We start from the raw sequence: 42,596 nt of genomic DNA, 5'->3' as shown, positions 1-42,596 counted from the left end.
TCGCCCGTACCGCACAGCGCCTGCTGGCCATGGCCGCGGCGATCTGGCACAACTGGGAGACCAACGCCCCCGTCAAGCGGTCCCTGATCGCCTACGACCACTGAAGACATCGGACTCAATCATCTAGTGGTTCCTAAGTGGGCTTTTCGCCAACGCAGCGAGGTGCCGTGCTGAGCGTCGCGACGGGGTGAACCTCGGCTGACACGGCATTGGCGAGGTCCCATCACCCGACGGGCGCCAGGTGCGGTCTGAGCGGGTCGGTTCGTCGAGAAGTCGCTACGGGGACAGGGAGATCTGTCGACTCTTGGGTTCCGCGTCACGCATGGACGTGTCTCCGGCCACATGTCCAGGTCGACCCGTGTCCCGCATCACATGCATAGACAAATGGATGACCTTGACGGGAACATTCGCGACATTTTCTTGATTATGGCCGGTTTGTGGCGAACAGATGGCCTGGAATAGCACCATGTCCCTGTACAGATCTTCCGTGAAACAGGAGGTTGCAGCATGGCTGAACACCAGGGCCTTCTCCCCTCCGAGCTGCCCCTACAGCTGCTCGACGAGTCCGGCGCCCAGGTCGACAGCGCCGACCTGCGGATGCCCGGCTCCAAGCGCCTCCTCGAGGCCTACACCTCCCTGGTGATCGGCCGACGAGTCAACGACCAGGCCAGCGCCCTCGTCCGCCAGGGCCGCCTCGCCGTCTACCCTTCCTCCCACGGGCAGGAGGCCTGCCAGACCGGCGCAGCCCTCGCTTTGGCCGACGGTGACTGGCTCTTCCCCACCTACCGCGACACCGCCGCCGTCATCGCCCGCGGCGTCGACCCGGTCGAGGTCCTCACCCTCCTCAAAGGTGACTGGCACGCGGGATACGACCCCTACGGCCACAACGTGGCGCCGCAGGCCACTCCGCTCGCCACCCAGCTCCTGCACGCCGTCGGCGTCGCCCACGCTGCCCGACTGCGCGGTGAGGACACCGTGGTCATGGCGCTCTGCGGCGACGGAGCCACCAGCGAGGGCGACTTCCACGAGGCCCTGAACTTCGCCGCGGTCTTCAAGGCACCGGTCGTGTTCTTCGTGCAGAACAACGAGTACGCGATCTCCGTCCCCCTGGCCAAGCAGACCGCCGCGCCCTCCCTCGCACACAAGGGCGTCGGTTACGGCGTCAACGGCGAGCGCGTGGACGGCAACGACGCCGCCGCCGTCCTCGCCGTCCTGGAACACGCCGTCGGTGCCGCCCGCTCCGGTGAGGGGCCGCAACTGGTCGAGGCGCACACCTACCGGATGCAGGCGCACACCAACGCCGACGACGCCACCCGCTACCGCAGTGACGACGAGGTCGACCCCTGGGTGGCACGGGACCCGCTGCGGCGCATGGAGACCTACCTCAAGAAGAAGCGGCTGCTCACGAAGGCCAAGCAGGCCGAGATCACCGAGGAGGCGGAGAGGGTCGCCACCCACATGCGCGAGGGCGTCAACCGGGACGTCGAGCCCGACGGGGCGGACCTGTTCGCGCACGTGTTCGCCTCACCCACCCCGCAGCTGGCGGAGCAGGCCGCCTTCCTGGCCGACGAACTGAGCAGAGAGGGCAACTGACATGGCGACCGAGAAGCTCTCCATGGCGCAGGCGCTCAACCGGGCGATGCGCGACTCCCTCGCCGAGGACCCGTCCGTCTTCGTCTTCGGCGAGGACGTCGGCCCCCTCGGCGGCGTCTTCCGCATCACCGACGGCCTCACCGCCGAGTTCGGTGAGGACCGCTGCTTCGATACCCCGCTCGCCGAGTCCGGCATCGTCGGTATGGCCGTGGGCATGGCGATGAACGGCATGCGCCCGGTGGTGGAGATGCAGTTCGACGCCTTCGCCTACCCGGCCTTCGAGCAGATCGCCAGCCACGTGGCCAAGACCCGCAACCGCACCAGCGGCCGGGTCGCCCTGCCGATGGTCATCCGGGTCCCCTTCGCCGGCGGTATCGGCGGGGTCGAGCACCACTGCGACTCCTCCGAGGCCTACTACGCGCACACCCCGGGCCTGAAGGTCGTCACCCCCGCCACCCCCGAGGACGCCTACTACCTGCTGCGGGACGCCATCTCCTCCCCCGACCCCGTGGTGTTCATGGAGCCCAAGAAGCTCTACTGGTCCAAGGAGGAGGTGGACTTCGACCGGCCCGCGCCCGGGATCGGCGAGGCCGTGGTCCGACGCGAGGGCGCCGACGCCACCCTCATCGCCTACGGACCCTCCGTCCCCACCGCGCTGGAGGCCGCCGAGGCCGCCGCTCAGGAGGGCCGCAGCCTCCAGGTCGTGGACGTGCGCTCCCCCGTCCCCTTCGACGACGAGACCGTGTGCGCCGCGGTGCGCTCCACCGGCCGCGCCGTCGTGGTCGCCGAAGCCAGCGGATACGCCAGTGTCGCCTCGGAGATCGCCGCCCGGGTCACCGAGCGCTGCTTCCACTCTCTCGCCGCCCCAGTCCGCCGGGTCACCGGCTTCGACATCCCTTTTCCTCCGCCGAAGCTGGAGCGCTTCCAACTGCCCAGCGTGGACCGCATCCTCGACGCCGTCGACGACCTGCAGTGGGAGGACCAGTGACCGACCAGATCTTCGACCTCCCCGACCTGGGGGAGGGCCTCACCGAGGCCGAGGTCGTGACGTGGCTGGTGTCCGTCGGCGACACCGTCACCCTCGACCAGCCGATCGCCGAGGTGGAGACCGCCAAGTCCATCGTCGAGGTCCCCTCGCCCTTCGCCGGGACCGTCAGTGTCCTGCACGGTGAGGAAGGCGAGGTCATGGTGGTCGGTGAGCCGCTCATCACCGTGGCGACGGCTGCGGCCGCGCCGGTCGCGGAGTCGCCTGAGGCCGCACCGGTTGCGGAGACGGAAGCTCCGGCGGCCAAAGCCGACGCCGCGGGCGAGCGCTACCGCGAGGAGGAGCGCGCGGGCGCGGGTTCGGGCAACGTCCTGATCGGCTACGGCACCCCCGAGTCCACGGGCTCCGGTCGCCGCCGCCGTCCGCGCAGCCGCCCTCCGGCACGCGGTGAGCAGCCGCCGAAGCCCAAGGCGAACCCGGCCCCCGCCGGGAGCACACCGGTGCGGCGCGTCCCGCTGGTCACCTCGCCGCTGGTCCGCCAGATGGCCAGGGAAGCCGGGGTGCGCGTGGCCGATATCGAGGGCAGTGGCCCGGGCGGACTCATCACCAGGCGCGACGTACGCTCCGCGATCGAGGCGGCCGGGGCCAACACCGCTCCGGTTCCGTCCGCCTCGGTCGCGGTCCCCCCTCCCGCGGCGGCACCGGTCCCCGCACCCTCCCCCGCGGGCGCACCGGCCCCGGTCGAGCCCGGTGCGGTGGACCGCCGCACCGGCCTGGCCGAGGCCCAGCGCGTGGCCATGGGCGGGTTCCGCAAGAGCGTCGCGAACTCGCTCTCGCGCAGTCGCACCGAGATCCCCGAAGCCACCGTGTGGGTGGACGTGGACGCCACCGAGCTGGTCCGACTGCGCCAGTCGGACCCCTCCGGACCCGGGCTGCTGGCCTACCTGGCGCGCTTCGTGCTCGCCGGCCTGCACGCCCACCCCGAGCTCAACGGTTTGGTGGACACCGAGCGCGACGAGCTCGTCCAGTACGACGGCGTCAACCTCGGCTTGGCTGTGCAGACCGACCGCGGCCTGGTCGCCCCTGCCGTGATGGGTGCGCACAAGCTCACCACCATGGAGCTGGACACGGAGATCAGGGCGCTCACCCGGGCTGCCCGGGAGGGGAAGGCCACACCGGCCCAGATGGGCGGGGGAACGTTCACGCTGAACAACTTCGGTTCGCTCCGCGTGGACGGCAGCGCCGCCATCATCAACCACCCCCAGGTCGCGATCCTCGGCGTCGGCCGGATCATCGACCGCCCTTGGGTGGTGGACGGCGAACTGACGGCCCGCAAGATCACGCAGCTGTCGTTCGCCTTCGACCACCGCGTGTGTGACGGCGGTACGGCCGCGGGTTTCATGCGCGTGGTGGCCGACGCCATGGAGAACCCGGCCCAGGCCATCGCCCGCCTGTAGACCGGGTCCACCAGGGAGTCGGCAAGAGACGGAGCGCCCCGGAGGGAGTCGGCGCCCCCGGGGCGCTTCCCCATGTCGGGCTCCGCTGGTCGTGGTCCGCCGGCCTTGCTCCGCCGACTGCGTCCAGGCCACCGGTGTCCGCGGCCGGTCGGGTTCCTACCCGCGGACCATCCGTTCCAGGAGTCCGGCGACCACGGCGATCTGGTGCGGGGTGCGACTGACCAGCAGGTGCTCGTCGCGCGAGTGCGGCCCCGCGCCCACCGCGCCCAGCCCGTCGAGCACGGGACGGCCCAGTGCGGAGACGAGGTTGGCGTCGCTGGCCCCGCCGACCGCCGTCTCACCCAGGCGGACCCCCAAGTCGTCGGCGACCTCCCGCAGGGTGGCGAAGGCCCGCTCCGAGGGCGGGTTGGGGTTCATCGGCGGCCGGTTCCACTCCCCCGTCACCGCGAGGGAGATCCTGGGGTCGGAGACCTCGAGAGCGGCCAGCCCATCGTCGACCCGCCCCATTTCCTCGGGCTCCTGCACCCGCACGTCCACCTTGCAGAGGGCGCGACCGGCCACCACGTTGCGCCCCGTGCCGCCGGAGACCGTCCCCACGTTCACGGTGGTGCCCCGGTCGGGCGCGGACAGGGCAGTGATCCGGGGCAGCACCTCGGCCAGGGCGTGGACCGCGCTCGCCCCGGCGGCCGGGTCGAGGCCCGCGTGGGACTCCACCCCGCGCACCTCCACGTCGAAGAGCCCCATGCCCTTGCGGCGGGTCTTCACCATGCCCTCGCGGCTGGGTTCGAGGACGAGGGTGAGGTCCACCCCCTCGCTGGCGCGCTCGATGTGCGGGCGCGATGCCGGGCTGCCGATCTCCTCGTCGCCGGTGAGCAGCATCCGCACCTCGGGGTGGGGCAGTCCCAGCTCCCGCAGCAGCCGCAGCACCCAGACGCTGTGCACGATCCCGGCCTTCATGTCGAAGCACCCGGGGCCGGTGAGGCTGTCCCCCGCGATGGTCACGGGCCACCCGTCCAGGGTGCCGCCCGGCCAGACCGTGTCGTAGTGGCTGAGGAAGAGCACGCTCCCCGGCGCGGTGCCGGGGTAGGTGAGTTCCAGGACGTCGCCGTACGCGCCGCCGCCGTGCCGGACCCGGTCGGTCGGGTCACCCAGCCGTTCCGCCAGCCAGGACTCGATGCCGTCCAGCCCCGCCGACAACAGGGGCGGTTCGTGGCTGGGGGTCTCCAGCTCGACGAGTCGGCGCAGGTCCGCGATGATCAGGTCCAAGTCCCGCTCGGCCGCCGCGGCCAGTTTCTCCGTCGCAGTGTCAGTCATGCCGCGACCCTTTCAGCTCTCCAGGCCGGCCCGCATCCTGCGCAGCCGCGGACCGAAGGCGCCCCGGATCGCGGTCGCGGCGGCGAGGTCGCCCACCGGGCCCAACCCGGTGCTGATCTCCACCAGGTCGGTGTGCCGGGTTCCCGCACCGTACGGCTCGACCGTGTGCGTGTGCCGCCAGTAGCGGAACGGCCCGCGTACCTGGAGGTCGGTGAACGAACGCCCCTCCTCGTACGCGTCGATGACCGCGGTCCAGCGCACGGGGAAGCATCCGGCCGCGCCCCAGCGCAGGTCGAGGACCTCGCCTACGCAGAAGCGCTCAGGCCAGCGCAGGACCCGCACGCCCGGCGGCATGGCGTCCACGAAGCCCGCCTCGCTGAGGGTCAGAGCGAACACCCGCTCCGGCGGTGCGGCGAAGTCCTCGGTCACCCGGAGTGTGGTGGTGCGCCTCGGGCGGACCGCGCGTCCCCTGTCTGCCTGTCGCACGTTCTTCCTCTTTGCGTCTGTGGAGTCGGCCCGTGAGAGGACGCCGACCGCTGAGCGTTGTGATGGCCCCGAACTGCGGCGCCCCGGAACGCTCTTGGCCCCAGGGCACCGCTTCCGGGGTGGCTAAGTGCCGAGGAAGCCCAAGATGAGCTCGTTGACCCGGTCCGCGTGGGTCCACAGCAGACCGTGCGGTGCGCCCGGGATCTCCACGTACTCGGCAGAGGGCAGTAGCTCGGTGAACCGGCGGGCGGTCGCGTCGATGGGCAGGGTTCGGTCATCGGTCCCGTGCACGATCAGCGTGGGAACATCGATGTCCGGGATGTCCTCGCGGAAGTCGGTGATCCAGGTGAGGGGGCACGCGGCCGCGGCCACCGCACCCATGCCCGAGCCGGTGTTCCAGCTGTTGCGGACGGCCTCCTCGCTGATCCGGTCGCCCAGGTTCTCGTCCAAGTTGTAGAAGTCGTGGAAGAAGCCGGTCAGGTGGGCGTACCGGTCGGCCTCGACCTGGGCGACGATGTCCTCGAAGAAGTCCCTCGGGGCAGCGCCACCGGGGTTGTCGTCCGTCTTCAGCAGATACGGCTGGAGCGATCCGAGGAACACCGCCTTCGATACCCGCTCGGAACCGTAGGCGCCCAGGTAGCGGGCGATCTCTCCGGTCCCCATAGAGAAGCCCACGAGCACGGCGTCCTCGAGGTCCAGACTCTCCAGGACGGTCCTCAGGTCGGCGGCGAAGGTGTCGTAGTCGTACCCGTCCGAGGGGTGCGAGGATTGCCCGAAGCCCCGCCGGTCGTAGGCGATCACCCGGTAACCGGCGTTCAGGAGAGCGGTGGTCTGCCTCTCCCAGGAACGTCCGTCGAGCGGGTAGCCGTGGATGAGGACGACCGGTCGGCCGTTCCCTTGGTCCTCGTAGTACAGCTCGACCGGCTCGGTGTTCTCGGCGTCAACGGTAATGCGTCCCATGCTGCCCCCTACTTGCGTCGGGAACGGTGGTCATCACACGCCACCCACCCTAGGACGCAGTGGCTTTCGGGAGAATAAAGGCAGGTCATGCCTTGGGCCCGGACACAACGGTGCCCCCGGTCCGAGAACCGGGGGCACCGCTGCCTCTCTCCGCCTTCCCAGCCGCCATGCGGCCATACCGCCATGTCGACAAGGCGACGGGCCGATCAGGTTCTGTTGCTACCCGTCGCCCTTGGCCACCAGGGTGAGGACGTCGTACGTGGCGACCGGCTCCCCGTCCTGGTCGGTGACGACCGCGTCCCAGCGGACTTCGCCGTAGTCGGCGTTGGTGCGCGGGGTGATCTGCTTGGCGGTCAGCGTCACCTTGATGGTCGCGTCCTCCTTCACCGGGGTGAGGAAGCGCAGGTGGTCGACGCCGAAATTGGCGAGCACGGGGCCCGGTGCCGGGTCCACGAACAGGCCCGCTGCCAGGGACACCACCAGGTAGCCGTGCGCCACGATCCCGCCGAACAGCGGGTTGGCGGCCGCGGCCTCCTCGTCGGTGTGCGCGTAGAACGTGTCACCGGTGAACTCGGCGAAGTGGTCGATGTCGGCGCGGGTCACCGTGCGCTCGGCCGACTCGATCGTGTCGCCGATCCGCAGCTCGGTCAGGTCCTTGCGGAACGGGTGCACGTCTCCGACGGCGCGGCGCGACCCCGTCGTCCAGTGCCCGGTGATCGAAGTGATCATGTCCGGGGAACCCTGGACGGCCGTGCGCTGCATGTGGTGCTTGACGCCGCGGACACCGCCCATCTCCTCGCCGCCGCCGGCGCGGCCGGGGCCGCCGTGGACCAGGACGGGCAGCGGGGAGCCGTGGCCCGTGGACTCCTTGGCGTCGTCCCGGTCGAGCACGAGGATGCGGCCGTGCCAGGGTGCGACACCGAGGACGACCTCGCGGGCGACGTTCTCGTCGTGGGTGACCAGCGAACCGACCAGGCTTCCCTGGCCGCGCGCGGCGAGCTCCACCGCCTCGGCGACCGTGCTGTACGTGATGACGGTGCTGACCGGGCCGAAGGCCTCCACGTCGTGGGGTTCCTTCGCGCCGGGTTCCGCGCGGAGGAGGATCGGCGACATGAACGCGCCCGACTCGTCGTCCGCGCCGGTCACCTCCACCCGCTCAGGGTCGCCGAACACGAGTTCGCTGGAGGTGCGCAGGGCCTTGACCGCCTTGCGGACCTCCTCGCGCTGGTCCTGGGAGACCAGTGCGCCCATGCGGGCGTCCGGGTTGTCGGCGGCGCCCACCACGACCTTGCGCAGGCGGTCGGTCAGCGCTTCGGTGACGGCTTCGGCCATCGGTTCGGGCACGATGACGCGGCGGATGGCGGTGCACTTCTGGCCCGCCTTGACGGTCATCTCGGTCACGACCTGCTTGACGTACAGGTCGAACTCGGGGTCCTCGACCCGCACGTCCGGGCCGAGGATCGAACAGTTGAGGGAGTCGGCCTCGACGTTCAGCTGGACACCGCCGGTGACCACGTTCGGGTGGTTGCGCAGGATCGCACCGGTGGCCGCGGAGCCGGTGAAGCCCACGATGTCCTGCGGGCCGAGGTTGTCGAGCAGCCCTCGGTGGCTGCCGACCAGGAGCTGGATCGACCCTTCGGGCATCAGACCGGACTCGACCATCCGCTTGACCACGGCGACGGTCAGGTAGGCGGTCTGACCCGCGGGTTTGACGATGCTGGGCAGACCCGCGAGAAAGGCCGGGGCGAGCTTCTCGAGCATGCCCCAGACGGGGAAGTTGAACGCGTTGATCTGCACGGCCACGCCCGGGCGGGACGTGTAGACGTGCTGGGCGACGAACGTGCCGCCCTTGCTGAGCTGCTCCAGCGGGCCGTCGAGGACGACGGTCGAGTTGGGGAGCTCGCGGCGGCCCTTGCTGGAGAAGCTGAAGAGGGTGCCGAAACCACCGTCCACGTCGACCATCGTGTCGCGCTTATTGGCGCCGGTCCGGTGGGAGAGGGCGTAGAACTCGTCCTTGTACCCCATGAGGTGCTTGGCGACTTCCTTGAGGATGTTCGCCCGCTGGTGGAAGGTCAGTGCCCGCACCGCGGGCCCGCCGACCTCGCGCGCGTACTCGACCATCGCTGCGACGTCGGGGCCGTTCTTCGAGATCCGAGCGACGGTCTCTCCGGTGTTCGCGTCGGCCAGGGGCGCACCCTCGTCCGCGGGGGTGAACCACGAACCCTGCGCGTAGCTCTCCAGTGCTTCGGACACGTGACGGTCCTCTCCTCGGTGTGGGTCTCTGGGGACAGTATTACAGACCGATCGGTCAGTAACTAGTCGCATGTCCATGGCACCCCGACCACCAGCGGTTTCCGGCGGGGCCGTACGCCACGGAACACGCACTCGGGGGTCACCTGTCCAGGCAGGCGGAGTCCGCTTACCTTGGATCCATGACGAACTACGCGCGGATGTACCGTCTCGGCTTCACCCCTTGGGAGCGCTACGGCCCCGCGGCCGGGGCCCAGCTCCGCTCCTGGCTCGAACGCGAGTCGAAGGACCGCGAGAGCCCCGGTAGAGCCCTCGACATCGGCTGTGGCCGGGGCCAGTTCACGCCCGAACTCGCCCGCCACGGCTGGGAGGCGGTCGGCCTCGACTTCGTGCCCGCAGCCATCGAGGCCGCCCGCGAGAAGAACGCCGACGACGTCACCTACGTCGTCGGCGACGCCACCGATCTCTCACCCGACCTGGGCACCTTCGACCTGTTCCTGGACATCGGCTGCTTCCAAGGGCTCGACCAGACCCAACAGGCCGCCCAGGGCCGCAGCGTCACCGACCTCGCCGCCCCGGGAGCGACCCTCCTGATGCTCGCCTTCGGCCCGTCCATCTACCGGCGCATGGTCGAGGGGGTCTCCCAGGCGGAGGTCGAAGCGGCCTTCCCCGAATGGGAGCTGATCGACGTGGAGGACGCGTCCACCGAGGGCCTGGGCTGGCCCATGAACCGCACCAACCCCAAGTGGTACCGCTTCCGCCGCGTCTCAGGGTGACCGTCCGGCCGTCACCTGCGAACCACGGTGAGGCTTCCGGGCCACGGTGATGATCCGGCATACCTCGGACGGTTCCGCGGGATATCATGCGTGCACTTGGCGGTGACGGTAGGGCGGATGGCCTGAACCACGATGTCCCGGACAGCCTGGTGGGGGCGATCGACGCGGATGCCGAGAAGCAGAGGCACCCCCGCAGCGCGTACCTGAACGCCAACGCACGGTTCGAGGATCCGGACGTCATGGAACGGGCAAGGGAATGATCTGGCTGATCGACAAGTCCGCCTTCGTGCGTCTGGCCTCGAGCCCCGACGCACCCGAATGGGCTTCCCGGATGCAACGGGGCATGGTGTGTATCCCGGCCATCACCCGGTTGGAGGTCGGATCGGCCGCACAGTCCGGAGCCGAGCTGCGGGACTTCATGGCGCGCCCGCCGTTCTCGGTCATGCCGGTCCAGAACGCCACACCCCCGATGGAGAATCGTGCGATCGAGGTTCAGGTGATGCTCGCGGACAAGGGGCTGCACCGGGGCCCGGGTGCCCCCGACCTGCTCGTCGCTGCGATCGCCGAACTCGCCGGTCTGACCCTCCTTCACCTGGACAAGGAGTTCGAGCTCATCGCCGAAGTCACCGGGCAGCCGGTGGAACGCCTCCGCATGGCTTGAGGCGGGGTGCCCGCTGGCGCTAGCGCTGAAGAGTGCTCAGGAGGTTGGTCCACTCGGAGCTCTGGAAGGTCAGGTGGCCGTGCTGGCGGTGTTTCGTGTCGCGGACCAGGACGCTCTGCCCTTCCGCGACCTCCACGCAGTTGCCCTGCGCTCCGGTGTACGAAGAAACGTGCCACCTGAGCGATGTGGGGTCTTCAAAGGACTTCATGTCACCATCCATCTTGTCTGCGGTACTGCTAGCTGATGCGCTGAATCGCGTCCTTGACCAAGCCTTCTGTCTCGGACAGCGACGCCGCGTCCTGCCACAGGCTGTCGAACATGCGGCTGTGCAGCGAGATCTCGTCCTCTGCTTCGAGGTAAATGGCGCCCCCGGAGTACTCGACATAGGCCAGGGCGTAGTCCTTGTTGACCACGGTGTAGTCGAGCAGAACAAACGCGCCGTAACTGGCTGCGTGGACACCCGATGTGAAAGGCAGAATTCTGATGCTGAGGTTGTCCCGCTGACCCATGGCCAGGAGGTACTCCAGCTGTTCCTGGTGCGTGTCGGGGCCGCCCACCTGGCGATAGAGGGCTGATTCGCTGATGACTGCCAGAAGCTCCGCCGGATCATCTCCGGTCAGTTTCTCCTGTCTGCGTTGGCGAAGACTCACAGCATCCTGGACCTGCTCCTCAGTGAAGGGGACCTGGATGCCCTTCTCAAAGACAGCTCGGTAGTACTCAGGGGTCTGCAGAATGCCGGGGATCAGCTCCGGCTCGTAGGTGCGAATCCTGCGTGCGGCGCTCTCCACGCCGACGAACAGGCTGAACCAGTCGGGGAGTGCTGACTTGTAGCGCTGCCACCAGCCGGGCTGCTTTGCGGCGTAGGCCAGGTCGGCGAAGGATTCGATCACGTCCGCCGGGACCCCGTAGTGCATCATCAGAAGTCGGGCATCACCAGGGGAGATGACGCTCTCGCCGCGCTCCACGCGCGACAGCGTGGCCTTGCTGAAACCCGCCACCGCAGCTGCCTCAGCCGAGGAGCGTTTGCCCCGCGACTCCTTGAGGAAGTTGGCCAAGCCGAGCCTGGCCACCATCGGACTTCCGACTGACACCGGCGCTCCACCTCTCGATGCGGACATGCGACGGCATCAGTCTCGCGCATCTGGCAGGCGTCGACAACTTTCTGCAAATCTATCTGTGAGATTTTCATTGAGAGTCTTGCGATGGATCGAATCTCAGTGCACTATCGAAGCTAGCAGGGAGTGACGTGGTGCATACCTGAGTCGCAGAAACCTGTGCTGTGTCTGATGGCTAGCGCGTCAGGGAGGACGTTATGAGTGTTGGTCGGATAGTGGGACCCCGGCGGCCCGGTGGCGGGGTGGGGCGGTCGTCGGCTCCGTGGTGGCGGTACACCGACGGGAACGAAAAGGGGGTGGCACGAGCGCGCAGCTGGTTCCTGCGCGACACGCGGCTCCAGGGCGGGCACGGGTCCTGGGTCGAGCTGGTCGCCAGCGAGCTCGCCACGAACGCCGTCCGCCACACGGCGAGCAGCGAGAAGTACGGGCGGATGGGCCTCTCGATGGAGTTCCTCAACAGCGACACAGTCCTGATCGGGGTGCTGGACCAGGGGCCCAGGTGGGGTTGCCCCGGGTCGATGCCCCGAGTGATCAACCGTCAGCCCGATGAGATGAGCCCGAGCGGTCGGGGTCTGTGGCTCGTCGACCGGATCGCGGATTTCTGGTGGTGGGAGGGCTACCCCGGACAGCCGCTGTACCTGCGCGCGATGGTCCGCCTCAACCGGGAGCCGGGGCTGGAGAACGAGACCGTCTGAGGTCGGCGCGCCGGGAAGCGCAGCTCCGCTGAGCCGGGGCCATCGACACCCGCGCGCTCCCAGAAACACAGTGCCCGGGCCGGTGCTCCAACACCGGCCCGGGCTGATCAACCACCTGAACCAGACAGGGGATTGACCATGCAGCACCCTACCGGGCGACACCACAGGCGTTGCCGGAGTCTGACCGAACACTTGTGGGCTCTCTTCGCCCTCACCCTCGCCTCGGCGCTGGCCTACCTCTTCATCCCGAACCCTCCAGCTCGGGTCGCGATCGCGCCCGCACCGGAAGGTCTGCAGGGTTCGGACGACGTCCCGAGCCTGGAGCCCTCGACATCCACCGCCCCGGAAGTCTCCGAACACCGGGCGAACGACTACCTCGACCCCGACCAGGTCGCTGGCGCTCTGGTCCGCCCCTACCTCTCCCCGGTCCCCCGGCCGCGTGTGCCCGTCGGTGACCTGCTCGCATCCCCCGGTACAGCAGCGCCAACGGAAGAGTTCGACGACCTCGCCTCGGTGATCCGCACCTACCTCCGGGTCTGCGGCTGACACCCGCGAAAACCCCCGAGGGAGCGGTGTTCTGGCCTGACCCGGACACCGTTCCCTGCCACGCTGCCCTTGGGGAGAAGCGTTAGGTTGCGGGGGCATCCGAAAACGAAACCCCCTGAAACGAAACTCCCTTGCGTTGAGGAGAGCTCCATGTCCCCTGTTCAGATCGTCCGCACGGTGGCCATTGCGTTGGTCGCCGGTGGCCTCTCCCTGGGCCTGGTGCCCGCTGGGCCGTGCGGGGCGGGGTGGTGGGACCCGGTCAGTACCGGCGACGGCTCCTTCGGGTGGTTCGCTTACGAGGGCATGCCCGGATCGTTGGCCACTACCTGTGAAACAGCTATGGCACCGGTGGGCTCGTGGGCGATCGCGCTGGTCGTGGTCGGGGCGAAGCTGGTGCTGGGGGCGTGGTTCCACACCTCCTACCGGCCCAAGGCGCAGCCCAAGCAGCCCAAGCAGCCAAAGCAGCAGGAACAGCCCGACCAGCCCGAGCAGTAGTCACGCCCGGGCACGACCCCGGATGTCCCTCGCGGTCTCGCCGAACTCGGCCTTGAGCATCCGGCCCAGGTGCCCCGAGTCCAGTACCCCCCAGCGGGCGGCGATGGCCGAAGTACTGCGGTCCGCGAGGAGCGGGTCTCCGAGGTCGCGGCGGATGCGGGACAGGCGTTCGGTGCGGATCCATCGAGCCAGGGTGAACCCCCTGGCCTGGCACAGCTTGTACAGGTAGCGGGGCGAAACCCGGTGGGCGGCGGCAACCGATTCCACGGACAGGCCGGGGTCCGCCAGGTTGGCCAGGCAGTACGCCTGAATCCGCTCCCAGGGGTCCTCCGCCTCCTCGGGGACGGCGTCGACGAAGGCCGCGCACACCAGGGACACCAGTGCCGTGGCGAGGTGGTGCTGCGCGCTGGCGACGGCGTCGGAACCCGCACCGCCCGCCACCCCCTGGAGCATGGTGGTCAGCAGCGCCCCGGTGCCGCGTTCGGCACGCACGGGGGTCGCGACCCGCTGCCGGAGCCGGTCCGCGTGGGCACCGAACAGGTACGCCGGAATCCCGACGACGACGGTGTCGTAGGGCTCCCAGAACGGCAGCTCGTAGGGGCGTTCGGTCTCGTAGACCACCAGGTCGCCCGGGGTGAGCAGGCAGCGCCGGTCGTGCTGGTCGACCCCGGCTTTCCCGGAGCGGTGCCAGGCGACCTTCAGCAGATCCGGGTCGGAGGAACCCATCAGCGAGCGTTCCCGCCGCACCACCATCGGGTTGGCCTGGATCCGGGTGAGTACCAGTTCGTCCACCCGGGTGGTGGAGACCTCGCCTTGGAAGGGGCTGCCGTTCTCGGCCCGCATGCGCAGGGGCGCGAAGGCCTGGGAGGCGGCGGCTTCGAAGCGGTCGATCCGGTCGGTGGCGTGCACGGTGGCCATACCCGTCTCCCTTCCTCCACGCCCGGCTCCGGCATGGGTGTCCTCAACCCGAGGACTTCCCCGGATGTTAGCCGTGTCACTTAGAGCCTGGTGACAATGGGTGTTGGGCTTCCTTGCCCTTGGGGCCCTTGGGGTGTGCCTCTTTCGGCGTACGTGAGGGAGGTCCGCGTGGGTGGGGAAGGTCCGCGCGAGCGGGGGTTTGTTGTTGGGTGCGGGGTTCCCCGTTTCCTGCCGCTTGATGGTGGCCGTCTCCGCTGCGCGCGTCAAGGTCGTCGCCGTCGAAGCGCTGGCGCGCTATCGAGGGCGCTCCACCTTGACCCGCTTCGCTGCGACGGCGGGTCGGCGGCAGTCAGGAAACGGGGGACGTGTGGTCGGGGCGGCGAGGGCCCTTCGGGCCCCGGGCCTTCGGCCCGGTCCGGCCTTCGGCCCGGTCCGGCCTTCGGCCCGGTCCGGCCTTCCGGCCGTGAACGGCCGGATTCCCGCCCATCCGCCCGGCATCATCGGCCAGCGCGTCGCAATCCAGTGACCAGCCAGCGACGAAGTGCCCGAGCAGGCTAGGCGCATGGTCGAGCGCGTCCCACCGGGCTTTCGGTCAGGCGTGGCCCCCGTTTTCGAAGATGATCTTGCCCCTGGTGCCACCCTCGGCCGTCGAGGGTTGAGACAGGGGCAAGATCATCGGGGGTCAGCCGGTTTCGGACGCAACGGTCACCTTCGCCGAGCCGGTTTCGGACACCGGGACCGTCCTGGGGTGCCCGCTACCCCCGGTGGAAGCCACCCGGAGCGGTGAACCCCCCTCTCAGAAGCACCGGGGGGCCGGTGAACCCCCCTCGCAGAAGCACATTCGGTGCCCAAAATGCTTCCAGCAGGGGGGTTCGATGCCCTGGAGCCCACACCCGACCGGTCCACCGGCACCACCCGCACCCGTATGGGCCACTTACCGCCGAGCCGCAGGCCCGGTGGGACGCGGCCGACCACCCGGGCACCTGATCGGGCCCTTCGTCGCCCACCGGTCACTGGATTGCGACGCGCCTGCCGACACAGCCAGACCCACGGGCGGGAATCCGGCCGGCCACGGCCGGACCCGGCCGCAGGCCGGGGCCCTCGCCGCCCCGACCACACGTCCCCCGTTTCCTGACTGCCGCCGACCCGCCGTCGCAGCGAAGCGGGTCAAGGTGGAGCGCCCTCGATAGCGCGCCAGCGCTTCGACGGCGACGACCTTGACGCGCGCAGCGGAGACGGCCACCATCAAGCGGCAGGAAACGGGGAACCCCGCACCCAACAACAAACCCCCGCTCGCGCGGACCTTCCCCACCCACGCGGACCTTCCCCACCCACGCGGACCTCCCCCACGCCGAAAGGACCACACCCCAAGGGCCCCAAGGGCAAGGGAGCCCAACACTCTTTGTCACCAGCGTAGGGCGAACAAGGCGTGCGGAAAACGGCGAGCGCCCGTGCGGAGAAGGGCGAGTCCTCCCGGCGTCGCGTGACTACGGTCACTCGAAAGGCGACGAAAGGACTGCCATGGGAGATCATGTCCACGAGGACCTGCGCACCGACATGTTCATCGACGGCGAGTGGACCGCCGGGACCGGCGAGGGGGCCATCCCCACGTACGACCCGGGCACCGGCACCGTCATCACCGAGGTCCCCGTGGCCGGTGAGACCGACGTGAACGCCGCGGTGGACGCCGCCGTGAAGGCCTTCGAGTCGGCGGAGTGGGCGGGCATGCTCCCCAACGCCAGGGCGAAGCTGCTGCTCAACCTGGCCGACCTGCTGGAGTCCGACGCCGAGGCCTTCGCGCGGCTGGAGACCACCGACCAGGGCCAGCCGCTCGGTGTCAGCGCAGGGTTCGCCGTCCCGAACGCCGTCGAGCACCTGCGCTACTACGCCGGCTGGGTCACCAAGATCACCGGGATCACCGCTCCGCTGTCGGTGCCGGACGTGGACTACCGGACCCGCCGTGAACCGCTCGGCGTGTGCGCGCTCATCACGCCGTGGAACTTCCCGCTGATGATCCTCATGTGGAAGCTCGCCCCGGCCCTAGCCACCGGCAACACCGTGGTGATCAAGCCCGCCGAGCAGACCCCGCTCACCACGCTCCGCCTCACCGAGCTCGTGCGCCGCGCGGGCATCCCCGACGGTGTCGTCAACGTGGTCACCGGCGGCCCCGAGGTCGGCAAGGCCCTGGTCGGCCACCCCAAGGTCGCCAAGGTGTCCTTCACCGGCTCCACCGAGGTCGGACGTGAGATCGCGGCGAAGGCCGGCCGCGACCTCAAGCACGTCTCGCTCGAACTCGGCGGGAAGGCGCCGTCCATCATCACCGCCGACGCCGACATCGACGCCGCGGTCCAGGGCAACCTCATGGGCGGTCTGCTCAACTCCGGCCAGGTCTGTGCCGCCTACACCCGCTTCTTCGTGGACGCCGCCCGCCACGACGAGTTCGCGGAGAAGCTGGCCGCCGGAGCCGCCTCGATGCGCCTGGGCCACGGCCTGTCCGAGAACACCGACCTCGGCCCGGTGGTCTCCGCTGAGCAGCGAGACCAGGCCGAGCAGTACGTGTCGATCGGCCGCGACGTGGACGGCGCCCACCTGCACGACCGCACCCCCGCCGGGGGCGACGGCTTCTTCGTCCGGCCCGCCGTGTTTTCCGGTGTCACCGACGACATGCGCATCGCCCGGGAGGAGATCTTCGGCCCGGTCCTGTCCGTGCTGCCCTACGAGGACCCCGACGAACTCGTCTCCCGGGCTAACGACACCGACTACGGGCTCGCCGCCGTCGTGTGGTCGCGCGACATCGGCGTCGCCAACCGGCTGGCCGCCCGGGTGCGCGCGGGCACGGTGTGGATCAACATGCCCCCGATCCTGGACGCCGCCGCTTCCTGGGGCGGCATGAAGGCCTCAGGGATCGGAAGGGAGAAGGGCTGGTCCGGAATCGAGGCGTTCACCCAGGTCAAGAGCGTGTGGACCAACTTGGCCTGAGTCGCCTTCCCGACAGGTCCCCTGAGCAATGCGTCGATGTGTCGACTTGTCGAAAAGTACCCCGCCGTCCCCGTGCCTGCCGCCTCCCTGCCCCACCGACCCTGCGCCCAGCCGTCCACCTGCCCGGTGGCCCCGCGTCCGACACCGTCCGGCATTACCCACCCAAGGACCCGCCATGGCCGACCCGAAGCATCCGCTCGACGCGCTCGCCCCCGACGAGATCACCGCGACCCGCGACCTCCTGGCCCGTACCGGGCACGCCACGCCCGAGAGCCGGTTCGTGTACGTGGGCCTGAAGGAACCGGGAAAGAAGTCCCTCCTCGCGCACACGCCCGGTACCCCGTTCGAACGCCGGGTCAGGGTGCTGCTCCTGGACACCGCAGGCGGGCCCTCCCGGGACCTCGTCGTGTCCCTCACCCACGGCCGGATCGACGGCGACCGGGCCCTGGACGCCGTCACGGACGGCCAGGTTCCGGTCCTCGAGGAGGAGTTCGAACTGGTCGAGGGGGTACTCAACAACGACGAACGCTGGCTGCGTGCGCTCGGCGACCGCGGCCTGGACCCCGCCAAGGTCCGGGTGGCGCCGCTCTCCGCGGGAGTCTTCGACGACGAGTACCCCGATGAGCGCGGGCGCCGGATCCTGCGCGGCCTCGCCTTCGTCCAGGAGCACGAGACCGACATCGCCTGGGCGCACCCCGTGGACGGGCTCGTCGCCTACGTCGACGTCACCAACCACACCGTCGACCGCGTCCTCGACTTCGGGCCCGTTACGGTTCCCGCGGCATCCGGCGACTACACCGACCCGGCCGTCGCGGGACCGAACCGCACCACCCAGAAGCCCATCGAGATCACCCAGCCGGAGGGGCCGAGCTTCAGCCTCGACGGCAACCTGCTGACGTGGGAGAACTGGTCACTCCGCGTCGGTTTCGACGCCCGGGAGGGCTTGGTCCTGCACCAGATCGCCTTCTCCGACCGGGACCAGGGCCGCGAGCGCCCGATCATCCACCGCGCGTCGATCGCCGAGATGGTCGTTCCCTACGGCGACCCGTCACCCGTGCGTTCCTGGCAGAACTACTTCGACACCGGCGAGTACATGGTCGGCCGGTTCGCGAACCCGCTCCAGCTCGGCTGCGACTGCCTCGGCGACATCACATACATGGACGCCGTGATCGCCGACGAGTCCGGCGCGCCCAAGACCCTGCCCAACGCGGTGTGCATGCACGAGGAGGACTTCGGGGTCCTGTGGAAGCACACCGAGCTCTGGTCCGGGAGCGTCGAAACCCGTCGCCAGCGCCGCATGGTCATCTCGTTCTTCACCACGGTCGGCAACTACGACTACGGGTTCTACTGGTACCTCTACCTCGACGGCACCATCGAGTTCGAGGCCAAGGCCACCGGCATCGTCTTCACCTCGGCCCACCCCGGCGGCGACTACCCCTACTCGGCAGAGATCGCCCCCGGCCTCGGAGCGCCCCTGCACCAGCACCTCTTCTGCGCGCGGCTGGACATGAACCTGGACGGCACCACCCACCGGGTCGAGGAGATCGACGCCGCCCGGGTGCCCATCGGCCCCGAGAACCCGCGCGGCAACGCCTTCGCCCAGAAACGCACACCCCTGGCCACCGAACTCCAGGCCCGGCGGCTCGCCGACACCTCCGTCGACCGGGTGTGGCACGTGTCGAACCCGAACTCCCTCAACCACGTGGGCCGACCGGTCGCCTACGCCCTGCAGCCCGAGGGCAAACCGGTGCTGCTCGCGGACCCGGCGTCCTCCGTGGCCGCCCGCGCGGCCTTCGCGACCAAGCACCTGTGGGTCACCGCGCAGGACGACTCCGAGCGCTACCCCGCCGGTGACCTGGTCAACCAGCACCACGGGGGCGCTGGTCTGCCCGAGTTCACCGCCGACGACCGGAGCATCGACGGCCGGGACGTGACCGTCTGGCACACCTTCGGCCTGACCCACGCGCCACGCCCCGAGGACTGGCCGATCATGCCGGTGGACTACACGGGCTTCAAGCTGCGCCCGGTGGGCTTCTTCGACCGCAACCCGGCGTTGGACGTCCCGCCGAGTCCGACCAGGCGCGCGCACCGTCCCACCGGGACAGACTCCCCCGGTAGCTCGGACGGCCCCGGCGGCGAAGGCTGCTGCGGCGGCTGACCGGTTCCGGGGCCTCGCCGGCGCCAACCGCCGTCACCGACCCCGTCACCACGCGTGGATTTATCGACAAATCGACCTGGGGGCGGTCCTCGCGCCGAGGTTCCGGAGACCCCTGCCCTACCCGGGGTATCCGGATCCTAACGGGTCAGCGGCAGAACCTCCGCGCCCGGCAGCTCGGCCAGCAGCGGCCCGGGGACCCGCAGCTTGGACCTGCGCAGGCCGCTGCCCACAACCACCCACGGGGTGTCGTGCACCGCCTTGTCCACCAGGACCGGCCAGCCCTCGGGCAGCCCGAACGGCGTGATGCCCCCGTACTCCATACTGGTCAGCCCGGTCGCCTCGCCCATGGGGGCGAACGACGCCTTCCGTGCTCCGAGGTGGCGGCGCAGGGTGCCGTTGACGTCCGCCCGGTCCGTGGCCAGCACCATGCACGCCGCGTAGGTCACCTCGCCGCCGCGCTTGGCCGACAGCACCACGCAGTTGGCGCTGGTGTCCAAGGTCAGCCCGTAGGTCTCACAGAAGGCCTCGGTGTCCGCCAGCTCCGGGTCGATCGCGGCGGCCCGGACCGAACCGTCGAAGGGGGCGATGGCCTCGCGTACCGGATCCGCCACCAGTTCCGGGTGGTCGTGCGCCGGCACCCACTCGATCCGTTCAGTCATGGCCGCTCCCCGTTCCTGTTCACGTTCCCGTACACGTGCTCGGAACCGTGGTCCCGTTACGTGCGCCACCATGATGCCGCACGCGGGGCACGGAAACTGGCCGCACCCGGACACCCGGGCGCACACCCTAACCGGCCAGTACCTCTTAGGGTTCGCGCTATGCGCCAGAGAAACCTTGGGGGAAGGTTCACGGGCGTGGTCGTCTCGACGTTCGCACTGGTGGCGGTGTTGGCACCGCCGTCCCTCGCCGGTGAGTCGGGGGTCCAGGCAGCGAGTGATACCGAGAGCCCGTCCCCACACCACAACGAGAAGATCACCGAGTACCACACCAGTGCAGTGGTCCACCCGGACGGGACCGTGGACGTGGTCGAGGAGATCACCTACGACTTCGACACCAACTCCAGCCCCGGCATCTATCGGGACATCCCGGTCGTCCTCGAGCGCAGTCTCTTCACCGAACGGGTCGTCGAGATCCGGGACCTGGACGTCACCAGCCCGACCGGCGCCGAGACCCGGCTCGACAGCGCGGGAGTGGAGGGCCGCGACTACGTCATCCAGGTCGGCTTGGAGGACGAGCCCGGCACCCACGTCACGGGGGAGCAGACCTACGCACTCTCCTACACCCTCGAAGGCGCGCTTCTGGCGCTCGACGACCACGACGAGTTCTACTGGGACTTCGTCGGACCCGGCTGGGATGTTCCCAAGGAGAACGTCTCGGTGTCGGTCACCGCCCCGGAGGTCATCGACATCTCCTGTTATCGGGGCCGGGAGGGCTCGACCACTGCCTGCGACAGCACCGGTTCCGACGGGAGCGCCGTCGAAGCCAGCGAACCCCACCTCGGCTCCTCGGAGATCCTCACCGTCGCCGTGTCCATGCCCAAGGGCGAGGTGGACACCTCTGCCTCACTGCACGAGACCCGAAGCTCCTGGATCCCGGGACCGCACGTCTTCGTCCTCGCCCTCGTACTCGTCCTCGCCGTGGTCGCAATGGCGGCCTTCCGAGTCCGTTCCGGCGCCGCGGCCCGGAACCGCTTCGACCGGATCCCGCCCGGGCTGAGCCCGGCGGCCGCGCACACGATGCACCGTTCGACCGGGATGCTCACCCCCAAGGACCTCATGATCATGCTGGTCCAACTGGAGGAGCGCGGACTGGTCACCTCCCAGCCGCACCCGGGTACCCCCGGTGACTGGATCTTCCACCTGCGGGTGAACCCCCGGGACCCTGCCCTGAGCCCCGCCGAGCACGTGCTGCTGCGGGACCTGTTCGCCGGCGCTCCCAGCACCGATCTGCAGAACATGGCCATGTTCCTGCGCCCCTCGCTCACCCAGTCCCTCAACCGGTGCCTGTACGAGGAGAAGCGGGCTCTCGGCCTGTGCCCCAAGCCGGCCACCTACCTGTTGGGGCGGGTACTTCCACCGGTGGTGTGCCTGGGGGCCGGGCTGGCCCTCCTCTTCACCGGGGACGCCATGCCCGTCCCGGGTGCCGGCTACATCGCGCTCCTGCTGTTCGGGTACGCCCTCGCTTCGGTCACCCTCCTGGGCTTCGGCCCGTACAACGCCGACGGGCGCCGGGTGCGCGGCCTCCTCAAGCAGGCCCGTGCGGACTCCTCGACCGGCGGGCCGGCGTCGGTGATCGGGTCGCCCTCCTGGGAGCTGGCCGTCGGCATGCCCAGTGAGGAGCTGGACCGGTTGGCCCACGCCCACCAGCAGCACACGTACGGCCCGCGCCCCTACTACTACGACCGCATGTACATGGACCGCTGGCGCCGGGTGGCCGGCCGCGGCATGTACCCGCAGTCCTCGGGCGGGGGAGGGGCGGGCGGGTTCTCCTCCGGCGGCGGTTTCGGCGGCGGTTCGGCCGGTGGCGGCGGTGGCGGCGGCGGAGGGGGCAGCCGCTGACCCCGCCGGGGAGGGACCGCCGGTGCGGCAACTGTCCGCATCTGGCCTGATAACAGACGCTGTGTAGGGTTTTGGCGCCGTACAATCCGAAACATGGAGTCCCCCAGTCCCGACCCCCACTCCGGTATCACGCTGCACGGGCGAGTGGTCGTCGGCGCGCGTATCGGCGGCGACGGTTCGGTTTCCGTGTACACCGGACGAGACAACGTCACGGGCCAGCCCGTCACCGTGACTCTGCTCGACCCGCGTATGGCGGCCGACCAAACCACCGCCCACGCCTTCCTCGGGCGGGTCCAAGCCTTGGCGGGGATCTCCGCGCCCAACCTGGTCCGCGTCCTGGGCGACGGACGGGACGGTGACCACGTGTACGTGGTCACCGAGGACACGCCGGGGGAGACCCTCGCCGACGTGCTTGGCGGCGGTGACCAGGGCCTTCGCTACAGCCCGCACATGGCGCTCTCGATTATCGCCGATGTGCTCGCCGCGCTGCGGGAGACCCATGACGAAGGGGTGGTCCACGGTGCCCTGACCCCGGATGACGTGGTCCTGGACGATGACGGCGGGGTGACCGTCACCGGTCTGCAGCTGTTCGACATCGATGAACTGACCCCGCGCACCGACGTGCACGCGGTGGGGACACTCCTGTACTCGCTGATGACGGGCACCCTCGACATCGAGGAGGGGGCGTCCCTGCGTCCGTCGGCCGTGGTCCCGGGCCTGCCGCCGGACCTGGACATGCTGGTCGCCAACGCCACCGAGCCGAACCCCCGGTACCGTCCGCGGGACGCCGGCCAGTACCTCAACCTGGTGGAACAGGTCCTGAGATCGTTGCCCCAGCCCTCGGACGAACGCGGCGAAACCCAGCCGATCCCCGTGGTCGGTGCGGCGGCCGCGGCCGGATCCCCCTCCCACGGCCCTGCCCCGGACGGGGCCGGCGAGGGCGGCACCCCGCTGTGGCGGCGGCGTACGCCGATCCTGGTGCTGGCCGGGGTACTGGTGCTGACCCTCTTCGCGGCCGGGTGGGCCCTGGTCTCCGACGAGTCCGAGGAACTCCCCGACCTCGCCGGGTTCTCCCCGCAGACGGCCGAGGCCGAACTGGCCGCCCTCGACCTCGAGCTCACCTACACCTACGAGGACGCCTACAGCGACGAGATCGAACCCGGCGAGATCGCCGAAACCGACCCCGCGGCTGGAACCGAGTTGGAGGGCGGAGAGGAGGTCCTGCTGTCGGTCTCGGTCGGTGCCCAGCACGTCGAGATCCCTGACGTGGTGGGTGGTACCGAGAACGAGGCACTCGAAACCCTCCGCGAGGCCGGCTTCACCGACGTCGATGTGGAGCAGGAGCACTCCGCCGACGAGGAGCCGGGCACGGTGCTGTCCTCAGAACCCGAGGTGGGCGAAAAGGGAGACCGCGAGGAGCCGGTGACCATCCTGGTCAGCGAGGGCGTCATCGTGCCCGACCTCATCGGTATGGGTCAGGCCGAGGCTGCCGAGGCACTGGAGGGCCTGGACCTCTCCTATTCCGTTGCGGAGGCTCCCAGCGACACCGTTGCGGAGGGAGCGGTCAGCGGCCAGGACCCCGAACCCGGTGCCATCGTGCCCGAGGACGGCGCGGTCACGCTCACCGTCTCCACCGGCCCCGAGGAAGAAGAGGAGGAGCCGGAGGACGACGATGACGACGACAGCGAAGAGGGCGACGAAGGCCGGGAGGATCCGGGCGACGACTGCTCCGGGGACGCCTGGAGCCCGCGGAAGGTCTACGACGACGGCGACGTCGTCCACTACGAGGGCCGCGAGTACGAGGCCCGCTGGTGGATCCAGGGCCTTCCCCCGGACGCTGGCGAGGAGTGGGGCGCCTGGTCCGACCGAGGGCCCTGCTGACCGCCGGGCTTGCTCCGTTGTGGCAGCGAGTGCGGAATGATCCGAAAAACAGGGCCTAGTGTGCCTGGTGCTCCGGGACGAAGTCCGCGAGGTGGTCGCGGGCCCACTCCCGGAAGGTCAGCGCCGGTCGTCCGAGTACGCGGGGCACGTCCTCGGAGACGGGTTCGGGGACGTCCGGGCCGCTGGACCAGTGCTCGATGATCTGGTCGGCGAAGTCCTCGCCGACCTGCGCGGCCAGCTCCGCGCGGGCCTCGTCCAACGGCTGTTCCTCCCAGACAGCGGCCTGACCGGTCTCCTCGCCCAAGACGTGTACCTGGTCGACCTGGCTGATCACCTCGGGGCCGGTGACTACGTAGGTCCGGCCCGCGTGCCCGTCGTCCACCAGCGCCCGAACCGCCACTTCGGCCACGTCCCGCTCGTGCACCAGCGAGCGCGTCGCGCCGCCGAACGGCGCACGGACCACACCCCGGTGTACCTGGTCGGCCCAGGCCAGCGCGTTCACGGCCAGCCCCGTCACCCGGAGGAAGGTCCATTCGCGGACCGACCCCCGCACCGCCCGCTCCACGCTGCCCCAGACCCCGCCTTCCTCTTCGGCGGCGCTGGTCGCGGACAGGTAGACCACGCGGTCGACGTGCTCGCCGAGTGCCTGGGTGACGGCGGCCGCTCCCTCCGCTGCGTCATCGGTGCCGGGCCACACGAGGTACACGGCAGCCGCCCCCCGAGCGGCCGCGGCCACGTCCTCCGGTCGGGTGGTGTCACCCGGAATCACGTCCACACCTTCGGGGAGCCCGGCCCGCGCCGGATCCCTGGTGAGCGCTCGGACGGAGTGGCCCTCGTCGAGTAGTCGCGCCACCACGTGGCGTCCGGTGTTGCCCGTGGCTCCGGTGACCAGAATCGGCTGTGTCATCGTCTGTCCTCTCTGAACGGTGCCGAGGTCCGTCCCCGGCGTGGCTCCTTCGCGGTGCCTGGGACACAGCCAACTTCCTCAACTAATGTTGAGGTCAACCCCCGGAAACTGTTCGCATCGTCGGCCGCTCACGTAGTGACTGCTTGTTGCGCTGAGCGCTGACCACATATGGACATGTCGACACTGATCCCGTGTCAGGTCAGTAAGGTTCTCTGCGTGTTCCCCCAGAATCCCGCACCTCAGTCCCCCTGCCCGAGTCGTCGCGCATCCGTGGGTGCTGCACTGCTCGCCGTCGTGTTCGCCGCGACCGCCTGCTCGGGCGCCCCGGACTCCGATGGGGTCGAACCCGGGCTGATCCCCGAGATGGCCGTCGAGGCCCAGATCCATCCGGACGGCACCATGGACGTCCAGGAGACGGTCACCTACGACTTCGGCCCCGAACCGAGCCCCGGTCTGTTCCGGGCGCTGCCGGTGCTCCTCGACAGCGGCCCGATCCGGGACACGGCCATGTCGGTCACCGATGTGGCAGCGGACAGCCCCACCGGAGCCGACACCACCATCGAACGCGCCGAACGCGTCGAGGACGAGTTCCTGATCCTGATCGGGGACTCCTCCGAGGAGGTGACCGGGGAACACACCTACGTCATCTCCTACACGGTCGACGGAGCGCTGGAGGAGCGGTCCTTCACCACGGACCTCGGCTGGGGCTTCGTGGAAGGCTGGGGCGTACCCATCGAGGAAGTGTCCATCGAGGTCGAAGCACCAGCCATCGACGAGGCCTCGTGCCAGCTGGGAACCAGCGTCGGCGGGTGCGAGGAGGTGGAACACACCGACACCACCGTCAGCGTCCAGCACGAGCGGCTGTCCAGGAACATGGCACTGAGCCTGCTCGTGGCGATGCCGAACGACTCGGTCACCGTCAACGAGCCCCAGCCGACCCTGCGCCACGGGTGGGCGCCATCCGTTCCCTCCCTGGCGATCGCCGCCACGGTCCTGGTCCTGGCCGCCCTGCTCTTCGTCATCCGGATCCGGCGCGACCGCAAGTGGCGGAGCAAGTTCGGCGACAAGGTGCCCGAAGGGCTGACCCCGGGGGGCGCCGGTTACCTGTTCGGCAACCGGAGGCTGAAGCCCCTCCTGGTCCTCGCCATGCTCATCGACCTGGAGGAGCGGGGGCTGGTCAAGGCCCGACCCGACAAGGAGAACCCGGACAACTGGCTGTTCTCCCTGCAAGTGAGCAAGCAGAGCCGCAAGCTCAACCTGGCCGAGCGCTCACTTGTCTCCCGGGGTTTCACCAAGCGGGGCAACGCCAGGCTCACCGGTCTGCGCTCCCGGCTCAGCCCCCGCCGCCAGACCAGGATCTCCCTGGGGCTCGAATACGAGCTCCGCCGGTTCGGCCTCACCAACCCCTGGTTGGGCCCGCGCAGGCTGCTGCTCCTGCTCCCGTTCCTCTGCGTCCCCCTGGTGGGGGTCGCGGTGGACTCCTCCATCCTGCCGTTCTCCGGGTTCTACCTCGTTCTCGTGGCGGCCGCCGTGTACGGGGCCAGCCACCTGTGGAACTTCGGCGTGAGCATCCGGACCGCCCGCGGTCAGCACCTGTACGACCGGCTCAAGCGGATGCACCGCGACACCGCCCGGGGCGGCCCCCTGTCGGTTGCCGACCAGCCCGCATGGAGCGCCGCGCTCGGTGTGCCCAACGAGGTCCTCGGCCTCGCGTCCGGCCTCATGGACTTCAAGGAGGAGCACGCGAACCGGGACGGGGATGACCGGGGCTACCGGTACGACCGCCGTGGCTCCAGGCGGGGCGGTGGTCGCAGTGGCGGCGGACGCGGAGGCGGCGGTGGCCGTGGGGCGGGGGCCGTTCGAGCGGCGGTCGCGGGGGCCGCCGCTAGGCCGGCATCCCGTTGGTCCGTGCGCGCTGTACGGGTAGCCGGTGCAGACACCGGTTCCGGGGCGAATGTATGTCCCGGCTACATGTGAAACGGGTCACTCCAGATTTACCTTCGGGTTGGCACCCCATCCCCCAGCACGGGCGGTTGCGTCGCACTAGAGGCGGGTGCCGACTGGAGGAAATATGCACAAGACCCCCCTGGCCGCGGGAACGCTCGCGGCCGTGCTCGCCCTGACCGCATGCGGAAGCCCGGAGGAAGCCGCCGAAGGGGACGGCGAATCCATCAAGGTCGGCATCGTCTACTCCGCGAGCGGACCGCTGGCCACGTACGGAGAGCAGTACCGGCAGGGTTTCGAGGCCGGACTCGACCACGCCACCGGCGGGTCCATGGAGGTCGGCGGGCGCCCCGTCGAGGTCAGCTACATGGACGACGCGGGAGAGCCCACGAACGCGGTCTCCGCCACCCGCGAACTCGTCGGTGAGGGCCACGACATCATCGCGGGGTCCACCGCCTCCGGGATCGCCGTCCAGGTCGCCCCGCTCGCGGAGCAGAACGACATCCTCTTCATCTCCGGGGCCGCCGCCACCGACGCTGTCACCGGTATCAACGACCACACCTTCCGGTCCGGCCGCCAGACCTACCAGGACATCCTCACCGCGAGTACGTTCATGGACGACCCCGACGGCTCCGACGTGGTCGTCTTCGCCCAGCAGAACGCCTTCGGCCAGGACAACGTCGACGCGGTCACATCGGTCCTGGGAGACGCGGGTGCCAACGTGGACGAGGTCCTCGCCCCGCCGGAGACCACCGACCTCACCCCTTTCGCCGAGCAGGTCAACCAGGCCGACCCCGACCTCGTCTTCGTGGCCTGGGCCGGTGAGACCGCCTCCGCCATGTGGCAGGCCCTGGACCAACAGGGCACTCTCGACTCCACCGAGGTCGTCACCGGGCTGGACATCAAGCCCTCGTACTCCGTCTTCGGTGCCGCGGGCGACCGCATCTCCTTCCTCTCCCACTACTTCGACGGGGCCGCCGATACCGAGACGGCCGAGATCATGCGGGAGACGGTCGAGACCGACGGGGGAGAGGTCGACCTCTTCACCCCCGACGGATTCACCGCGGCCCAGATGGTCGTGCACGCGGCCAGCGAGGGCGACGAGACCCAGGACCGGATCGACGCGCTCTCCGGCTGGACCTTCGACGGCGTCAAGGGCGAACTGCACGTCCGGCCGGAGGACCACGCCCTCATCCAGCCCATGTACCAGGTCGAGCTGGTCGGTGAGGGCGACGACGCCCATCCGGAACTCGTCGCGGAGATCCCGGCAGCGGACGTCGAGCCCTCGGTCGCGGAGTAGCCATGGACACCGAAACCACCGCGTCGGCGGGCCCTGCCCCGGAATCCCCGGCCTCGGAATCCCCTGCCTCCGAATTCCCGGCCTCGGGCCCGCCCCAGGCGGTCCTCGCCCTCGAACACCTCAGCTGGTCGGTGGGCGGCGCCGTCATCGTCGACGACATCGACATGGCCGTCGCGGAGGGGGAGTTCGTCGCGCTCATCGGCCCCAACGGCGCGGGCAAGACATCCCTCTTCAACCTGGTCTCCGGCCTCACCAAACCCACCGCCGGGACCGTCTCCCTCGGCGGGACCGACGTCACCCGCTACCCGCCCTACCGCCGGGCCCAACTGGGCATGGGCCGGACCTTCCAGACCTCCAGCGTCTTCGGCGACCTCACCGTGGGCGCCAATGTCGGACTGGCCGTCCAGGCCCGCACGGGGGAGTCCCGCCGCTTCTGGCGGCTGGCCACCCCCGGAGGCGGCGCCGAGGCGACCCGTGTCATGGAGCTGGTGCGCCTCTCCCACCGGGTGGACGTCCTCGCGGGGGACCTCTCCCACGGCGACAAGCGCAAGCTCGAACTCGCCCTCCTCCTCGCCCGCGGTCCCCGGCTCATCCTCTTGGACGAACCCATGGCCGGGGTCAGCGCCGGAGAGATCGGCGAACTCACCACCGTCATCCAGGACGTGCACCGCGAACAGGGTTGCACGGTCCTCATGGTCGAACACCACATGGAGGTGCTCCTCGACATGGCCGACCGCCTGGCTGTGATGCACCACGGCGCACTCCTGGCCTTCACCGACCCGGACTCGGCGATGGCCGACCCCCAGGTCCAGGCCGCCTACCTCGGGGACGGCGCGTGAGCGCCGGGAAGCCGCTCCTGTCAGCGGCCGACCTCAACGTGTGGATCGAGGGCTCGCACATCCTCCAAGGGGTGTCCTTCGCGATGCCCGACCGGGGCGTGACCGCGGTGATGGGCCGCAACGGGGTCGGCAAGACCACCACCGTCAAGGCGCTGCTCGGCCTCGTGCCGCGCAGCGGGCGGGTCGAGTTCGACGGAGTGGACATCACCGCGCACCCCACGCACACCATCGTCACCAGGGGCATCGGGTACGTCCCCGAGGAGCGCGGTGTCTTCGCCGCCCTCACCGTCGCCGAGAACCTGAAGATCGCCGAACGCCGTCCCGGCAGGCCCCGCTACGACCTCGTGCACGACCTCTTCCCCGAACTGCGGTCCCGGGCCAACCAGACCGCGGGGACGCTCTCCGGGGGCCAACAGCAGATGCTCGCCATCGGTCGGGCCCTGCTCAACGACAACCGGCTCCTGATCGTGGACGAGCCCACCAAGGGCCTGGCCCCCCGGATCGTCCGCGAGGTCGCCGACGCGGTCGCCACCGCTGCCGAACGCGTACCGGTCCTGCTCGTCGAGCAGAACCTGGCACTCGTACGCCGTGTGGCCGACCAAGCCGTGGTGGTCGACGCGGGCCGCGTCACCCACACCGGTCCGGCCGGGGTGTTCCTCGACGACGCCGACCGCGTCCGCGAACTCCTCGGTGTGGCCAGGACGGTCGCGGAGGAAACCGACACCGAACCAGCGGCCGGCTCGACGGTCGACGGCACGGCCAACCCCGCGACGGGCGCCACGGTCAGCCCCGCGACCGGAGCCGAAGCCGATGACAGGCAGGTGGACACCTCGTGAGTACCGTCGTTCTCCTCATCATCACCGGGCTCGGGCTGGGCGCCCTGTACTTCCTCATCGCCTCGGGCCTGTCCCTGATCTTCGGTCTGATGGACGTCCTCAACTTCGCACACGGCGCCTTCCTGGCGATCGGCGCGTACGGCACCTGGTGGGCCGCGAACCACCTCCCGGGCGCGGGACCGGACGGAACCGGGTTCCTCCTCGCGGTGGTGTTCGGTGTCGCCGCCGGGACCCTCGCCGCCGTCCTGGTCGAGCTGTGCGTGATCCGCCCGCTGTACGGCAAGCACCGCGAGCAGATCCTCGCCACGGTTGGCCTGAGCCTGGCCGTCCCCGCGCTCATCCAAGCGATCTGGGGCGCGGACCCGCTCACCTTCCCCCGACCGGAGATGGTCTCGGGCACCCTCTCGTTCTTCGGGGTCAACGTCCCCACGGACCGGTACCTGCTGATCCTGGCCGCGGTCGCCGTGTTCGTCGCACTGTGGCTCTTCAACTCCCGCACCCGCTACGGGCTCATCGTCCGCGCCGGCGTGCAGGACCGCGCGATGGTCACCGCCCTCGGTATCGACGTGCGCAAGTCGTTCACCCTCGTGTTCGCGATCGGCGGGGCGGCCGCCGCCCTGGCCGGAGCCCTGGGCGGCCTCTACTTCGGAGTGGTCACGCCCACCCAGGGGATGTCGCTGCTCATCTTCGCGTTCATCGTGGTCGTGATCGGCGGGACGACCTCGCTCACCGGATGCGCGATCGCGTCGCTGACGGTCGGCCTCATCCAGCAGTTCGCCAACTACTACACGGTCGCCGGGCTGGGCGACATCGCCGTGGTCGCCGTCCTGGCCGTGGTCCTGCTCACCAAACAGGGCGGTCTGACCGCGAAGAAGTCCGCGGAGAGGGTGGCATGATGACCGACACAGACGTGGCCCCCAGCAAGGCCGCCGAGCCCGCCGGGCCGAATCCCCCGGTACAGCGGAACGTGCGGGAACGCCGCCCGCTCCCCTGGTGGGTTGTGCCAGGCGCCGTCCTCGCAGTGCTGCTTACCCTGCCCTTCTCCACCCTCTACATCCCCGGGGTGTTCGAGGGTGCCCTGAACAGCCCCTCGACCCTGCACCTGCTCGCGCTGTGCCTGGTGTTCGGCGGTCTGGCCACCAGCTACGACCTCCTCTACGGGCGGGTCGGCCTGCTTTCCTTCGGGCACGCCCTCTACTTCGCCTGCGGCGCCTACGTGGCTGCCCTCATGATGTCCGTGCTGTCGCTGCCCCTGCTGTGGTCGGCGGTCATCGCCGTGGTCACCGGGACCCTTCTCGCCCTGCTGCTCGGGGCGGTTTCGCTGCGGGTCAACGGGATCGCGCTGGCCATGGTCACGCTCGCCTTCGCCGAAGCCGGTTCCATCCTCATCTCCCGTGATCCCGGCCGCTGGACCGGCGGCGAGGAGGGCCGATCGCTCAACACCGAGGCCGTCCCGGACGCCTTCGTCGGTGTGGTCAACACCGTCAACCTCTACTGGGTCGCGGTCGCCTACCTCGTGGTCGTCCTCGCCGTGGTGTGGTGGCTGGCCGCTTCGCCGGTGGGCCGGGTCTGGCAGGGCATCCGCGCAAACGAGCAGCGCGTTGCCGTGCTGGGCATCAACCCCTATCCCTACAAGCTGGCGGCCTTCACCGTCGGCGGCGGACTGGCTTCCCTCGGCGGGGTCGCCTACCTCTTGGTGAACGGCGGGGTCACCCCCGTCATCACCACGGCCGAATTCACCCTCACCCTCCTGGTGATGGTGGCGCTGGGCGGCGCGGGCACCCGGTGGGGGCCGTTCCTCGGGGCGGCCCTGTACACCTACGCCGAGCACCGCCTCCTCCAGGTGGACGGGGCCTTCGACGCCCTCCCCGCCTGGATCGCGGCCCCGCTGTCCCAACCCCTCTTCATCCTGGGCACGCTCTTCGTACTGATGGTGTTCTTCTTCCCCGGCGGCCTCGTGGCGCTGCCCGGTCGGATCAGGGCGGTGCTGCGGGACAGGACGGCCCGGAGAAAGAGACCCTCCCGCCAAGGCGGCCCCGGTCCTGAGGGAGGGCCGGCCCCTGCGGAAAGGAAGGACGACGCGACATGACCGAACCCTCCCGAGCCAGCGGGGACGACCACCGCGTCCCCGTCGCCGGGGGCGACCTGGCGGTGACGGCCTGGGGCTCCGGCCCCGGCCTCCCGGTCCTGGCCGTCCACGGCATCACTGCCAACGGGCTCTCCTTCGCCCGGGCGGCGCAGGAGCTCTCCGCACGCGGCGGCCCTCCCCTCATCGCCCCTGACCTGCGCGGCCGGGGGAGGAGCGCCGACCTGCCCGGCCCGTACGGGCTGGCCGCCCACGTCGACGACCTCGTCGCCGTACTCGACAGCCGCGGAGTACGGCGGACGGTCGTCATAGGACACTCGATGGGCGCTTTCGTCGCCAACCTCCTCGCCGTACGCCACCCCGACCGTGTGGCCGGGCTCCTCCTGGTGGACGGCGGCCACGGGCTCCCCGTCCCTCCGGACACCGACATCGATGCGGTCCTCGGCCCGGCCATGGCCCGGCTGCGGATGACCTTCGCTGGCCCTGACGCCTACCGCGCCTTCTGGCGGGACCACCCCGCCTTCAGGGGCCGGTGGAACACCTGGGTGGACGACTACGTACTGCGGGACCTGGTCGGCGCTGAGCCGCGGATGCGTTCGGCCTGCCACGAGGCGGCGGTCCGGGTCGACGGCGCACAGGTGCTCGCCGACGAGGAGGCCTTGGGCGCGATCCACCGGCTGCCGTGCCCCGCGCGCCTGCTGTGGGCCGCGCGCGGCCTCATGGACGAGGGCCCCGGCCTGTACACGGCCGAACGGCTCGCGGGGCTCCCTGAGAACATCGAGACCCTCGAACTCCCCGAGGACAACCACTACACTCCGCTGTTCTCCTCAACCGCCGCTCTGGTCGCCGAGCAGGTCCACGCCCTTGTCGAGGAGACCGTGCAGGTGGAGGGCGAGCTGTAGTTCCAGGGCGCGGTCGGGGTGCTGCCAGTCCGCCCCGATCAGCTGCCCGATCCGCTCCAGGCGCTGCGCCACGGTGTTCACGTGGATGTGCAGGTCGTCCTTGGCTCGGGACAGGTTTCCCCCGGCCGCGAAGTAGGCGCGCAGCGTCTCCACCAGCAGAGTGCCGCGCTTGGCGTCGTACTCCAGCAGCGGTCCGAGAGCGGCGGAGACGAAGCCGGGCACGTCCCGGTCGTGGCTCAACAGGAGCCCGGAGAACCCCAGGTCCTCGGCGGTGGCCGCGTCACCGCCCCGGCCGAGCGCTCGCAACGTCTGTAGGCACCGGGTCGCCTCGGTGAACGCGCCCCGGAACGTGTCCAGGCCCTCGGTGGGCCCGGCCAGCCCGGCCGTCACCGGTCCGTTGGCGGCGGTGGACAGCTCAGCCGTCACCCTGCGGCCCACTTCGGACGGGGCCGAACCGGGCAGCGCCAGCACCAGCCGCCCGCCCCGGTTCGCGGCCAGCCCGCCGGTGGTCCCGGCCACGAAGGTCGCCGCTGACCGCAACCGCTGCGGGTCTCCCCCGGGTGCCTCGGCCACCACCAGCACGTGCGGGGCGTCCAGGTCGGCGTGCAGGAGCGCGGCCCGCTGCCGCAGGGACACCGGGTCGCGCGCGGGCACCTCCAACAGCTCGTTGAGCAGGTCGCCGCGGATCCGGTGTTCGGTCTCGCTCACCGAACGGCGGATGAGTAGTCGCAGGGCGGTCACCATCGCCGCTCGCTCGAGTACCCTCTGATCGGTACTGTCCAGCTCCACCCCGCGCAGCACGAGCGTTCCCAGCGGCTCGGTGCCCGCCGCGGCCACGGCCACCCAAGCACCGCCCACCGCGACGGCCCGTCCGCTGGCCAGCGAGGAGCGCACCGCCCCGGAGAGTCCGGGGTCGCCCGCGTCCAGCGGGTCACCACCCGGTGAGGACTCCCCCAGGTCACCCTCGGGCGAGGCGGTCACGGACACGTCCGAGGTGCGGTCGTGGATGCACACCGAACCGCCCAGCACCTCCGCGATCGCGCCCGCCACCTCGTGCACGCCGCCTCCGCCCAGCACCAGGTCGGTGAACCGGTCGTGCGCGTCCGCAGACCGTTCCACCGATGCGGTGTGCCGCTGCAGGCGTTCGTTGACGGTGTGCAGCTCGTCCAGGGCCCGCCGGGTGTCGTCGATGAGGTTCGCGTTGTCGATCGCGATCGCCGCGTGCGTGGCCAGCGACGACAGTAGCGCCACCTCCGAGTGGGCGAAGGGGCGCTCCCGGCGGTTCGCGGCGAACAGCACCCCCACACCGCGCCCGTTCATCTTCAGCGGCACGCCGAGGATCGCGACCAGGCCCTCCTCCCGGACGGCGTGGTCGATGTTGTCCGCGTGCTCGAACCTCGGGTCCGTGAAGTAGTTGGCGGTCACGTACGGCAGCGACGTGCTCGCCACCAGGCCGCCCAGACCCTTGCCCGGTGCCAGCCGCAGGCGTTGGAACGTCGCGGAGACGGACCCCGAGGTCACTCGCATGTAGGTGTCCCCCGCCTCGCCGTCGCTCAGCGTCAGGTAGGCGACGTCGGTTCCCAGCAGGTGCCGCGCCCGTTCCACGATCGCTTCGAGAACCTGGTCCAGGCTGCGCATCCCCGCCAGGTCGTTGGCGGTCTCGAACAGTGCGCTCAACTCGGACTCGCGCCGCTGGCGGTCCTGCAACACCGAACGCACCCGCAGCGCGGCCAGTTTGGCGCTTTCCAGCGAGGCGACCGTCTCCGCGTCGGAGCCGTCTGCACGGGCGCGCAGCACCGGCCGCTCGTACTCGACGGCCGGTGCGTCGCGCAGCAGTAGTTCCAAGAAGAAGGCCTGTGGTCCGGCGCTCGCGGCGCCGTCCCCGCCGTGGGGATCCGGGGTGCTGTTCAGCTCGAACTCCAAGCTCCGTCGATGGGCAGCGATGCGCCGTTGACGAACGACGCGTCGTCACGGCACAGGTAGGCGACCATCTCGGCCACCTCGGAGGGTTCGATCAGCCGTTTCACCGGGCTGCGGGCCAACAGCACCTCCGACACCACCCGCTCCTCGGGAATGCCGTGCGCCTCGGCCTGGTCCGCGATCTGTTTCTCCACGAGGGCGGTCCGCACGTAGCCCGGGTTCACACAGTTGGACGTGACTCCGTGTGCGGCACCCTCCAGGGCGACCACCTTCGAGAAGCCCTCCAGTCCGTGCTTGGCCGTCACGTACGCCGACTTGTAGGCGGAGGCACGTAGCCCGTGCACGGAGGAGATGTTGACGATCCGGCCCCAGCCGTGCTCGTACATGTGGGGCAGGGCCCCGCGTACCACGCGGAACGGTGACTCGACCATGAGTCGAAGGATGAGGGAGAAGCGCTCCGGAGGGAAGTCCTCGACGGCGGCCACCGTCTGCACCCCCGCGTTGTTGACCACGATGTCCGCGCCCCGGGCCGCCTCTTCGGCCGCGTCCAGGTCGGTCAGGTCCAGCTCGACCGCCTCGCCGATTCCCCGGTCGGCGAGTTCGGTGAGTGTCCCGCGGTCGATGTCGGCCAGGCGGACGGTGGCGCCGGCCTCGGACAGGCGTAGCGCGCACGCGCGGCCGATGCCTCCGGCGGCGCCGGTCACCAGTGCGGTCCGTCCACTCAGGGCGGCGTGGGCGGCGTGGGGTGCGGTGTCGGCGCCGGGGCTGGTGCGGGGGGCCTGCCGATCCGCGTCCGACAGGAACTCATGCGTCGTCATGGCAGCAACCTAGGCCGGGTCCGGCGACCGCGGGATAGGGCACGTGGACACACAACCAGGACAGTGCATGTGGTGATCGCCCATGAGCGGAAGTGCGGCTGTGGAGTTCCCACGGGCCAAGGGTATGTGATCGGGGTCTCATGCACATAGTGCGCAGATCACCCTGAACCTAGGCTTCCGGTACCGGTCCGGCCGAACCCCCGCTCACCGCTCGACCCCCCGGAGCCGCACCATGCACTCCCCCGCACCGAACCACGTCACACAAGCACGATCATCCCTACCCGCCCTGGCCTCCGTACTCCTCATGGTCGCCGCGGTCCTGGCGGCCGCACCGGAGCGGGCCTCAGCCGCCGAGCTCGCCCCGGTGCCCTCGTTCGGCGACGACCCCGGCAACCTCGCCATGTACGAGTACGTCCCCGACGGCCTCCCCGACGGAGCACCGCTGGTCGTGCTCCTCCACGGCTGCGGCCAGGACGCCGCCGACTACCATCAGCACTCCGGATGGGCCGAGCAGGCGGACGGGTCCGGGCTCGGCCTCGTCTACGCGGAGCAGAACAGCGCCAACAACGCCAGCCAGTGCTTCAACTGGTTCGAGCCGGCCGACGTCGCCCGGGGATCGGGTGAGGCCCAGTCGGTGGCGTCGATGGTGGAGCACGCCGTCACCGAACACGGGCTGGACGCCGACAGCGTGTACGTCTCGGGTCTGTCCGCCGGCGGTGCCATGGCCGGGGAACTCCTCGCCGCCTATCCCGACCTCTTCGCCGGGGGCAGCGTCGTCGCGGGCATCCCGGTGGGCTGCGCCGACGGCATGGTCGACGCCTTCGCCTGTATGAACCCCGGCAAGGACCGGACACCTGAGCAGTGGGGCGACGAGGTCCGGGACAAGCTCCCCGACGGTGCCGAACTGCCGCGGGTGGCGGTCTGGCACGGAACCGCCGACTTCACCGTCGCCCCCGCCAACGGTGACGCCGGCGTGAGCCAGTGGGTCGACGTCTGGGGTCTGCCCACCACACCGGACAGTACGGAGGAGCTACCCGGGCCCACCACTGCCGAGTACTACGGGGGCAGCGGGCTGGACGCCGAGGTCGCCCACTTCTCGGTCGAGGGCATGGGGCACGGGACCCCCGTCGACCCGGCCTCCGGCTGCGGGACCGCGGGCGCGTATTTCCTCGACACGGTCTGCTCCACCGGCCACACCGCTGAGTTCTGGGGGATCGGCTGAGGTCGGTACCCCCGCTCGTGCCCTAGCCCATGCCACCGGGGCGTCCTCGGACCCTAGAAGCACTCCTTGTCCCGGGCCAGGTCACCGAAGTGGGCGACCGTGGCCCCCAAGGCGAAGTGCGCGGCCTGGTGCTCGGTCATGGGGACGATCCCGGTGGGGAACTGCACTCTGAACGGGAACTCGTCCTCCGGGCGGATCCGAAAGTCGTCGATCACCCCCTGCGACAAGAGCAGGGTTAGGGCCTCACGAACGTGGCCGGTGCGATGGTCTGACGCCCAGATCGACATGTAACCACGGTAAACCGAAAAGCACCGGAAAAGCCTGTGCGGGCGGGAAAAGCGGCCCGCCCGCACGGTTTCCCCTCCTCCGGCTCCAGGAGACAGGTGCGCTCCGGCATCAGTTCTCCTCGTTCACCCGGGCCTCACCCGCGAGGACGTGGGCGGTCAGGCGGCGCAGGGCGAGCCTGGTCGATTCGAACTCGTCATCGGGCAGGTCGATGACCCTGCCGATGGCCTCGGGGATGCCGCGGGCGCGTGCCCGCAGCGCTGCACCCTCTTCGGTGGGAGTGACCCGCACCGAGCGCTCGTCCTGGGGGTCCCGGTCCCGGCGCAGAAGGCCGTTGGCCTCGAGGCGCTTGAGCAGGGGAGTGAGTGTGCCGTAGTCGAGTTGCAGTACCGCGCCGGCCTCCTTGACCGAGCACCCGCCGCGTTCCCACAAGAGCATCATCACGAGATACTGCGGGTAGGTCAGACCGAGCGGATCCAGCAGCGGACGGTAGAGGTTCGTGACAGCACGCGAGGCCGCGTACAGCGCGAAGCACATCTGCTCGTCGACTGGCGGGAGCTCGAAGTCGTCTGCGGGGGCTGGGGCGCGGTCGTGCATCGCACAACATCGTAGTAACCGCGCACCCGATGTCAAAGCCCGCAATTACCTTGCGCACGAGTGGAACAGGGCATCCCGGCCGGGGGTCTTGAAACCCGAACTCAGGGTGTGACCGTCGGATACGCGCAACGGCGCCGCCTCGGACCGCACCGCGCCGGCGCCGCTGCTCCCCCGTCCAGCTCCGCTACTCCTTTTGCTGCTTCGGGGCGCTGTCCGGCAGCCGCCGCTTGACCACCTTCCCGGTGGCATTGCGGGGCAGCTCCTCCAGCACCACCACGTCCCGCGGCACCGAGAACCGGCCCAGCATCTCGCGCACGTGCATGCGCACTTCGTTCGGGTCGATGAGGGAACCCTCGTAAGGCACCACGTAGGCCGCGAACCGCTGCCCGAACTCCTCGTCCGGAACCCCCGTCACGACGACCTCTCGCACCGCGGGCATCGTCACGATGGCCTCCTCCACCGGACGCGGAAAGGCGTTCTCACCGCCCGAAACGATCATGTCGTCGTCCCGCCCCGCCACGTGCAGCAACCCGTGACCGTCCACGTAACCCCGGTCACCGGTCTCCATCAGGTCGCCCGCGACCCGTTTGCTCTTGCCGTTCGTGTAGCCGTCGAACAGCATCTCGTTGCCGACGAAGATGGCACCCTTGCTCCCCTGCGGGACCTCCGCGCCCTTCTCGTCGAGCACCGAGATCCGGGTCCCCAACGGAGGCCGTCCCGCGGTTGTCGGGGCCAGCCGCAGATCCTCCGGCGTCGCGATGGTCGCCCACGACACCTCGGTCGACCCGTACAGGTTGTAGATGACGTCCCCGAACGTGTCCATGAAGTCGCTGATCAGCTGGGGGCTCATCGCCGAGCCGCTGCACGCCACGATCCTCAGCGACGAGGTGTCGTACTTCTCCCGCGTCGACTTCGGCAGGTCCATGATCCGCCGCAGCATCACCGGCACCACGAACAGTGCCGTGCACCGCTGCTCCTGGATCGTTCGCAGCACGTCCTCCGGTTCGAAAACGCGACGCATCACCAGTGTCGCCCGCATCGACATACCCAGCTGGACCCCGGCCAGCCCCCACGTGTGGAAGACCGGCGCCGACACCAGGATCCGGTCCTTCGAACTCAGCGGAATCCGGGACAGGACCGAAGCCGCGTCCTGCGGCCCCTTCGGCGTGGGGCGGCGAGCGCCCTTGGGGGTACCAGTGGTCCCCGAGGTCAGGACGATCAGCCGCCCCGGCTTCTCCGGCGGGGCCGGATCCGTCTCCGCCGACTCCGTCGCCTCGGTCGGGATACGGGGTCCGGGGATGCTGGTCTCGCCCCACGACGTGACCCGCGGGATGTCCGGGGGGAGTTCCTTGTACAGCTCCTCGAACTCGGAGTCCGCGATCAGCAGCGACACCTCGTTCCGGCGCACCACGTCCGCGAGCGGGCCGACGGCCAGGCCGGTGTTCAACAGCACAGCGTCGGCGCCCAGGCGGCTGCAGGCCACGGCGGACTGCACCAGCCCGCTGTGGTTGCGGCACAGGATGCCCACCCGGGCACCTTCCCGCACACCCATGCGGTGGAGTTCGCGGGCGAGCCGACGGCCGCGCAGGTTCATCTCTCCGAAGGTCGTGGCCCCGGCGTCGTCGATCACCGAGACCCGGTGCGGAACGCGCTCACCGGCGGCGGCGTAGCCGCCCGCGATGGTCGCACCCCATGTCTTGAGCGCACGCAGTTGGCGGGCGATTTTGTCCGGACGGCCAGGTGACAGGACACCGGCCTTCACGAGTACCCTCACGACCTTGAGCGTGTGTCGCAGTTTCGACGGGGCGGGCGGGCTGCTGGCTTGGGACGCCATGGAGTCTCCGATGGGGGCAGGGACGGGCGAAGCGGTCCGCGCCTTCCGGAGAGCCTTCGCCTCATGACTCGCCGGAGTACTGCGACCGTAGGCGACAGGGCTTGGGAGTTTCTCCGTCACCGGGTGAGTGACTACCCGCGCGTAGTTGTCACCCGGGGACGCAACTAGGGGGCGGGCCGGACCGGCTCGACACGTGCGCGGCCCGGCCCCGGACTCAGGTCACCGGCCTCAGTCGCTCACCGTGATCGGGGCGCCCGGGTCGTCGGCGTTGGTCACCTCGTAGGTGGCGGTGAAGCCCGCCTCGTCGGTGTCGGGGCAGCCGACACCGCCCTCCACGTCGACCGGCGCCGTGGTGTCGAAGTCGAGCGTCGATGCCGGGTCCCCGTTGGTCCAGGTCCCGTCGATCTCCTCGTCCGCGTCGGGGCTGACCGTCGCGGTGCAGCTTGCCAGTCCGGACGTCTCCACCACGATGCCCGCGGCGGGGACGACCATGGTGCCGACGGCAGGGGATCCGCCCTGCATCGTCATGTCCCACACGTCGTCGCTGACGGTGACGGTTGCGTCGACCAGGGCGACATCGGTCGTGCAGTCCGTGAAGTTCGGGGCGTTGATGGGCCCGCCGACCGGGCCGTCCGGGTTGTGGTTGTCAGGCTCGTCGGGAACCAGGTTGTTGTCGCTGCCGGGGGACGTCACCGAGGTCGTGCAGGTGATCGTGACGTCCCCGGCGGTGAAGACGGCGTCACCGGAGAGCACAGCCTCGAAGGCGGCACCCGCGGGCTCGACGGTGGTCGGCCCCTCCTGAGCGGCGAGCGCGGGGCCGCCCCAAGCCAGGACGAGGGTCCCGGCTGCGGCGACGGCGAGGCAGGAGCGGTTGCGGGATCTCGGTTGCGGAACCGACATGAGTACTCCTTGTGTGTGACGGCCGGACGGCATGCGAGCAGGCACGTCCGGCACGACTGGGTTCGTGTTCGCGCCGACGTAGGTAGACGTGACTTGCCTGGGGACAACCGGGAGCGCACGGGACGGAGCAGTCGAACCCGTGCGCTCCCGGCCGATCAGTGGCTCGGCCCGGAGGTCACACGTGTGCGGGGGTCAGGCCTCGGGCCGAGCGGTGGGCGGCAGCGGTGCGGCGTCGTCCCGTTCCTGGCCGTCCTCGAGCTCCCGCGGCTGCTCCCGTCGGCGTCGGCCGCGGCGTTTGCGGGGCGGGCGCGCGACGGGTCGCCATGCGAAGGCGAGGCCGCCCCCGGCCAGGGCCAGGAGTGTCCCGATGACGAGTCCGCCGAGGTTGGACAGGATCAGTGCGCCCAGGGCGATGAAGCCGGCGAAGCTGCCGGTGATCACGTGCTGGCTCGGGGTGAACCAGGTGACCAGGCCGAGGACGATCAGCATGCCGCTGAACAACAGGGTGGAGACGGCTCCGACACCGAGGTAGATCATCAGCTCGACCGGTATCTGAGTAATCAGGACCATTTCGATACCGGCGAGGATCATCAGCAGGCCGCCCAGGAAGGGACGGCGCTTGCGCCACCGGGTCCAGCCGTTCCACACCCTGCGGGTTCGCCTTAGAAGCACTCGTCTTCTCCGAGGGCGACATCGAGGCTCAGATTATGGAGGTTGAACGTACCCGCGGATGCGGCACGGGCGGTCTGCTCCAGGTCTTCGACGTGAATGGTGTCGGACTGCATGCCGAACAGGTCGGTGTGGCCGCGGCCCTCGCCGAAGTCGTCAGGCCCCTTGTCCAGGGTCGAGGCGTCCCGGCCGATCTCCATATTGGTGAACTCGGCGTTGCCGTCCATCTGCTCCATGTCGATGACCAGGTCAGAAGCCCGGACAGGGGTTCCTGCGTCTCCGGCGGTCAGCATGAGAGAGACCGGACCGACCAGCGGGAACTCGGTGGTCAGCACCGACTGGCAGAGGCTGACGATCTCGGCCTCGTTGATGCCGGCGGTCGCGACCGGGACCGGTTCGTCGCGGACGGTCGCGTTGATCCAGCCGAACTGGGCGAAGCCCTCACCGGTCATCTCGTCGGCCGAGATCTTGAACTGCTGACCGGAGATACTGAACGAGGCTGCGAGCGCACCGCTGGCCATCGCTACGAGAATGCCGCCGATGGCCGCACCAGCGGGGATGGAGAAGAGGGCCAAGCGCTTCCAGCTGGTATGGCTCTCCGGAGTGTCCGAGGCGTCAGCGGAGGTGTCGGGCGCGTCGGGGGATGTGGTGACCATGCATGTCCTTCCATGGGTGCATGACCGCGCTGCGCCTGCCGTCCCCCCGAACATCCGGCACGCGGCCTGGACTGATTCCGTCCCGTGTGCGGGACAGACCAGAATCCGTTCCAGTAACGCTGAACATCATGTATCTGATGGCTTGGAATTTCAAGACTTCCTGCGGAACTTTCCGTCCTTTCTCCGCTATGCGTCGAAATGATCTTGAGTGATGTCGTAATCCCGCTGACGTGGGACAATAGAAGAGGGATGCCTGTTGTTCGGGGTGATGACGAGTGGCGCGGCTATTCGTTGTCAACGGATCAGTTTCGAGTCGGTCACGGATGGTTCCGCGGTGCAGCCTGCCGGGAGTCCACCTTTGTCATCGGGGTGATGAATTCCGGGCTCTCCTTTCCTCAGTTGAATGAGTGTCGGGGGTGCGTGGGGCGGAGGGGGCCGATGGGCCCCGACGGCGCAGAGGTTCCAGGGGCGGGTCAGAGGATGATCCAGCGGTCGACTGTCTCGGGTGGCTGGCGCGGGCAATAGCGGTAGGTGGGAGAGCGGGAAAAGGGACGCGCGCTCCCGCGCGCGAGGCCGACGAGAGGGGGCAGTCGACGGGAGTAGGGGACCGGCGCGCCGGTTGCCCCCGCAGGGCCGAGTGGACCCGATCGGCCGCAGGCGGCTGGGTGACCGGCGACACAGGCGTTCCGGTTTGCTTGGGGTGCCCGCCGGGGGTAATGTTTCCCAGGTCGCCGCGGAACGGTGAGCAACCCGCAAGGGTCGACTCGGAGCCGGGCCGCGATCACAGACACACTCTCTCCACTCAGCCGAGATGGTTCGGGCACTGCCCGGAGCATGTAAGCTCGGAGAGTTGCTTCAGACGCCGGGCGGAAACGCAGGGCGAAAGAAGCAGAACGAGTTTCTTTAGCTCGATCAGGTTCAACACCGAAACCGCCGATTTGGCGGGGTGCGGAACACCTGATAAAGTAAAGAACACAACAAGCGGAAACGCAGACGCCTTCCACGGAAGAGCAGCCAGGGCGAGAGTCCGGGCGCTTGTACGGGAAGAGTGATT

At 69.7% G+C, this 42,596-nt stretch carries 39 protein-coding genes and 1 pseudogene; 22 read left to right on the top strand and 18 right to left on the bottom strand.

Features of this window, described 5'->3' with window-relative positions; all coding sequences use genetic code 11:
* The 4 genes and pseudogenes from ACYVDG_RS28870 to ACYVDG_RS28855 form a co-directional block, all read left to right on the top strand.
* Nucleotides 1-104, top strand: a pseudogene (locus ACYVDG_RS28870) (IS982 family transposase); the annotation flags it as partial.
* 403 nt (nt 105-507) lie between these two features.
* Complete coding sequence (gene pdhA / locus ACYVDG_RS28865; RefSeq protein ID WP_460761294.1) at nt 508-1,593, top strand: pyruvate dehydrogenase (acetyl-transferring) E1 component subunit alpha; 1,086 nt, start codon at nt 508-510, stop codon at nt 1,591-1,593.
* Between the two features lies 1 nt (nt 1,594).
* The gene (locus ACYVDG_RS28860) at nt 1,595-2,581 is read left to right on the top strand and encodes an alpha-ketoacid dehydrogenase subunit beta (RefSeq protein ID WP_460761289.1); all 987 of its coding nucleotides are present in this window, start codon (nt 1,595-1,597) and stop codon (nt 2,579-2,581) included.
* On the top strand, nt 2,578-4,035 hold the full coding sequence (locus ACYVDG_RS28855; protein WP_460761285.1) for a dihydrolipoamide acetyltransferase family protein: 1,458 nt from the start codon (nt 2,578-2,580) through the stop codon (nt 4,033-4,035). The genes ACYVDG_RS28860 and ACYVDG_RS28855 overlap by 4 nt, the downstream gene beginning before the upstream one ends.
* A gap of 156 nt (nt 4,036-4,191) precedes the next feature.
* On the opposite strand, the gene ACYVDG_RS28850 is transcribed toward ACYVDG_RS28855, so the two are convergent.
* The 4 genes from ACYVDG_RS28850 to paaZ form a co-directional block, all read right to left on the bottom strand.
* On the bottom strand, nt 4,192-5,349 hold the full coding sequence (locus ACYVDG_RS28850) for a M20/M25/M40 family metallo-hydrolase (RefSeq protein WP_460761280.1): 1,158 nt from the start codon (nt 5,347-5,349) through the stop codon (nt 4,192-4,194).
* 12 nt (nt 5,350-5,361) lie between these two features.
* A complete protein-coding gene (locus tag ACYVDG_RS28845; protein ID WP_460761274.1) occupies nt 5,362-5,835 on the bottom strand; it encodes an SRPBCC family protein in 474 nt (157 codons plus the stop codon).
* Between the two features lie 123 nt (nt 5,836-5,958).
* Nucleotides 5,959-6,795 (bottom strand): alpha/beta fold hydrolase, encoded by an 837-nt coding sequence (locus ACYVDG_RS28840; RefSeq protein ID WP_460761270.1) that lies wholly within the window; start codon nt 6,793-6,795, stop codon nt 5,959-5,961.
* A 219-nt stretch (nt 6,796-7,014) separates the two neighbouring features.
* Nucleotides 7,015-9,048: a phenylacetic acid degradation bifunctional protein PaaZ gene (paaZ, locus tag ACYVDG_RS28835; protein ID WP_460761267.1), complete on the bottom strand. Its 2,034-nt coding sequence runs from the start codon at nt 9,046-9,048 to the stop codon at nt 7,015-7,017.
* Between the two features lie 179 nt (nt 9,049-9,227).
* On the opposite strand from paaZ, the gene ACYVDG_RS28830 reads away from it, so the two are divergent.
* The 3 genes from ACYVDG_RS28830 (at nt 9,228) to ACYVDG_RS28820 (ending at nt 10,482) form a co-directional block, all read left to right on the top strand.
* Nucleotides 9,228-9,821: a class I SAM-dependent methyltransferase gene (locus ACYVDG_RS28830; protein WP_460761264.1), complete on the top strand. Its 594-nt coding sequence runs from the start codon at nt 9,228-9,230 to the stop codon at nt 9,819-9,821.
* Between the two features lie 86 nt (nt 9,822-9,907).
* The gene (locus ACYVDG_RS28825; protein WP_460761261.1) at nt 9,908-10,081 is read left to right on the top strand and encodes a hypothetical protein; all 174 of its coding nucleotides are present in this window, start codon (nt 9,908-9,910) and stop codon (nt 10,079-10,081) included.
* Complete coding sequence (locus ACYVDG_RS28820; RefSeq protein WP_460761258.1) at nt 10,078-10,482, top strand: PIN domain-containing protein; 405 nt, start codon at nt 10,078-10,080, stop codon at nt 10,480-10,482. The genes ACYVDG_RS28825 and ACYVDG_RS28820 overlap by 4 nt, the downstream gene beginning before the upstream one ends.
* Before the next feature lie 19 nt (nt 10,483-10,501).
* Here the strand turns inward: ACYVDG_RS28820 and ACYVDG_RS28815 are convergent, their stop codons facing one another.
* A complete protein-coding gene (locus ACYVDG_RS28815; protein WP_460761255.1) occupies nt 10,502-10,690 on the bottom strand; it encodes a DUF397 domain-containing protein in 189 nt (62 codons plus the stop codon).
* Between the two features lie 28 nt (nt 10,691-10,718).
* On the bottom strand, nt 10,719-11,573 hold the full coding sequence (locus tag ACYVDG_RS28810; protein ID WP_460761250.1) for a helix-turn-helix domain-containing protein: 855 nt from the start codon (nt 11,571-11,573) through the stop codon (nt 10,719-10,721).
* A gap of 320 nt (nt 11,574-11,893) precedes the next feature.
* Here ACYVDG_RS28810 and ACYVDG_RS28805 point away from each other — a divergent pair, with 320 nt between their 5' ends.
* The 3 genes from ACYVDG_RS28805 to ACYVDG_RS28795 all read left to right on the top strand — a co-directional run bounded on the left by ACYVDG_RS28805 (nt 11,894) and on the right by ACYVDG_RS28795 (nt 13,333).
* Complete coding sequence (locus ACYVDG_RS28805; RefSeq protein ID WP_460761247.1) at nt 11,894-12,292, top strand: ATP-binding protein; 399 nt, start codon at nt 11,894-11,896, stop codon at nt 12,290-12,292.
* Between the two features lie 138 nt (nt 12,293-12,430).
* Entirely contained in the window at nt 12,431-12,838 is a 408-nt protein-coding gene (locus ACYVDG_RS28800) for a hypothetical protein (RefSeq protein ID WP_460761242.1), read from the top strand.
* A gap of 150 nt (nt 12,839-12,988) precedes the next feature.
* Nucleotides 12,989-13,333 (top strand): hypothetical protein, encoded by a 345-nt coding sequence (locus tag ACYVDG_RS28795; RefSeq protein ID WP_460761237.1) that lies wholly within the window; start codon nt 12,989-12,991, stop codon nt 13,331-13,333.
* Here the strand turns inward: ACYVDG_RS28795 and ACYVDG_RS28790 are convergent, their stop codons facing one another.
* Nucleotides 13,334-14,251, bottom strand: a complete 918-nt coding sequence (locus ACYVDG_RS28790; RefSeq protein ID WP_460761231.1) for an AraC-like ligand-binding domain-containing protein — start codon at nt 14,249-14,251, stop codon at nt 13,334-13,336.
* Nucleotides 14,252-15,772: 1,521 nt separating this feature from the next.
* Here ACYVDG_RS28790 and ACYVDG_RS28785 point away from each other — a divergent pair.
* Together ACYVDG_RS28785 and ACYVDG_RS28780 are read left to right on the top strand one after the other, a co-directional pair.
* Complete coding sequence (locus ACYVDG_RS28785) at nt 15,773-17,230, top strand: aldehyde dehydrogenase family protein (protein ID WP_460761227.1); 1,458 nt, start codon at nt 15,773-15,775, stop codon at nt 17,228-17,230.
* A gap of 175 nt (nt 17,231-17,405) precedes the next feature.
* The gene (locus tag ACYVDG_RS28780; RefSeq protein WP_460761222.1) at nt 17,406-19,388 is read left to right on the top strand and encodes a primary-amine oxidase; all 1,983 of its coding nucleotides are present in this window, start codon (nt 17,406-17,408) and stop codon (nt 19,386-19,388) included.
* A gap of 137 nt (nt 19,389-19,525) precedes the next feature.
* Here ACYVDG_RS28780 and ACYVDG_RS28775 read toward each other — a convergent pair whose 3' ends face one another.
* Nucleotides 19,526-20,047: a YbaK/EbsC family protein gene (locus ACYVDG_RS28775; RefSeq protein ID WP_460761219.1), complete on the bottom strand. Its 522-nt coding sequence runs from the start codon at nt 20,045-20,047 to the stop codon at nt 19,526-19,528.
* Between the two features lie 195 nt (nt 20,048-20,242).
* Here ACYVDG_RS28775 and ACYVDG_RS28770 point away from each other — a divergent pair, with 195 nt between their 5' ends.
* Together ACYVDG_RS28770 and ACYVDG_RS28765 are read left to right on the top strand one after the other, a co-directional pair.
* Nucleotides 20,243-21,946: a DUF2207 domain-containing protein gene (locus ACYVDG_RS28770; protein WP_460761216.1), complete on the top strand. Its 1,704-nt coding sequence runs from the start codon at nt 20,243-20,245 to the stop codon at nt 21,944-21,946.
* 93 nt (nt 21,947-22,039) lie between these two features.
* Entirely contained in the window at nt 22,040-23,827 is a 1,788-nt protein-coding gene (locus ACYVDG_RS28765) for a PASTA domain-containing protein (RefSeq protein WP_460761211.1), read from the top strand.
* 55 nt (nt 23,828-23,882) lie between these two features.
* Here the strand turns inward: ACYVDG_RS28765 and ACYVDG_RS28760 are convergent, their stop codons facing one another.
* Complete coding sequence (locus ACYVDG_RS28760) at nt 23,883-24,734, bottom strand: SDR family oxidoreductase (RefSeq protein WP_460761204.1); 852 nt, start codon at nt 24,732-24,734, stop codon at nt 23,883-23,885.
* A 270-nt stretch (nt 24,735-25,004) separates the two neighbouring features.
* Between ACYVDG_RS28760 and ACYVDG_RS28755 the strand changes: the two genes are divergently transcribed.
* From ACYVDG_RS28755 to ACYVDG_RS28725, 7 genes are all read left to right on the top strand, one after another.
* Nucleotides 25,005-26,711, top strand: coding sequence for a DUF2207 domain-containing protein (locus ACYVDG_RS28755; RefSeq protein WP_460761199.1), 1,707 nt, complete (start codon nt 25,005-25,007; stop codon nt 26,709-26,711).
* Nucleotides 26,712-26,805: 94 nt separating this feature from the next.
* The gene (locus tag ACYVDG_RS28750) at nt 26,806-27,978 is read left to right on the top strand and encodes a substrate-binding domain-containing protein (protein WP_460761196.1); all 1,173 of its coding nucleotides are present in this window, start codon (nt 26,806-26,808) and stop codon (nt 27,976-27,978) included.
* A gap of 2 nt (nt 27,979-27,980) precedes the next feature.
* A complete protein-coding gene (locus ACYVDG_RS28745; RefSeq protein ID WP_460761191.1) occupies nt 27,981-28,817 on the top strand; it encodes an ABC transporter ATP-binding protein in 837 nt (278 codons plus the stop codon).
* Entirely contained in the window at nt 28,814-29,653 is an 840-nt protein-coding gene (locus tag ACYVDG_RS28740; RefSeq protein WP_460761188.1) for an ABC transporter ATP-binding protein, read from the top strand. The genes ACYVDG_RS28745 and ACYVDG_RS28740 overlap by 4 nt, the downstream gene beginning before the upstream one ends.
* On the top strand, nt 29,650-30,549 hold the full coding sequence (locus ACYVDG_RS28735) for a branched-chain amino acid ABC transporter permease (RefSeq protein WP_460761185.1): 900 nt from the start codon (nt 29,650-29,652) through the stop codon (nt 30,547-30,549). The genes ACYVDG_RS28740 and ACYVDG_RS28735 overlap by 4 nt, the downstream gene beginning before the upstream one ends.
* Nucleotides 30,549-31,742 carry a branched-chain amino acid ABC transporter permease gene (locus tag ACYVDG_RS28730; protein ID WP_460761181.1) on the top strand — a complete coding sequence of 398 codons (1,194 nt, stop codon included), beginning with the start codon at nt 30,549-30,551 and terminating at the stop codon, nt 31,740-31,742. The genes ACYVDG_RS28735 and ACYVDG_RS28730 overlap by 1 nt, the downstream gene beginning before the upstream one ends.
* Complete coding sequence (locus tag ACYVDG_RS28725) at nt 31,739-32,641, top strand: alpha/beta fold hydrolase (RefSeq protein ID WP_460761176.1); 903 nt, start codon at nt 31,739-31,741, stop codon at nt 32,639-32,641. Before ACYVDG_RS28730 ends, ACYVDG_RS28725 begins: the two co-directional genes overlap by 4 nt.
* On the opposite strand, the gene ACYVDG_RS28720 is transcribed toward ACYVDG_RS28725, so the two are convergent.
* Together ACYVDG_RS28720 and ACYVDG_RS28715 are read right to left on the bottom strand one after the other, a co-directional pair.
* Nucleotides 32,567-34,564 carry a helix-turn-helix domain-containing protein gene (locus tag ACYVDG_RS28720; protein WP_460761172.1) on the bottom strand — a complete coding sequence of 666 codons (1,998 nt, stop codon included), beginning with the start codon at nt 34,562-34,564 and terminating at the stop codon, nt 32,567-32,569. The two genes, ACYVDG_RS28725 and ACYVDG_RS28720, sit on opposite strands and share 75 nt — an antisense overlap.
* Nucleotides 34,549-35,379 (bottom strand): 3-hydroxybutyrate dehydrogenase, encoded by an 831-nt coding sequence (locus tag ACYVDG_RS28715; RefSeq protein ID WP_460761169.1) that lies wholly within the window; start codon nt 35,377-35,379, stop codon nt 34,549-34,551. The genes ACYVDG_RS28720 and ACYVDG_RS28715 overlap by 16 nt, the downstream gene beginning before the upstream one ends.
* Nucleotides 35,380-35,611: 232 nt before the next feature.
* Between ACYVDG_RS28715 and ACYVDG_RS28710 the strand changes: the two genes are divergently transcribed.
* Nucleotides 35,612-36,601 (top strand): extracellular catalytic domain type 1 short-chain-length polyhydroxyalkanoate depolymerase, encoded by a 990-nt coding sequence (locus tag ACYVDG_RS28710; protein ID WP_460761164.1) that lies wholly within the window; start codon nt 35,612-35,614, stop codon nt 36,599-36,601.
* Nucleotides 36,602-36,654: 53 nt separating this feature from the next.
* Here ACYVDG_RS28710 and ACYVDG_RS28705 read toward each other — a convergent pair whose 3' ends face one another.
* The 7 genes from ACYVDG_RS28705 to ACYVDG_RS28675 form a co-directional block, all read right to left on the bottom strand.
* Nucleotides 36,655-36,888 (bottom strand): hypothetical protein, encoded by a 234-nt coding sequence (locus tag ACYVDG_RS28705; protein ID WP_460761157.1) that lies wholly within the window; start codon nt 36,886-36,888, stop codon nt 36,655-36,657.
* 109 nt (nt 36,889-36,997) lie between these two features.
* Nucleotides 36,998-37,483, bottom strand: coding sequence for a MarR family winged helix-turn-helix transcriptional regulator (locus ACYVDG_RS28700; RefSeq protein ID WP_460761150.1), 486 nt, complete (start codon nt 37,481-37,483; stop codon nt 36,998-37,000).
* Nucleotides 37,484-37,667: 184 nt separating this feature from the next.
* Nucleotides 37,668-39,317, bottom strand: coding sequence for an AMP-binding protein (locus ACYVDG_RS28695; protein WP_460761146.1), 1,650 nt, complete (start codon nt 39,315-39,317; stop codon nt 37,668-37,670).
* 228 nt (nt 39,318-39,545) lie between these two features.
* Nucleotides 39,546-40,217 carry a hypothetical protein gene (locus tag ACYVDG_RS28690; protein WP_460761142.1) on the bottom strand — a complete coding sequence of 224 codons (672 nt, stop codon included), beginning with the start codon at nt 40,215-40,217 and terminating at the stop codon, nt 39,546-39,548.
* A gap of 192 nt (nt 40,218-40,409) precedes the next feature.
* The gene (locus tag ACYVDG_RS28685; protein ID WP_460761137.1) at nt 40,410-40,889 is read right to left on the bottom strand and encodes a DUF6114 domain-containing protein; all 480 of its coding nucleotides are present in this window, start codon (nt 40,887-40,889) and stop codon (nt 40,410-40,412) included.
* Complete coding sequence (locus tag ACYVDG_RS28680; RefSeq protein WP_460761132.1) at nt 40,880-41,542, bottom strand: DUF6230 family protein; 663 nt, start codon at nt 41,540-41,542, stop codon at nt 40,880-40,882. Before ACYVDG_RS28680 ends, ACYVDG_RS28685 begins: the two co-directional genes overlap by 10 nt.
* Nucleotides 41,543-42,344: 802 nt before the next feature.
* Nucleotides 42,345-42,596, bottom strand: a 252-nt coding sequence (locus ACYVDG_RS28675; RefSeq protein WP_460761128.1) for a hypothetical protein, incomplete at its 5' end; no start/stop codon positions are given.

The organism is Nocardiopsis oceani, from assembly GCF_054777395.1.
This window is presented reverse-complemented; position numbering and strand designations above follow the sequence as displayed.

What these genes read in the sequence shown, in the direction of transcription:
- pdhA (WP_460761294.1), top strand. Translation starts at nt 508, where the DNA reads ATGGCTGAACACCAGGGCCTTCTCCCCTCCGAGCTGCCCCTACAGCTG.
- ACYVDG_RS28860 (WP_460761289.1), top strand. Translation starts at nt 1,595, where the DNA reads ATGGCGACCGAGAAGCTCTCCATGGCGCAGGCGCTCAACCGGGCGATG.
- ACYVDG_RS28850 (WP_460761280.1), bottom strand. Translation starts at nt 5,349, where the DNA reads ATGACTGACACTGCGACGGAGAAACTGGCCGCGGCGGCCGAGCGGGAC.
- ACYVDG_RS28840 (WP_460761270.1), bottom strand. Translation starts at nt 6,795, where the DNA reads ATGGGACGCATTACCGTTGACGCCGAGAACACCGAGCCGGTCGAGCTG.
- ACYVDG_RS28830 (WP_460761264.1), top strand. Translation starts at nt 9,228, where the DNA reads ATGACGAACTACGCGCGGATGTACCGTCTCGGCTTCACCCCTTGGGAG.
- ACYVDG_RS28825 (WP_460761261.1), top strand. Translation starts at nt 9,908, where the DNA reads ATGCGTGCACTTGGCGGTGACGGTAGGGCGGATGGCCTGAACCACGAT.
- ACYVDG_RS28820 (WP_460761258.1), top strand. Translation starts at nt 10,078, where the DNA reads ATGATCTGGCTGATCGACAAGTCCGCCTTCGTGCGTCTGGCCTCGAGC.
- ACYVDG_RS28815 (WP_460761255.1), bottom strand. Translation starts at nt 10,690, where the DNA reads ATGAAGTCCTTTGAAGACCCCACATCGCTCAGGTGGCACGTTTCTTCG.
- ACYVDG_RS28800 (WP_460761242.1), top strand. Translation starts at nt 12,431, where the DNA reads ATGCAGCACCCTACCGGGCGACACCACAGGCGTTGCCGGAGTCTGACC.
- ACYVDG_RS28795 (WP_460761237.1), top strand. Translation starts at nt 12,989, where the DNA reads ATGTCCCCTGTTCAGATCGTCCGCACGGTGGCCATTGCGTTGGTCGCC.
- ACYVDG_RS28790 (WP_460761231.1), bottom strand. Translation starts at nt 14,251, where the DNA reads ATGGCCACCGTGCACGCCACCGACCGGATCGACCGCTTCGAAGCCGCC.
- ACYVDG_RS28785 (WP_460761227.1), top strand. Translation starts at nt 15,773, where the DNA reads ATGGGAGATCATGTCCACGAGGACCTGCGCACCGACATGTTCATCGAC.
- ACYVDG_RS28780 (WP_460761222.1), top strand. Translation starts at nt 17,406, where the DNA reads ATGGCCGACCCGAAGCATCCGCTCGACGCGCTCGCCCCCGACGAGATC.
- ACYVDG_RS28775 (WP_460761219.1), bottom strand. Translation starts at nt 20,047, where the DNA reads ATGACTGAACGGATCGAGTGGGTGCCGGCGCACGACCACCCGGAACTG.
- ACYVDG_RS28765 (WP_460761211.1), top strand. Translation starts at nt 22,040, where the DNA reads ATGGAGTCCCCCAGTCCCGACCCCCACTCCGGTATCACGCTGCACGGG.
- ACYVDG_RS28760 (WP_460761204.1), bottom strand. Translation starts at nt 24,734, where the DNA reads ATGACACAGCCGATTCTGGTCACCGGAGCCACGGGCAACACCGGACGC.
- ACYVDG_RS28750 (WP_460761196.1), top strand. Translation starts at nt 26,806, where the DNA reads ATGCACAAGACCCCCCTGGCCGCGGGAACGCTCGCGGCCGTGCTCGCC.
- ACYVDG_RS28745 (WP_460761191.1), top strand. Translation starts at nt 27,981, where the DNA reads ATGGACACCGAAACCACCGCGTCGGCGGGCCCTGCCCCGGAATCCCCG.
- ACYVDG_RS28730 (WP_460761181.1), top strand. Translation starts at nt 30,549, where the DNA reads ATGACCGACACAGACGTGGCCCCCAGCAAGGCCGCCGAGCCCGCCGGG.
- ACYVDG_RS28725 (WP_460761176.1), top strand. Translation starts at nt 31,739, where the DNA reads ATGACCGAACCCTCCCGAGCCAGCGGGGACGACCACCGCGTCCCCGTC.
- ACYVDG_RS28715 (WP_460761169.1), bottom strand. Translation starts at nt 35,379, where the DNA reads ATGACGACGCATGAGTTCCTGTCGGACGCGGATCGGCAGGCCCCCCGC.
- ACYVDG_RS28710 (WP_460761164.1), top strand. Translation starts at nt 35,612, where the DNA reads ATGCACTCCCCCGCACCGAACCACGTCACACAAGCACGATCATCCCTA.
- ACYVDG_RS28705 (WP_460761157.1), bottom strand. Translation starts at nt 36,888, where the DNA reads ATGTCGATCTGGGCGTCAGACCATCGCACCGGCCACGTTCGTGAGGCC.
- ACYVDG_RS28700 (WP_460761150.1), bottom strand. Translation starts at nt 37,483, where the DNA reads ATGCACGACCGCGCCCCAGCCCCCGCAGACGACTTCGAGCTCCCGCCA.
- ACYVDG_RS28695 (WP_460761146.1), bottom strand. Translation starts at nt 39,317, where the DNA reads ATGGCGTCCCAAGCCAGCAGCCCGCCCGCCCCGTCGAAACTGCGACAC.
- ACYVDG_RS28690 (WP_460761142.1), bottom strand. Translation starts at nt 40,217, where the DNA reads ATGTCGGTTCCGCAACCGAGATCCCGCAACCGCTCCTGCCTCGCCGTC.
- ACYVDG_RS28680 (WP_460761132.1), bottom strand. Translation starts at nt 41,542, where the DNA reads ATGGTCACCACATCCCCCGACGCGCCCGACACCTCCGCTGACGCCTCG.